Below are 55,853 nucleotides of genomic sequence, written 5' to 3'. Positions count from 1 at the left end.
ACCGAACTCGCGCATGAAGTCTTCCACACCGCCAAGACCGACCTGAACCGAGCGCATGTCCTGAATATAGCCGCGTGCCCGCTGATCGATCAGTTTTTCCACCACCGGATCGCCCGCCGCCTCCTTCAGCATCGCCTCGATCAGCACCCTGTCATCGGGTGCATAGGCGGCGCGGAACGGCACAAGATCCGCATTGTCAATCGGCGTCACAGAAGCAGAGGTGGGGGCAGCGGCAGAAATCATGGAAACCTCCAAAACAGCACCATGGGAAACCTGGGCGTTACATTTCGCCACAATACCGGATTTCACATGGCGATTTTCCCTGTTTTTCATTCATTTCATGAGATATTATTCGCTTAGTTTGTTCTTTATAGAGATTTTCGCCATGCTCGATGCCGTAGACCGGAAGATTCTGAGAGTTCTGCAGCAGGACGGCCGTATCACCAACACGGACCTTTGCGAGCGAGTGAACCTTTCGGCGACGGCCACGGCGGAGCGCATGAAGCGACTGGTCCGGGAAGGCTATATCGAACACTTCTCCGCCAGTCTCGATCCCAGCAAAGTCGAGCGGGGTCTGCTTGTATTTGTCGAAGTCCGGTTGGAACGGACATCACCGGAGATCTTCGACGCGTTCAAACACGCGGTCGAGCGCGCCCCGGATATTCTGGAATGTCATATGGTGGCGGGCGGTTTCGATTATCTGCTCAAAAGCCGGGTAAGGGACATGGAGGCCTACCGTGCTTTTCTGTCGGATGTGGTGCTGGCGCTTCCCGGCGTTCGCGAAACCCATACATATGCGGTGATGGAAGAGATCAAGGACACGCATATCCTGCCGGTGTAACATTGCGATCGGCTTTGTGAGACTGGACGTAATCAAGCTCGCCGCCGTGTCAATCGGGCGTCCCGGCAAATGCGTTCACAAAGCATTGTCTTGACCGTGTCTTGCCGCCCGCGCAAGGGACAGACACCGCACAAGGGGGAAAAACAATGTCTCGACTGCTCGCCGCACTAGCTCTGTTTTTGCTGCTGCCGGCGCCAATTCAAAGCTTTGCGCAGGACAGCGCGCCTTCCCCCGAGTGGCAGACCACGCTGGACGCGGCCAAAGGCCAGACCGTCTATTTCAATGCCTGGGGCGGCGAACCGCGCATCAATGCCTTCGTCGCCTGGGCCGGCCGCGAGGTCGAGCGGGACTTCGGTGTACGTATCGTTCATGTGAAGGTCAGCGACACGGCAAGCGTGGTGTCGCAGGTCCTGACCGAAAAATCGGTCGGCAAGACTTCAGGCGGCGCAGTCGATCTCATCTGGATCAACGGCGAGAACTTCGCCTCCATGAAGGAGACCGGGCTGCTGGCCGCCCCCGGCTGGGTACAGACCCTGCCCAACTGGCGTTATGTGGACGTGGAGAACAAACCGACCGTGACCGTCGACTTCACCGTGCCGACGGATGGCCAGGAAAGCCCCTGGGGAATGGCCAAGCTGGTTTTCATGCACGACAGCGCCAGACTGCAAAAGCCGCCGGCGACGCTTGACGCGCTGCTGGCCTTCGCAAAAGACAATCCCGGACGGTTTACCTATCCGCAACCGCCGAATTTCCACGGCACGACTTTCCTGAAACAGGTTCTGGTCGATACGATCCCGGAGCCGGACCTCTTGTCGAAGCCCGTCGGCGAGGCGGACTTCGATACCGCCACCGCGCCGCTGTTTGCCTATCTGGACGCATTGAACCCGGTGCTCTGGCGCCAGGGCAAGGCGTTCCCGCAGGACGCCGCGCAATTGCGCCTGCTTCTGGCGGACGGCGAACTGGACATCGCCTTCACCTTCAATCCGGGAGACGCCGCCGCAGCCATAGCCAACGGTGAACTGCCGCCCAGCGTGCGCAGCTTCGTTCTTGACGGCGGCACAATCGGCAATACGCATTTCGTTGCGATCCCCTTCAACAGTTCCGCCCAGGAAGGCGCCAAGGTGTTCGCCGATTTCCTGCTATCGCCGATGGCCCAGAGCCGCAAGCGCGATCCGAAGATCTGGGGCGATCCGACCGTGCTGAATGTGGCGGGCCTGCCGGACAACGAGAAAGCCCTGTTCAAGGCCCAGGACTTCGGCCCGGCCGCGCTTTCGCCGCAGGAACTCGGGCCCGTGCAGCCGGAGCCGCATCCCAGCTGGGTCAGTGCGCTGGAAGAGGCCTGGGCGATCCGCTACGGCACCCGATAAGTGAGACCCCTTGCCGAAAACTGAGGGCCTTCCGGACGTTCCGACCGTCCTTGTGATCACCTTGCTGGCAGGTCCGGTTCTGGCTGGTCTTGCAGGCACCGTATTGCCCGCTTTCGGCTATCTGCCTGTCCTTGGACATGACGCCTTTTCCGGCGACCCGTTCCGCAAGCTTTCTTCGATGCCGGGCCTGACGACTTCCGCCGCGCTCAGTTTCGGCACCGGCATTACGGCCTCCCTCATGTCGCTGGCAATCGTGCTTGTCTTTACGGCCGGCTGGGCCGGAACGAACACATTCCGCCGGTTGACGCGGTTCCTGTCGCCGCTCCTGTCTGTGCCGCATGCGGCCGCTGCCATCGGTCTGGCGTTCCTGATCGCTCCCTCGGGATTTCTGGCCCGCCTTGTCTCTCCATGGGCGACGGGCTGGACCCGTCCGCCGGACATATTGATCCCCGGCGACCCTTATGGCCTTGCCATGACTTTCGGGCTGGTGGCCAAGGAAGTTCCGTTTCTTTTCCTGATGACGCTCGCCGCGCTGAACCGCCCCCATGTTCAGGATTATCTCAAGGCCGGAGCAAGCCTCGGCTACGGCCGCATGGCGACGTTTTTCAAGATCGTCTTGCCGCAGATCTATCCGCTGATCCGCCTGCCGGTGCTGGCGGTGATCGCCTATGCCACTTCGGTTGTCGATGTGGCCGTGATCCTGGGTCCGACGACCCCACAGCCCCTGGCCCCGCGCCTGGTGGGCTGGATGAACGATCCGGACCTGTCCCTGCGCCTCATGGCTTCGGCCGGAGCGTTGCTTCAGCTTCTTGTCAGCGCCGGCGCGCTGCTTGTCTATCTGACCCTCGAGTTGCTTGCCGGATATTGTTTGCGCGCGCGCTTCGCCAATGGCCATCGGCACCCCCATGAAATCCCGGCCAGAAGTTTCAGTCTCTTGCCGATGCTGCTGATCGTCATCACCATGAGCCTGTCCCTGGTGCTTCTCGGGATCTGGTCGCTTGCAAAGTCGTGGTGGTATCCCGCAAGCCTGCCGCAGGCATGGAGCCTTGCCCGCATGCTGGACGGCCTCAAATCCGGAGGCGAGAGCCTTGGTGTCACGCTGGTCATCGCCTGTGGCGCCGCAGTCGTCGCAACCGCCCTTACGCTCTGGCTGCTGGAGGCGCGCGGCAACGCCGGGAGACGTGAAACCGGGCGGTTAAAGGCACTGATCTTTCTGCCTCTTCTGCTTCCGCAGATCGGCTTCCTCTTCGGCCTGCAAATGTTCTTTCTGCTTGCCGGGCTGAGTGGCAAGCTGACGGGCGTGCTGCTCGCCCATCTGATCTTCGTCTTTCCTTACGCGTTTCTCGCCCTGAGCGACCCCTGGGGGCGGCTCGACCCGCGCTACGCCAAGGCCGCCCGATCCATCGGAGCAAGCCGGGCCCGGGTCTTCTTCCGGATCCAGCTGCCGCTGCTGCTGCGCCCGGTGCTGGTGACCTTCGCCGTGGCCGCAGCCGTTTCCACCGGGCAGTACCTGCCGACGCTCATGATCGGCGCGGGGCGGGTGGTGACGGTCACGACGGAAAGCGTTGCCCTTGCGAGCGGCGGAGACCGTCAGATCGCCGCCCTCTACGCCCTCCTGCAACTGGTCGTCCCGCTGGCGGGCTTCACTCTGGCGGCGCTTGTCCCGGCGCTGGTTTTCAGGAATCGTGCCGCCATGCGGTTGGAAAGGTAACACTCGGGCATGCAATCCAGCGACAGCGCATCCGGCCTTGTTCTCGATACCGTCGCCATCCGGCTGGGCGGCCTGCCGCTGTTTGACATCGAGTGCCGGATCCTGCCGGGCTCGGTGCTGACGATCATGGGGGAGAGCGGCAGCGGGAAGTCCAGCCTGCTGGATTTTGTCGCCGGCTTCCTCCGACCGGACTTCACCGCGAAAGGACGGGTGGTCCTGAACGGCCGGGATCTGACCTCCCTGCCCGCACAGGACCGGCATATCGGCCTGATGTTCCAGTCCCCGCTGCTGTTTCCGCACATGTCCGTTTTGCAGAACCTGATGTTCGCCCTGCCCGCGGCCTGCAAACGCCGTAAGGACCGGCAGGATCTGGCCGAGCGCGCGCTGGCCGATGTCGGCCTTGCCGGCTTCGGCTCACGAGATCCGGCAACGCTGTCCGGCGGACAACAGACACGCGTTGCGCTGATGCGTACGCTGCTTGCCGAGCCGAAGGCGCTTTTGCTGGATGAACCGTTTTCCAGCCTCGACCGGACGCGCCGGGCCGAGGTGCGGCAACTGGTTTTCGATCTGGCGCGGAAAAAGGGGCTGCCCGTGCTGCTGGTCAGCCATGCCGAGGAAGATGCCCTGGCAGCCGGTGGCGAGGTCCATCGTCTGGGGACCGACATCGGCTGACCGGCATCCCGAATGCGATCGACTGGTCCCGGTACGGAACGCCGGGAACAGGACTACTCGGCCGCGTCCGCGGGTTTGGCCTGAAGAAGCGAATATCTGTCAATACCGATCCGTTCGATCAGGCTGAGTTCCGTCTCGAGAAAATCGATATGGCTTTCTTCATCGCCGAGCAGCTTTTCGAACAAATGCATGGAGACGTAGTCGCCAAGCTCGCGGCAGACCTCACGGGCCTCGTGATACAGGGAGCGGGCCACATATTCTGCTGCAAGATCGCCTTCCAGGCATTCCTTGACCGACTGGCCGATGCGCAACGGGTCCAGGGTCTGCAGGTTCGGCAGGCCTTCCAGGAAGATGATCCGGTCCATGAGGTCCTGCGCATGCTGGCGCTCCTCCGCGGATTCTTCAAGTTCCTTGTCCCCCAACTTGCCAAAGCCCCAGTCGGCCAGCAATCTGGCATGAAGCCAGTACTGGCTTACGGCTGTCAGTTCGTGACGCAGAGCCTTGTTCAGATAGTCGATAACGCGCGGTTCGCCCTTCATTTGGCCCTCTTCAATTTACCTGTTCACAACCCGCTTGGCCGGCTCGGTCAGCGGTTTCTCTTCGCTTGCTTCTTCAGACGCCTTTTGATGAATGATGTCAATGATGGCGGGGAAACAACCACCACATCTTGGCCGGCACCCCAGGTGCCGGAAAACTGCGCCAGGCGTCGGCAGCTTTCCGTTGGGATCCGAACGCATTTCTTCCGCCGCTTCGCGAAGCTGCTTGTCAGACAGAACGTTACAGGAGCATATGATCATCGCAGGTTCCGGACCGCGTCCCTTTCATTCGGACATATTGGCATTCGGGGATTTGTGCGCAATAACGAAACTCTACTGTCTAAGTCAACTTTTTCCAAACCGACCCCCACACGCCAGGAAGGATCTGAAATGACCGTCAAGGCCTCCCAGGATGACCGCCCGACCCTTGTCTTGACAGGCGCCAGCCGAGGTATAGGGCATGCGACAGTCAAGCGTTTTTCCGCCGCGGGCTGGCGCGTGATCACCTGCTCCCGCTACGCCTTTTCGGACAAATGCCCCTGGCCGATGGGACCGGAAGACCATATTCAGGTCGATCTTTCCGATCCGGAAAATCTTGGTTTTGCCGTACAGGAAATCCGCACGCGGCTGGAAGCCAACGGCTCGCGGCTGAACGCGCTGGTCAACAATGCCGGCATCAGTCCGAAAGGCCCGGAAGGAGAACGCCTCAATTCCCTCGACACGCCAATGCATGAATGGCGGACGGTGTTTCAGGTGAATTTTTTCGCCCCCATACTGCTGGGCCGAGGCCTGTTCAAGGAGTTGAAGAACGCGAAAGGATCAGTGGTCAACGTGACATCCATTGCGGGTGGACGGGTTCATCCATTCGCGGGAACCGCTTATGCGACGTCCAAAGCGGCTCTTGCATCCCTTTCCCGCGAAATGGCCACCGATTTCGGCCCTTACGGCATTCGGGTCAATGCGATCGCACCCGGCGAAATCGATACGTCCATCCTGTCCCCCGGCACCGAAAAACTGGTCGACGGCATACCTTTGCGCCGCCTGGGGCAACCGGCGGAGGTTGCCGACACGATCTTTTATCTGTGCTCGGACATGTCTTCCTATGTGACCGGTTCGGAAATACATATCAACGGCGGCCAGCACGTTTAAATTCCGACTTCAATAAACAAGAATCTATTTGAAGAGCTTGGAAAAAGGCAGGCCGCGATCAAGATCCGGCACATAAGTCGATCTATCATCGAGATAATTTCGAATGCCGCGCCGCACCCATGATCGGAAATAATACCAATACGTTCCGTGCGGAAGTATAGATATTTTTTCTGTAGTTTACCTAATATTCACGGACCCCGGCAATAGTTGTGGAACATAAATGCTGTTCTTTGGGCGCTGCGGGGACGAAATGCAACGAATTCTTAAGATGCTGGTAGACTTGAAGTTCGGCTTCAAGGTCGGTGGTGGTTTTTTCGCTGTTTTACTACTGACCGCCGTTGTCGGCGGGGTCGGTTTTCTGGCGATCCACAACCTCTCGTCACTTTTTGTCGTCGCCGATCACTCGGCCAGCGTAGCCAATCAGGTCCAGGCGACATCGCTGAAGCGCGAGGAATTCCTCAACACCCCGACTGCTGAACTCGACGCAGCCGTCCAGCAGGAGATCGGCAAGCTCGACACGAGGTTGCAGGATCTGAGCCACGCCGTCTCCAATGACGATGTCACCCGGACTCAGGTCGATCGGGCGCAGACCGCCGTGAAGGAATTCTCGGCAACATTCGATCAGGTCGTCACCCAGACACAGCAACAAGCGGAGCGTCTTGCAACGCTGCAGGAAAGCGCGGGCAATCTCGAAACTCTTGCGTCTTCGATTTCCGAAGCGGTTCTGGCCGAGGAAAAAAAGGTTAGCGCCGAGGTTTTCACCGCCAACGGCACGCTCGACGACGCCAACACCATGCAGCGGGGCATCTTCGAGCTTCAGGAAGCCGTGGTGGCCATTCAGCTCGCCTATCTGAAGGGCAGCGGTTCTCTGGAAGGCGAAGCGCATACAAAGGCATTGAGCACCGCCGAAGATCTTGTCGCCCAGACCAAGGAAATGCGTTACCGGAAGATTGAAGGCATCCAGAGTAAAAGCGTTTCCAAGCTCTCGGGACAGGCGAACAACCTGAGCCAGGCGATCGCCAAGCTTTCCGAAGACCTCGGATTTGCCGAGGCCTATGAAGCCAGAACGGCGGTCGGCACCTCCATCGATTCAATGCTGGAAATCGCGCGCGACATTCGCATGCAGGCCAATACGGCCGTGAGCGGCTCCAAGGCGACCGCACTGACCGCGAACACCCGTCTTGCCAGTATCCGCGGGATTGCCGAAAAGGCGGAAACTCTCAAGGAACTCGCTCTCAAGGCTCAAAAGGAAACCCTGAACCTTTTCGGCCAGTTCGGAATGGATGACCCGGCCCCTGCCGAAGCCCATATCGCCGAGTTGGCCACTCTCGAAGAGGAGATGGTTTCCTTCGCGAAGGTCCTGCCGTCCACGGCCGATGCAATCAACGAAATTCCGGTTTCGATCGCGACTTTCGACAAAGCCTTCAAGGAAATGCTGACGGCGCAGGCCGATCTGCAGTCGAAACGCAACCAGCTTGACACCCTGACCGGTCAGCTGAGTGAAGAAATCGCCGGTATTTCCGCTTCGCAGGCCACCGCAGCTTCCAGCGCCGCCGCATCCGCGGAAATGCAGATCATCGTCACCATCCTGCTGGCCATCCTCGGCGGCATCGGTCTGGCGTTCGTTCTGAACCTTGCCATCACACGTCCGATCCAGACAATCACCAACGTGATGGACCGGTTGGCCAACGGCGACAATGAAATCGAGATACCTGGTATCGATCGCGGTGACGAGATCGGTGGCATGAGCCGCACGGTCCAGGTATTCCGCGACAACGCCATCGAACGCGCTCGTCTGCAGGATCAGAGCACCCGTGAGGAAGCCGACAGGCAAGAGCGTCAGCAGCGCATCGACAGCCTGATCCAGACATTCCGTGCGACCGCCGAGGAAGCGCTCGGCTCGGTTGAGCTGACCGCCGGCGGTCTCGACTCGACCGCTCGCGCCCTGACGGAAATCGCTCGGGACAGCGCCGGATATGCCAGCGAGACCCAGGAATCCTCGAACGACACCACCAACAACGTCCAGACCGTGGCAAGTGCGGCGGAAGAACTTGCGGCGTCAATCGGCGAGATCTCGCGTCAGGTCGCCCAGACCACCGAGATCGTCGACCGGGCAACCTCCGGCACACGGATCACCAACCAGAAGGTCGAGGGCCTAGCGGAAGCGGCCAGCAAGATCGGCGAAGTCGTGACGCTCATTCAGGCCATTGCCGAGCAGACCAACCTTCTGGCGCTGAACGCGACCATCGAGGCCGCACGCGCCGGTGAAGCCGGCAAGGGCTTTGCGGTTGTCGCGGCGGAAGTCAAGGAGCTGGCAACCCAGACTTCCAAGGCAACCGAGGAAATCAGCTCGCAGATCACCGAAATCCAGAACGCGACCAAGGAGTCCGTTGTCGCCATCGGCGAGATCGCCGAGACCATGACCGAGGTCAATACCTACACCACGGCAATTGCCTCCGCTGTCGAACAACAGGGCTCCGCCACGGCTGAGATCTCGCAGAACGTGCAGCGCGCCGCGGAGGGAACCAGCGCGGTCTCCTCTTCCATGAACCAGTTGTCCCAGGCAGTCGACCAGACGTCGTCCTCCGCCGACATGGTTCTGTCGGCCTCCGGCGAACTCACCGAAAAGACCGACGGACTGAAACAGGAAGTCGAGCGGTTCCTTTCGGAAGTGGCCGCGGCCTGATCCGAAGAACACGGACATCAAGGGCGGGAGCGCCGGGCGCTCCCGCCCTTTTTCGTGGCCTGTCTGTGCCCTCAAATCCGGATCCCATCGCCGATGCAAGCCCGGATTTCGCACTGAATATTGACCGCGCCGCCGCTGGCGACTAGATCAACGGATGCTCAATCGGAATCGACTGGGCATCCAGACGCCGTTCGATTCATGCGCGTTGGAGCTGACTGTCTGCGCTCAACGAATTGCAGACGGCTCCAGGGCGGGACAACACCAAAGACTTCTGAGATACGAGAGACAATCGTGGCGGACCGCACCAGCGCCTCATCCTTCGCCGAACCCGGCACTCCCCCGGCCCAGTCATGGCCTGTCATCCTGGAGACCGAAGGCTGGAAAGATTACCGGCTGCTGGACATGGGCGACGGCCAGAAGCTGGAGCGTTACGGACGTTTCACAATCGTGCGCCCGGAGCCGCAGGCCATGGGTGCCCGGCGGCTCAAGGAAAGCGTGTGGACCAGGGCGGACGCGGTTTTTTCCGGCGATACGGAAGAAGAAGGCCCGGGCCGGTGGAAGTTTTCCGGCAGCGTTCCGGAAACCTGGCCGATGGCCTATGGACCTGTGCGCTATAACGGACGCTTCATGTCCTTCCGCCATGTCGGCGTTTTTCCCGAACAGGCCGCGCATTGGGACTGGGTCAACGGCAAGATCCGCGCCGAGCGCAAACGCGCGCCGGAAAAGCCGCTGAAAATCCTGAACCTCTTCGGCTACACCGGCATGGCCTCACTGCTGCCGGCAAGCGAAGGCGCTCAGGTCACCCATGTGGACGCCTCCAAAAAAGCCATTGGCTATGCGCGGGAAAATCAGGAACTCTCCGGACTGGAGGATCTTCCCATTCGCTGGATCTGCGAGGATGCCGGCAAATTCGTCGCCCGGGAAGTGCGGCGCGGCAGCAAATATGACGGCATCATCCTGGATCCGCCGAAATACGGACGCGGCCCCAAAGGTGAAGTCTGGGATCTTTACACCAGCCTGCCGGGCATGCTCGCCGACCTTCAGAAACTGCTCTCCGCAGACGCCCTTTTCATGATCCTGACTGCCTATGCGATCCGTTCCAGTTTCGTCTCCATTCACGAACTGATGGCCGAGACACTGGACCGTCAGGGCGGGCTTCTGGAATCCGGAGAGCTTGTCATCCGCGAAGAGGACGGCAGGCGCGCCCTGTCCACCTCGCTGTTTTCGCGCTGGAGCAGCCGATGACCGAAACACGTCAGGGCTCGGTCAAGCAGATCACCAGCCATTCCAATCCGATCGTCAAGGAAATCAAGGGCCTGGTCGCCCAGCGGAAACACCGCAGCCAGTCCGGTCTCTTCGTCGCCGAGGGCCTTAAGCTGGCAACCGACGCACTCGCCGCGGGATGGGGGGTGCGCTACCTTGCGCTCGGAACGGAGGCCCGTGACAACCCGGTTGCCCAGAAGGCCGCCGCGACCGCGAAGGCAAGGGGCGCGCTGATCCTGGAAGTCTCCTCGGCCGTCATGTCCGCCATGACCCGCAAGGACAATCCGCAAATGGTTGTCGGTGTCTACGAACAGCGAATGCTCTCCGCAAAGGACATCCATCCCTCCGCAGGGGCCCTTTGGGTGGCCCTCGACCGGGTGCGCGATCCGGGCAATCTCGGCACCATCATCCGCACCGTCGATGCCGTCGGCGGCGCGGGCGTGATGCTGGTGGGGGACTGCACGGATCCGTTCGCTGTCGAGGCGGTGCGCGCCACCATGGGCTCGCTCTTCCATGTGCCGCTTGCCAAGATCAGCAAGGACGACTTCAAGACGCTTGCCGGCAAGTGGCCCGGGACCGTTGCCGCCACCCATCTCAAGGGTTCGGTCGATTACCGCACGCCGGAGTACACGGACCCCGTCTTGCTGGTGATGGGCAACGAGCAGCAAGGACTCGAGGACGACATGGCGGCGGCCTGCCCGACCCTGATCCGCATTCCTCAGGTGGGCCAGGCGGACAGTCTCAACCTGGCGGTTGCCACCGGCATCGCGCTCTATGAAATCCGCCGCAAGCATCTGGAGCTCTGAATGCGTTTGTTCGTCTTCGGTACAGGCTATTCCTCCAAGGCATTCGTCACTGAAATCCGCGACCGGTTCGATTGGATTGGCGGCACGACCCGCTCACAGGAAAAAGCCCGGGAGCTAAAGGATCTGGGCGTGGAGCCCTTTCTTTTTGGCGGAAAGAGCAAGGGGGAAGGCATTGCTGAAGCGCTCTCCGGCGCGACGCATGTGCTGGTTTCAATCGCACCGGATGACGCGGGCGACCCGGTCCTGAACCAGCATGGCGCAGACATCGCCACGGCCAGGCCTGACTGGATCGGTTATCTTTCCACCGTGGGCGTCTACGGCAATCACGACGGCGCATGGGTGGATGAGGAGACGCCTTGCAAACCAGTCTCCAGGCGCTCGGTGCAGCGCGTTGCCGCCGAACGCGCATGGCTCGACTTTGCGTCCTCCCACCAGTTGCCGGTGCAAATCTTCCGGCTCTCGGGGATTTACGGGCCAGGCCGCAACGTCCTTCAGAAATTCAGGAACGGTACGGCGCGCAGGCTGGTCAAGCCGGACCAGGTGTTCAACCGCATTCATGTCGCGGATATCGCAGGTGCCCTGTGCGCCGCCATGGAACGTCCCTCGACCCGGATCTTCAACGTTACCGACGATGAACCGGCTCCGCCACAGGACGTGGTCACCTTCGCCGCGGAGCTGCTGGGAGTGGACCCACCCGCCGAAGTGCCGTTCGAAACCGCCGACCTGTCCCCGATGGCGCGTTCCTTTTACGGCGAAAACAAGAGGGTCTCCAACGGCCGGGTCAAGGACGAACTCGGCTATTCTTTCCGCTTTCCCGATTACCGCATCGCCCTGAAGGCTCTGCTGGCAGGCATGTGACGCGGCGCGGCTCCCTCCCAAGTGGAGAGGGAACCACCTTTTTCATGACATGTCCGACATGTCCGCCCGCCGGCTATTTCGGCTGCGGCACCATGCGCAGATAGGGTTTCAGCGTCTTCCAGCCTTCGGGGAATTTTTCCTTGGCTTCGGCGTCACTCACGGCCGGGACGATGATCACGTCTTCACCGGAAGTCCAGTTGGCGGGCGTGGCAACCTTGTGCTTCGCCGTCAATTGAAGAGAGTCGATCACACGGATGACCTCATCGAAGTTACGTCCGGTGGACGCCGGGTATTCGATTTTCAGCTTTATCTTCTTGTCCGGTCCGATCACGAACAGGGACCGCACGGTCAAGGTGTCACTGGCATTCGGATGGATCATGCCATAAGCAGTCGCAACCTTGCGTGCCGGGTCGGCGATCAACGGAAAGTTCAGCGCCACGCCCTGCGTGTCCTTGATGTCTCCGATCCAGGCATGGTGATCGTCAATCGGGTCGACGGAAACCCCGAAAACCTTGACGCCGCGCGCCTCGAACTTGTCCTTCAGCTTGGCCGTCATACCGAGCTCGGTCGTGCAGACCGGCGTGAAATCTTTGGGGTGGGAAAACAGCACCGCCCAGGAACCTTCGATCGCCTCATGGAAACGGATCGGGCCAGAGGTGGTGTCAACTTCAAAATCCGGAGCCTCGTCTCCGAGCAAAAGTGCAGACATCAATGATCTCCTGTTAATTTTAGCATGGGCAGAAACCCAGAATTGGACGCATCATCCTTCGCGGATTGCCGCCGGTTTGTCTAGGGTCTGCGTGGCTGCCCGGCAGGGGCAATCCGACGCACTGCTTGACGACAGCCTGTTCACCCACCAGCTTGGGGCCAGTTGAGCGACTGACAATGTCGACGAAGCCGAAATCTGAGTGGGGAAAGAAAAAGATGAGCACCTGGCGCGTATTCCTGTCCGGCGAAATTCATACCGATTGGCGCGAAACCATCATGGATCAATCGAATGCGCTTGACCTGCCGGTGGAATTTTCCGCCCCGGTCACGGATCATGCCGCCAGCGACGATTGCGGCGCGGTAATCCTCGGCGATGAGAGCAACAAGTTCTGGTATGACAACAAGGGCGCGAAGGTGAACGCGATCCGTACACGCACGCTGATCGAAAAGGCCGATATCGTCGTCGTCCGCTTCGGCGACAAATACAAACAATGGAACGCCGCCTTCGACGCCGGCTATGCATCTGCGCTCGGAAAATCGCTGATCGTCCTGCACGACCCTTCACTGACCCATCCTCTGAAGGAAGTTGACGCAGCTGCACTTGCAGTCGCGGAAAAACCTTCGCAAGTGGTCGATATCCTCAGATATGTCATACGCGGCCATCTGTATCGATAGACTTGCCTTGACATTAACTATATCGTCACCATATCGGGTAAAGCTTTAGATATTCCCGGATTTAATACCGGGTAGCGAGATCCCAAATTTTCAAGAACCGCGGTTCGGATTGAAGCAGTCTATTACGACTGCCTGAACATGCGTATTTTTCCTATCGGGATTTCAGAAGTACTTTAGCACTATCAACAACGATGTCATCAAGACGTTGAAAAGTGCGGCTACACATGCCGCTTCGATGCCTTGATGCGAAAATTTGGAAAGCAGATCCATGCAACATGGAAACGTAAAATGGTTCGATCATCGCCGGGGTATCGGCACGATCGAACCTGAAGATGGCGAGAACAATATTCTCGTCGACATCTCGGCCCTTCGCCGATCCGGCATCGACACTCTTGAGGAAGGACAGCTTGTGTTTTTCGACCTCGAGTGGCGCCGTGGTCAGATGGTGGCCGAAGATCTGAAAGTCCTGTAAGCTCACTTACAGCTCTATCCGGAAACGGGGCGGTTCAGCCGCCCTTTTTTGTTGGGAAATGCCGAACGTGATTGATTGTGACGCCAGGCTGGAAGAAGGGATTGCCGCGCACCGTGAGGGCGATCTTCAAGCCGCGCTTGCCGCCTACAAGGACGTTCTGACCGCCGATCCCGACCACTCGGACGGGCTGCATTTTCTCGGCCTTTTGCATTTCGACGCCGGCAAGACGGACAACGCCGTCCTGCTGATCCGCCAGTCCCTGGACAAGAACCCGCAAAACGCCTCCGCCTACAACAATCTCGGCAATATTCTGAAACTCGGCAACAGGCAGGAAGAAGCGCTGGAAGCCTATGTCAGGGCAGTGAAAATCGAACCGCGCCACGACCAGGCCTGGAGCAACATCAATGTCATGATGGAGGGCGCGACCAACAACGACGACCTCCTGCCGATCCTCGGCGAAATCGTCCGCCTGGATCCCGACAACCCCAATGCCTGGCACAACTACGGCCTGTCACTGATGCTGGCGGGACACAGGGACGAGGCTGCCGACGCACTGGGACGGTGTCTGGAGTTCGGGGCCGAGGTCTGGACGGACCCGATCTGGCACGCAAGGGTGCTCTGCGCCCTCGGACGACAGGAACGCGCTGTCGAGCATCTGGAAAGCATCGTTGCCGCGGATACGGGCAACACGGTTGCGCGCTATCAACTGGCCGCCGTGCGCGGCGACAACCTTGACCAGGCGCCGGAAGACTATGTCAAAACCCATTTCGACAGTTTTTCCGACAGTTTCGACGAGGTTCTGAAAAACCTCGGTTACTGCGCGCCTGAGCTGGTTGCCGAAGAAGTGATCTCCCTCGGCCGGGAGAACGGAACCCTTTTTCCCGATGTGGTCGACCTGGGATGCGGTACGGGCCTGTGCGGCCCGCTCATCCGTGGCCAGTGCGGCATGCTGACCGGCATCGATCTTTCGCCCGGCATGCTGCGCAAGGCCGCGTCTCTGGAGGTCTATGATTTCCTGGTGGAAGGCGAACTGGTCGCCTTCCTCAAGTCCGATCTGCCGACCCGGTTCGACCTGGCCGTTTGCGTCGATACATTATGCTATCTGGGAGATCTGCAGCCCTTCATGAGCGCCCTTTACACCGCTCTCAAACCCGGTGGCCTCCTGATCGCCAGTGTGGAGCATCTTTCCGATCCGGCCGGTCCCGACTACCGGGTCGACCCGACGGGTCGCTACGCGCATCTGCCAGCCTATCTGAGACGCAGCGCCGAAGCGGAAGGCTTTTGCTATTTCAAGGAGAAACAGGTGGTCCTGCGGCATGAATTGGGAAAACAGGTCCACGGTCTCATTTTCCATCTTCAGAAACCTGAACCGATGGTGGTTGCATAGACCCGAATTTATCGGCCGGCCGGCATAAGACGGTTGTGTCGAGACATATTATTGCTACGGTATCGTCATTGGATCGAAAGTGCTCGCATCGGAATTGACCCAAGGTCTGAATGTTGATGCAATTGTAAGCGATAGAGCACCATGTCCGCGTTCATCCGAATGCGGAGTTTTTTGGTGGGCGGATGGTTCGTCCGGAGGGAAATTGTATGTCGAACTGCAATGTTTTATTGGTTTACCCGCGTTTTAACGCCGGTTCCTTCTGGAACTACGGGGCAACCTGCGAACTTGTAGGCGCAAAATATCCCGCCCCGCCTCTCGGGTTGATCACGGTTGCGGCGATGTTGCCGGAGACCTGGAATGTCAGGCTGGTCGACCGTAATACCGGCCCCCTCAGCGACGAGGATCTCGACTGGGCCGACATGATCATGACCGGAGGCATGCTGCCGCAGCAGGCCGATTGCCTTGCCATCATCAGGATGGGACAGGCCAACAATGTTCCCGTCGCGGTCGGCGGACCGGATGCGACCTCGTCTCCGGAAGTTTATGAAGCCGCGGATTTTCTCGTGCTGGGAGAAGCCGAAGGCATCCTCAGCACATTTGTGGACGCCTGGAACGAAGGCGCCCGCACCGGCAGGTTCACCGCGGAGAAATTCAAGGCGGATGTGACCTCCAGCCCGATCCCGCGTTTCGATCTTCTGAAATTCGACGACTATGTCCAGATCGGTGTCCAGTATTCACGCGGCTGCCCGTTCACATGCGAGTTCTGCGACATCATCGAGCTTTACGGCCGGGTGCCCCGGACCAAGACCAACAAACAGATGCTGGCGGAACTCGACAGGCTGCATGAGCTTGGCTACCGCGGCCATGTCGATTTCGTCGATGACAACCTGATCGGCAACAAACGCGCCGTCAAAGGCTTCCTGCCGGATCTGGCGGACTGGCAGAAGACGCGGAACCATCCGTTTGAAATGTCGACCGAAGCCTCGCTCAACCTGGCCGATGACGAAGCGCTCCTGACGATGATGCAAAAGGCCGGGTTCTTCTCGGTGTTCATCGGCATCGAGAGCCCGGACCCGGAAGTACTGATCGCGACCCGCAAGAAACAGAACACCCGCCGCGACATCGCCAAGAGCGTGCACAAGATCTACGACGCGGGCATATTCGTGCTCGCTGGTTTCATCGTCGGCTTCGACGAGGAGAACGACAGGGTCGCGGAGGAGATCTCCGCGCTGATCGAGGAAGCTGCCATCCCGGTCGCGATGACCGGCCTGCTCTATGCCCTGCCCAACACGCAGCTCACACGGCGGCTCGCCAAGGAAGGTCGCCTGCACGCGGACTTCGCCACCGACGATCCGGACACCGAACACGGCGACCAGTGCACAGCGGGCCTGAATTTCACGACAGTGCGGCCGCGCGAACAGATCCTGGCCGATTTCAAGTCGGTCATCGAACGGGTCTACGGGCCGGAAGCCTATTTCGGCAGAGTTCAGAAGGTCGCGGGCATGCTCAACATGAGCGGTGCCAACGGGTCCATTTTCGGTGCGGGCTTCTTCCATGACATCAGGATGTTCGGCCGGCTGATCTTTGCGATGACCTTCAAGGAAACGACGTATCGTCTGCCTTTCTGGAAAACCCTGATCAAGACCGCCTTCACCAATTTCCGGGCCATCAAGCCGGTGATGATGATGCTGGCGCTTTACGTCCATCTCGGACCGTTCTCGCGGTTCGTCACCGCGCAGATCGACAAGCAGATCGCGGAGATCGAAAAGGGTCACTGGGAGCAGCCGGCCGTGGTGGCCGCCGAATAATTCCGGCTTCCGTCGCAACACCGGCCCATATCCGCGGGAAGACAAGGTGCGGTCCCCACTTTCCAAACGCAGCGCGCTCGCGTTCATCCTGGTGACGTTGACCATCAACTCGATGGGCATCGGACTGATGATGCCGGTCATGCCGTCGCTTCTGACGGAACTGACGGCCCTGCCTGTGAGCGATGCCGCTCGCTGGGGCGGGGCGTTGAGCGTTGTCTACGCGCTGATGCAATTCGCCTGCGGCCCTCTCCTCGGCAACCTGTCTGACCGGTTCGGCCGCCGTCCGGTCCTTCTGGTCTCCATGTTCTCCATGGCCGTTGACTATCTGATCATGGCGATGTCCTGGCATCTTGCGGTGCTGTTTGTCGGACGGACCCTGTCAGGTGTTTCGGGCGCAACCTATTCCGCGGCCTCCGCCTATATCGCGGACGTCTCCCCAAAGAACGAGCGCGCCCGGAATTTCGGCCTGGTCGGCGCTGCGTTCGGCATCGGTTTCGTTCTCGGTCCGATCATCGGCGGCATCCTTGGGGAATATGGTCCGCGCGCGCCGTTCTATGCGGCAGCGGCGCTTTCCCTGATCAACTTCCTGTTCGGCTACTTCATGCTGCCGGAAACGCTCAAGGACGAAAACCGGAGAACCTTCGATTGGAAGCGCGCCAACCCCTTCGGTGCGCTGAAGCAGATCGGGGCCTATCCGGCAGTCCGTACACTGCTGATTGCGGTCTTTCTGTTCGACATCGCCCATTACGTTTATCCCGCCGTGTGGAGCTACTATGTGGAGGAGGTCTTTGCCTGGAGCCCGGCCGATATCGGCCTGTCGCTCGCGGCGGTCGGGATCGGCTTCGCATTCGTTCAAGGCTATCTGATCCGGGTTCTGGAACCGAAGCTCGGCACCGGACGCACGCTGCTTCTGGGACTGTGCGCCAACCTTCTGGCATTCGGCGGTCTTGCCGTGGCCAATGAGGGCTGGATGGTTTACGCGCTGATTTCCTTCGCCGCGCTGGGGGCGCTGGCCACTCCCGCATTCACCGCGTTGATGTCCAACCGCATTCCGGACAACGCCCAGGGCGAACTTCAGGGCCTGATCGCCAGTGCCGCCGGGCTCTCCATGGTAGTCAGTCCCTTCGTGATGACCCAGACCTTCGCCTATTTCTCCGGTCCGGACGCGGCGATCGTCTTCCCCGGCGCTCCTTTCGCCCTGGCGGGCGTTCTGATCCTGGCTTCCATGCTGATCGCGCTTCCTTTCATGCGCTTTCAGGAAAAAACGCTGGCAGACTGATCCGATGACCACGCACCCCCGCCCGCTTCTCGACGGCCCCCGTCTTGTGCCCGCTTCCGGCAGACCGGCCCGGCAGCTTGTCGTTATCCTGCACGGCTACGGCGCAGATGGCGCGGATCTGATCGACATCGGCCGCGCCTGGCAGGGCCGGCTTCCAGATGCCGCCTTCATTGCCCCGAACGCACCGGAGCTCCTGCCCTTCGAAGCTTTCGGCGGCCGCCAGTGGTTCGCGCTGAGCGAACGCTCCCCGGCGGAATACAGGATCGGTGCGGAAACCGCCCAACCGGTTCTCGACCGGTTTCTCGACGCCGAACTGGAGGCCCTTTCCCTGGACGACAGCGCGCTGGCGCTTGTCGGGTTCAGCCAGGGGGCCATGATGACGTTCCAGTGCGGTCTCCGCCGCCGCGTCGCGCCTTCCGCTCTTGTGGGCTTTTCGGGGCTCTTACCCGGAGTGGACAGACTGGAGGGCGTCAACACACAAAGCCCGGTGCTGATCGTTCACGGAACAGATGACGACGTGGTGCCCTGCTATAACGCGGAAGCAGCTCAGAAGGCGCTCGAGAGCGCCGGCGTCGCCGCGACCCTTCATGAACTCGATGGCCTCGGCCACGGCATCGACGAACGCGGCATGGTGCTCGGCGGGCGTTTTCTGGAGAAAGCCTTTTCAAACGGGTCCTGAACCGGGCCGGGCGCTAAAGCATGTCGTGTTGAATGCAGAAAACAATAGTTAATGGCCTGTTAAGTTTTTTGCATAATGGTGGAGGGGTCTTTTTGCCGGACCAGAAGGGTCCGAATTCGCAGGATCCGAGCTTCATGCAGATTTCCATCGAGACCACCACCCAGAGCTCCAGCCTTTTCATGGCGTCCTATTCAAATGGTGGCTCCGGAGATGCCAAGGGTCAGGACGTTGAAAAAGCACCTGTTGTCAGCGCTCTTGAGGTCGCCAGCAAGAAGGCCGAGGAAGACGCTGTGGTGATCGCGGCGCTTCAGGACGCGGTGGAAAAGGGCAAGGCCGAACAAACCGGCGACGAGGACGACAAGGACGGCACTCTTGCCACGGTCGAGGACTATCAGAACACCGCGGGTAAACTGAAAGCAGCGCTTGGAGAAGACGATGGCGGCGCGTCGGCCTCCATTGCCTATGAAAGCGCGACAATTTCGACGACGACAATTGAAGCCGAAGTCGGTGGCGAGACACTTTCCGCGCAGTTCGTCTCCTACGAGCGCGTGTCATACGACAGCGCAACCGGCCTCTCGGTGCGTTCGGCAACCGCCTCTGCCATCGAGGGCGAATCCGACAACGGCTCCTCGTTCAACTATCAGAGCGCTTCCGTCAGCGAGCTTTACGCCGGTACCGGCGATCAGGTGTCCAACCTGGCAGGGCTTCTTGCCTGAGGTCGCTTTCCGAAACGGCAATTCGAATTGAAAGCCCCAGAGGCACCAGGAAACCTGAAAAACGGGCGGCGAATTCCAAAGTTCGCCGCCCGTTTTCCATTCCGGTGCTGAAGACGTCTTCAGCATAAATATGCTGGCAGGCTCAGGCCTTCTTCAGATACGCCACCAGAATATCGAGAGCCGCCTGCAGGTCGGCCTTGTGGATCATCTCGGTCACCGTATGGATATAGCGGGTGCCTACAACGATCCCGACCGCCTTGGCCCCGGCCGCCGCCTGCTGGGCCGCCGCGCCGTCCTGGCCACCGGCCGCCAGCATGGTGCGCTGGAACGGGATCTTTTCCTTGACGGCAATCGCCTCGATTTCCTTGACCAGGCCCCGATCGGCGATGAAGCTGGAATCCTTGACATGCAGGCCGAAGCCCTCGCCCTGAACCGTGGTCCGGTCCTGTTCGGGAACGCCCGGTGTGTCGCAGGCAAGCGTGGTGTCGACCCCGAAGCCGATATCCGGCTTGATGGCGAAGGCCGCCGTGCGCGCGCCGCGCAGGCCAACTTCTTCCTGGCAGGTGAAGGCGACATGAATTTCCGAAGCGTGTTTGCTCTTGCCGACGCCCTTGAGAGCCTCGATGCCAAGCCAGCAGGCGATACGGTTGTCGAGCGCCTTGGAGACCACCTTGTCGCCAATCTCGATCAGCGGTTCGTCCATGGTGACCATATCGCCGACCTTGACGATTTCCTTCGCCTTCTCGCCCATGCCGAGATCGACCACGAAGTCCTTCGGTTCCGGGATCTTCTTGCGCTCTTCCGGCGAGGAAATATGGATGGGTTTGCCGCCGGGGTTCATGACGCCCTTGAAGTCGCCCTCGTCCGTCGAGACAAGCACGCGGCGGGAAAACAGGTTGCGCGCGTCAAAGCCGCCAACGGGCTGCACATGAAGGTCGCCCTTGTCTGTCACATGGGAGACCAGGAAGCCGATCTCGTCCATATGGCATAACAGCATGACCTTTTGAGGCGCGCTCTTTTTCGAGGCCTTGCGGCTGTCGCGGCGGCACAGCAACGAGCCCATCGGATCAACGGTGACCTCGTCGAACAGGCCCTTGATTTCTGCCTGGATCAATTCACGGACCCGGTGCTCGTGACCCGGCACGCCGGGGGTTTCGCAAAGACGGCGGAGGAGATCGATATTCATGGAGCTTCCTGCTGAGGGTTGTAAAATCCGGCCGATCCTATTCCGAATTCGGCCGCGGGACAAAGAGTGAAGACGCAGGACTTCGATATCGGTTCCCGATACGCGGAAAAACAGCAAATTTGCCTGAATTGCTTAACCATCCGCACGCCGATTTTTCAATAAACAGGCCCTAGTTTTGCGCTTTGCCATTGCCGCGTCGCAATTGCAGGCAAACAATCAGAGAAAGACAAAAAGTTTCCGTTGCTGCCGGATGCGGCGCAGCCCCTTCCTTTTCGACCACCCGGGGACAAGAGATGGCCCAGAAAAAACGATTCATTCTTTCCATTGACGGCGGCGGCATGCGCGGCCTGATACCCTTGCGCATACTCGAGGCTCTGGAGAGCCGGTTGATCCATCGCGGCATCATGTCGCCAATGCACAAGGTTTTCGATCTGATGGCGGGAACCGCTTCCGGCGGACTGATCACCGCCGGACTGTGCGCGCCGCGCCCCGGCAGCTCGGCTGGCGAGGCGGCTGCCACGATTTCCGAGCTGAGATGCTTCTTCGAGCGCGAGGCGCGGGAGATCCTCACCCATTCGATCAGCGACCGGCTGGCGCACGCGGTGACCCGGCCGCTCGGCCTTTTCGACGAGACCTACGATGCCCGCCCGCTGGAAAAGCTTCTGAAAGAGCGCTTCGGCTGGACTTCAATGGCAAGCGGCCTCACCCGGCTGGTGCTGACCGCATATGATATCGAGCAACGGCGCGCCGTATTCCTGACCAACGGACTGGAGGAAAACGGCGGCCGGGCGGATGACTATTATTTCTGGCAGGCCGTGCGCGCTGCGACGGCCACGCCCTCCTATTTCGAACCCGCTCGGGTCGAGAACCTGTCACGCAAGCGCGAGGAAGCGCTTGTCGGCGGCGATGTGTTCATGAACGATCCGGCAATCGCGGCCTATCTGGAAGCACGCAAGATCGGCTGGGCTTCCGACGAACTCGTCATTCTGTCCCTCGGCAGCGGACGGGCGGCGGAACGGGCGTTTCCCTACAAAAACGCCAGCGGCTGGGGCGCACTTGGCTGGATGCAGCCTTCCAGGGGTGCACCCATTCTTTCAATCTTCTCTGACGGACAATCGCAGACGGCGTCCTATCAGGCGCGCCATCTGTTTGCCGAAATGCCCGGTGTCACCTATCACCGCCTTGACGCCACCCTGCCGCCGGAAGCCGAAGCCATGGACAATGCCCGGCCCGGCAACATAATTGCGCTCAACGGCGCCGCCGACCGGGTGATCCGCGACAACACGGTTCTTCTGGACGAGATCGCCGATTTGATGAAAACCCACCACCAGGTCCGGGAATCGGATGCGGAACCGCCTGAATTGGTGCATGCTGCATAATTCAGCCTGCGAAGCACGAGGGTTCAAGGTGAGCATGCGCAATCCGGCAGCGCGGAATACTGCATCGAGCGTCTGGGAACGCCCCTTCTCGGCATCCTCGGGACTGATCGCCGCCCTTGTGACACTGGTTGCGATGGCTTCGGATGCCGGAGCGCTCACACCCGTGCCTACGGCAAAGCCCGCCCCGGGAGGCGACATCGTCGCCGAAGAATACCGGCCGAGCCTGCAACTGGTCGCCGGTGTGCCCGTGCCGGTGAAAAAACGCGACGTTCCGGACGGCTATGTGGCGACCAAACCCGAGCTCGTGCTTTATTCCAAGTTTCCGGCGAAAGACTATTTCGGAGCGGCGAACGGTCCGGCGCCCCTGAAGGCCCGGTCCATCGGCTCCTATGCCAAGGGCTGCCTTGCCGGTGGCGCGGCCCTGCCGAAGGACGGGCCGACCTGGCAGGTCATGCGGCTGTCTCGCAACCGCAACTGGGGTCATCCGGAGCTGATCGACTATCTGGAAGACCTGGCGAAGGATGCACCCAAGGTCGGCTGGAACGGACTTCTCGTGGGCGACCTGGCACAGCCGCGCGGCGGGCCCATGACGTCCGGCCATGCCAGTCACCAGATCGGACTGGATGCCGATATCTGGTTGACGGAAATGCCGGGACGCCGTCTCAGTGGGAAGGAACGCGAGGACGTCTCGGCGACGTCCATGCTGATCGGGCCGCTGGACGTGAAAGGCGCGGACCGCCGTGTGGACCCGAGGAAATGGACCGACGTCCATGCCAGGCTGATCCGCCGCGCGGCGTCGGACAAGCGTGTCGCCCGAATCTTCGTCAATCCGACAATCAAGAAAGCGCTCTGCGATTTCGAGACAAGCCGCGACCGCACCTGGCTGCGCAAGGTCCGGCCATGGTGGGGGCATCACTACCATTTCCATGTCCGGCTTTCCTGTCCGGCCGGCAGCGTCGGCTGCAAGAACCAGAACCCACCGCCTCCCGGCGACGGTTGCGGGTCCAACCTGACATATTGGTTGTCGGACGAACCCTGGGTGCCGAAAAACCCGCCCAAGCCGGATGACAAGCCGAAAGTGGTCAAGAAACGTCCCATGGCCCTTGCCGCGCTGCCGCGCGATTGCCGGTCGGTCCTGACGGCGAACTGACGATTAACCGGCAGCGAACCGGCGAAAACACGCTGTTTTTGTGAAGATCGCCTGTTTGCGGTGTGACCGTTGTCACTTCCTTTTTTCCAATTGCGCAATCTGAGATGGAGACCTCTGGATCTTCTCGCGGCATCGGATAACAGTCGCGGCCCGCTGCCTTATTTCGCACGCCGGATCGACATCCGCATCGTTTGAACCAGATTGGATTTTCATATGACAAGACCCGCCGGAATACTTCCCCATCGATCGGAGCAGATGTTCCTCACCGATGGTGGCCTGGAAACGAGCCTGATATTTCTTGACGGCATCGAGCTGCCTCACTTTGCATCCTTTACCCTGCTGAAGACTCCGGAAGGGCGCGACCGGCTGAAGAATTACTTCCGCCCTTACGCGCAGACCGCAGTCGACTGTGGCGCCGGTTTCGTTCTTGAAAGTCCGACATGGCGTGCCAATCCCGATTGGGCGGAAAAGCTCGGCTATTCCGCAAGCGCCCTAGACGCCGCCAACAGCGATGCGATCGGGACTCTGCGCGAGTTGGCTGACGAATACCGGAGCGACGCCAGCCCCTTCGGTATCAGTGGCTGCATCGGGCCGCGCGGCGACGGATATCTTGCCGGCAAGCTGACTAACGTCATCGACGCCTACGACTACCATGGCCGCCAGATCGAAGTTTTTCATGAAAGCGATGCGGACATGGTTTCGGCGATCACCATGACCAATGTGCAGGAGGCCGCCGCGATAGCGCTTGTCGCAAGGAAGATCGGGATCGCCTGCGTGATTTCCTTCACGGTCGAAACCGATGGCCGTCTGCCGTCCGGCGAGTATCTCGGCGACGCGATCGATGCCGTGGATGCGGTCAGTACCAATTCCGTCGCCTACTACATGGTCAATTGCGCCCATCCGGTTCATTTCAGCGAGGTTCTGAAGCAGGGCGGTGCATGGGTGAAACGCATCTGCGGCATCCGTGCGAATGCTTCCCGGATGAGCCACGCGGAGCTGGATGCGGCGGAAGATCTGGACATCGGCGATCCGCAGGATCTGGCGATGCGTTACCGCCAGATTCTGGACCATATGCCCTGGGTCCGCGTGCTCGGCGGCTGCTGCGGTACGGATCACCGGCATATCTCGGCGATCAGCGGCCTCTGCTGCGGCCATCAGGCAGCCGCATGACCTCAAAGCCCGGCCCCTCTTTAAGCCGGGTCTTCAAACTGATGACGAAATCAGGCGTGTCAGCAGTCTGGCCTGCCCCTTCCGGGCCGGGTCTTGCCCAAACAGGGAAGCTCCGTTTCATCCGCTCATTTTTCAGGTGCAGGCATTCCCGCGTTGAGAACACGGGTCATCAATACAAGGTCCAGCCAGCGGCCAAACTTGGTTCCGGCTTGCGGCAATCGTCCGGTGACTTCGAAGCCGAGTTTTTCATGAAGGGCGATTGAAGCCGTATTTTCCCCGTCGATGACACCCAGCAGCAGATGCAGGCCATTCGCGCCGGCGATCTCGACAAGCTGAGACAGCAAGGAGGTGGCAACGCCCTGACGTTGTGCCTTCGGGTCGACATAGACCGTGTGTTCCACCGTGAAACGGTAGCCTTCGCGCGGGCGAAACGGGCCGAAGCTGGCAAACCCGAGAATCTGGCCCTGATCATTCTCGGCAACCAGGACCGGCAACCCCTTTTTCTTGCGGCCCTCGAACCACGTCAACCTGTCGTCGAGGCTTTCCTCCCGGTTCGTCCAGGAGGACGTGGTCTCGCGGATCGAGCGGTTGTAAATGGCCAGAATGGCAAGAATGTCCTTCGGCACAGCATCGCGGACGTTCATAAACTTATCCTTGGTAATTTTATCAATCAATCGCTAGCACAAGTTTCTCGCCGCTTTAAGAGCAAACACCGTGAAAAGAGAGGAACCGGCCTCAACCCGGTCCCGGCATTTTTTCCCTTCCGCGCCGGCTGACGGCAGACCAGGGTCGCGCGCCCGTTCGAATAGCCATATTTTGCTTCAAAACCACCAGATTTCGACTTCCTGAGCGCGCAATTCACTGGTCGAAATCAAAATGCGGTGGTAAACGGGCGGCCATGACGACGAAGACACTTTCCAACATCCGCAATTTTTCCATCGTGGCGCATATCGATCACGGCAAGTCGACGCTGGCTGACCGGCTGATCCAGATGACAGGCACGATGACCGACCGCGAAATGACCACGCAGGTCCTCGATTCGATGGATATCGAACGCGAGCGCGGCATTACGATCAAGGCCCAGACCGTCCGGCTGATCTATACCGCCAAGGACGGTCAGCAGTATACGCTGAACCTGATCGACACGCCGGGTCATGTGGACTTCGCCTATGAGGTCTCCCGCTCGCTTGCGGCCTGCGAAGGCTCGCTGCTGGTGGTCGACGCCTCACAGGGCGTGGAAGCCCAGACACTGGCCAACGTCTACCAGGCCATCGACAACGATCACGAGATCGTCACGGTGCTGAACAAGATCGACTTGCCGGCCGCCGAACCGGACCGGATCAAGGAACAGATCGAGGATGTCATCGGCATCGATGCGTCCGAGGCCTGTATGATCTCCGCCAAGACCGGTCTCGGCGTGGAGGACGTCCTGGAAGCGATCGTCCAGAAGCTGCCGGCGCCGAAGGGCGACCCGGACGACACGCTGAAGGCGATGCTGGTCGACAGCTGGTACGACACCTATCTGGGCGTCATGGTTCTTGTGCGGGTCATCAACGGCTCGCTGAAGAAGGGCCAGAAGATCAAGATGATGGGAACAGGCGCGGCCTACGATGTCGATCGTGTCGGCGTGATGACGCCCAAGTTCCTGCAGGTGGACGAGTTGCATTCCGGCGAGATCGGCGTGATCACCGGGTCGATCAAGGAAGTGGCCGACACCCGCGTCGGCGATACCATAACGCTGGAGAAAAAGCCCTGCGCGGAAGCCCTGCCGGGCTTCAAGCCTGCCCAGCCGGTGGTGTTCTGCGGTCTCTTTCCTGTCGATGCCAACGACTTCGATGACCTGCGCGCCGCCATGGGCAAGCTGCGCCTCAACGACGCCAGCTTCTCCTTCGAGATGGAAACCTCCGCCGCGCTCGGCTTCGGCTTCCGCTGCGGTTTCCTGGGTCTGCTGCATCTGGAAATCATTCAGGAGCGGCTTTACCGCGAATTCGACCTCGACCTGATCGCGACCGCGCCGTCAGTCGTCTACCAGATGACGCTGACGGACGGGTCGGACATCGATCTGCACAACCCGGCGGACATGCCCGACGTGGTCAAGATCACCGAGATCCGCGAGCCATGGATCCGGGCAACGATCATGACGCCGGACGACTATCTGGGCGGCATCCTCAAGCTGTGTCAGGAACGTCGCGGCATTCAGGTGGATCTGTCTTATGTCGGCTCGCGCGCCCTGGTCGCCTATGACCTGCCGCTCAACGAAGTGGTCTTCGACTTCTACGACCGGCTGAAATCGATCTCCAAGGGCTATGCCTCCTTCGACTACCAGATTTCCGACTACCGCGCCGGCGATCTGGTCAGGATGTCGATCCTGGTGAATGACGAGCCGGTGGACGCGCTTTCCATGCTCGTGCACCGCAGCCAGGCGGAGCGCCGTGGCCGCGCCATGTGCGAAAAGCTGAAAGAACTGATCCCGCGGCACATGTTCAAGATCCCGATCCAGGCCGCCATCGGCGGCCGGGTGATCGCCCGCGAAACCATCTCGGCCCTGCGCAAGGACGTGACCGCCAAATGCTACGGCGGCGACGCCACGCGTAAACGCAAGCTGCTGGAAAAGCAGAAGGCCGGCAAGAAGAAGATGCGCCAGTTCGGCAAGGTCGAAATCCCGCAGGAAGCCTTCATCCAGGCCCTGAAGATGGATGAGTGAGAAGCGGTCGGGCTTTGCCCGACGTGAAGGTCCGGTGGACCTTCACGAGCTTCGAACGCACGCGAGTGCAAGGCGCGCAGCACCGTCGAGCGGGCTGAAGCGGTCACGCTTCGAACGCACGCGAGTGCAAGGTGCGCAGCACCGTCGAACGTGCTGAAGCGGTCACGCTTCGAACGCACGCGAGTGCAAGGTGCGCAGCACCGTCGAACGTGCTGAAGCGGTCGCGCTTCGAACACACGCGGAACGCCGTCGGACAGGCTGACAGAGGCTACAGCACTTGGGCCTTTGGCACCTACGGACCAAAAAGTGGGGAAATGACCATGGAGCAGACCCTGCGTGAACGGGCCGGCAACGCCTGCGAACTCTGCGGCTCCGCCGAAGCGCCGGCGGTGCTGGAGATCGGACCTGAAGCGGACGGCAGCGCGGATATGGCGATCCTCGCCTGCGCCGATTGCTCGGACCAGATCTCCGGCACCACTGTCATCGAACCGCCCCGCTGGCATTGCCTGAACGAAACTGCCTGGAGCCAGGTTCCGCCCGTCCAGGTCTCCGCCTATCGCGTGCTCGCACGACTGCCGGAGGAAGGCTGGGCCCGGGATCTTCTGGACATGCTGTATCTGGAAGACGACGTTCTTGCCTGGGCAAAGGCCGGCCAGCAGGCTGACGGGACCGGTGAAGACACAGGTGTGGTTCACAAGGACACCCATGGCGCCATCCTTTCGTCCGGCGATACGGTGACCCTGATCAAGGACCTGAAGGTGAAGGGTGCCGGCTTCACGGCCAAACGCGGCACGGCCGTGCGCAACATCGGCCTCATTGCCGACAACCCGGCCCATATCGAAGGCCGGGTGAACGACCAGCGGATCGTCATCCTGACGGAATTCGTGAAGAAGTCCTAAGCTGGACGTTCGGCATTACTTCTTCTTAAAATTAGGTGGCACTGACGCGCTCTTTCGAATCCCGCCGCCATTTCCAAAATGTTTAGCGTAAATAATGGGGATTATCATGGCTACAGTGCAAGAACGGATTAAGGAACGAGTAGCCGAACAGCCTGGATTGACAGAAGCAGAACTGGCCCAAGCTATTTTCGGAATGGACGGTTACCAACAGCGTGTCAACTCCACCTGCCGTCGCATGATCACACGTGGCGAAATCGAACGTCATGGCGACGTCGGGTCAACTGACCCGTTCACTTATTATCTGCCAAGTGGGGAATAACAACTACCGACACTGAAAGACAGAAGCTCCCCACCGAAACCATTCTACGTACCGCACAAGTTGCGCAAGTCGTCACTGGCCAGATTGAAAACGATGGTGAAGACCCGTACGCCAAGCCTCTTGGTGCAAGGCGCGGGCGAAAGCGCGCCGAGAACCTTTCACAAGAATGGTGTTCAGAAATTGCGACAGAACGAGCTTCATTCGGCGTGAACTGGACCTCATTTCAGGCGAACTGCATCTAATCTGGTCTTTAAGATCACTACCAAATGTTCCGGGTTTCAGTCCACCGGCACCATCTGCCCTGTTGCGGCGCCTTCAATGCACTTGGCATAAGCAAGACCGACACGGCGCGAAGAGACGGGATCATGGCCGGGAAAGATGGCGCCGTATCTTTCCGCTGAAACCTGAAGCAGGCCGGGGCTGACCACATTGATGCGCAGGCTGCGCGGCATATCGATGGCCGCCGCCTTGACGAAACCGGCCAGCGCGCCGTTCGCAGTCGCAGATCCCGAGCCCTCCCGGACAGGATCCCGGTCCAGAATGCCGCTCGTCAGCGTGAACGATCCGCCATCGGTCAGAACATTCATTCCGGCCAGCACCAGGTTGATCTGGGTGAGAACCTTGTTCTTCAACCCGAACAGGTATTTTTCTCCGGTCATCTCGGAAAGCCGGCCGAATTCGACTTCGCCCGCCGCACAGACGACAGCGTCCACTGCGCCGGCAGCCCGGTACATCGCCTCGATGCTTGTCTGATCGGCCAGATCGACACGGATATCCCCGGAAGAGCGTCCGGCGGTGATGATGTCATGCCTTGGTGCCAGTTCGGCGCACACCGCCTGACCGATCGCTCCCGCGGCTCCGACGACAATAATTTTCATGACCTGTTTCCCTCGATCCTGTCATACGCTGCGAGCTTGTAGCTCAGGACTTCCTCGCACCTGGCGAGGTCCGCCCGGCGTTCCTGCAGTCGCTGTTCATGTTTCAAAAGCAGATCCCTGCGCTGTGGAACGGTTGCCTCTCCCTGCCGGTAGAACGACGCAAACCGCTGCATCTCCTTCATCGGCATTCCGGTCTTGCGGAGCCAGTAAAGCAGCGTGAGCCACTCCAGGTTTTCAGGCGAAAAGCGCCGCAATCCGTCCGGACCTCTCGCAATCGGAGGAACGATCCCCGACTTTTCGTAATACCGGATGGTGTCGGCGCTCAGTCCGCTTTTCGCGGAGGCTTCAGAAATTCTCATGGGCTCTGCTCGTGTGTTGCGGTAACGAACCTACCGGCCTGGAGTCACTCCAGGTCAAGGCATTTTCCGAGCGCCGTTGAACCTATCCATGCTGCTGAAAAGCCCGCAGGATCGCCGAGCCGATGGCGCCCCCCTGCCCCCGGTCCGCCCGAGTGTAGAGCGCCATCCGGGTAAGTGGCAGCGTGGGAAGTGAATAGAGACTGCCGACATCACGGCACCCTGCAGGCATGTTTCTGCGGTCGAGGCAGGCAATACCAAGTCCGGCGGCAACGGCTGCCTGGAGCGTACCGACGCCCGTCCCGGTAAAAACATCCTCCCGGGCGATCCCGGCTTCCTTGAGGCTTGCAACGACAAGCCGCCGCAGAGCGCAACTGCCGTTAAGCGCGACCAGGGGAAACGGACTGTCCGCCGGCCAGACGAAATTTCCGGATGCCGTCCAGACAAGGTCCTCCTCAAAGGCCGTCTGTCCCGGCACGTCGACATCTTCCGCCCGCACGATGACGGCGCTGAACAGTCCGGCCTTGAAATCCCGGTAAAGGTCTTCAGAAAGACCAGCAGAAACATGAAGCCGGTGTCCGGGCAGCGCCTTGCTGAGCTCCGCGATGATGGCCGGCAGCTTGTGTCCTGCCGCATGATCGCTGATGCCAAGAAGCAACGGCTTGCGCGCTTCCGCGCCGGAGACGCGGGAAGCGATCCGGTCATGAAGATCGATCAGGTCGCGGGCATCGTTCAGGAACCGTGCTCCGAAACTTGTCAACCGCACGGAGCGCGGCGACCGGCTCAGCAACGCCTCGCCGAGCCGTTCTTCCAGTTTCCGGATCTTCACACTGACCGCCGACTGGCTTGCGCCCGTCAACTGTCCGGCTCGCGTGAAGCTGCCGGTTTCCGTGACACGCACGAATGCTCGCAGGAGATCCATATCGAGATCGCTCATCCAATCATTCTAATTTTAGATTTTTGAAATATCAAAGATTTGTTTTTGAAATTTATCTCACACATCTACCGTCTGTCCATCACCGCTTCGAATGGAGGACGACATGCCGCTGACAAACGTATCCCTGCTGAAAGGCTCCAAATCCGCAGAACGGAAAGCCGTCATACTGGCTGAAATCTATCAGGCCATGCGGGAGACCTTCGACGTGCCCGAGGATGACAAATTCATGATGATCACGGAACATGCCCCGGAGGACTTCCTGTTCGGCCGTCATTACATGGACATCAGCCGCTCCGACGACCTGATCGTCATCCAGTTAACCGTCAGCGACACCCGGCCGGTGGAAAAGAAGAAAGCGCTGTTTGCCCGGATTGCCGATGGGCTGGTGCGGGAGGCCGGCGTCCGGGCGGAAGACATCTTCATCAATCTGGTGGAAACAAAGATGGAAAACTGGTCCTTTGGAAACGGGATCGCACACTATGCCGATCGCGCTCCGGTGCCGCAGGCCTGACTGAACGCCGAAACAGAAACGGCGCCGGGGACACCGGCGCCGTTTTCTGACTTCGCAAATTCACCCGATCGGCTTCCCACCGAAAGACACCGGTCATGACCGGCCGACAAGCCGATCAGGGTCTCGTCAACGCCGGTTCAACGGCAGGTCAGCCAGTTCGCGCTGGCTCATGCGCTGGATCGCAGGATGGGACAGCGGATCCGTGCGGTCGTAAGCGGACGCCGGTCTGGCGGTCAGCTGGCGGCGCATAAACAGTTTCATCATGACTTTAAGTCTCCTTATTATTGTTCTTGTCATCGCCAAATCCTTCTTTTTCTGAATTTAGCTATGCTTTTATTTAGACCAATTTTTTGGCTATAAAAATCGACTTTTTCTGCTGATTGGTTTAGATTATCTATAATGAAAAATCTGAACCGCATTCACCTGTCCGGCCTCAGGGCCGTGGAAGCCGTCGCCCGTCTTGGCTCAGTCAAGGCAGCCGCGGAAGAACTCGGCGTCACTGTCGGCGCCGTCAGCCAGCAGGTGCAGAAGACGGAAGCCCAGCTTGGCGTGCAACTGTTCGAACGGCAGAACAGGTTGCTTCTTCCCACCGCGCATATGTTCGCGATGCAGCCGCACCTGGCGTCCGCCATGACGTCGCTTTCCACTGCGGTGGCCACCACGCAGCGCGGCAGGGAAGATGCTTTGACGATCTCCGTGGCCCCTGTCTTCGCAGGCAAATGGCTCGTCTGGCACCTGAAAGCCTTCAGCAAGGCGCATCCCGGCATCCGGGTTCGGGTGGAGGCGACGGTCGATCTGGTCGATCCGGATTCGTCGGACGTGGACCTTTGCATACGCGTCGGACGCGGCCCCTACCCCGGCGTCAAAGCGGAAAAACTGCTGAACCAGCGGGTCTTCCCGGTGTGCAGTCCGGCACTTGCCGAAAAGATCAGGGAACCGAAGGACATCGGCAAGCTGCCGATCATCCACGATCCGGGGCAGATGTTTACCTGGAAGAGCTGGCTGGACCTGTTCGGGCTGGACGAGAGCATTCTGCAGTGCGGCCCGACATTCTCCGACGGCTCCCTGTGCCTCGACGCAGCCATTGCCGGCCAGGGCATCTTCCTCGCCTGGGAGACACTCGCCGTCTACGCGGTGAATTGCGGCCAGGTGATCGCCCCTTTTCCCGAACGCCCTGCGACGGGCATGGCCTACTGGCTGATCAGCGGCCGGAATGCACCGGAGACAAAAGCCAAGCGGGCCTTCGGCAATTGGCTGAAAGAAGAGCTGCAGGCCTCCATCGGGCGGCCGAAGGGGGCGGACTCGGTTACCGGGCAGGATCCACTCGTCCGCCCCTGATCTCCGAGAGTGCCGGCCTTGACCGCCCCTCCTTTCAAAAAGGCAAATACCGTGCGTACACCTCCGGTCCTGCGCGCAGTTCCCTGAATTGCCTTTTTGCTTGCCATCCCCTGTCCGTGGAGTAGATTGACGCGCATGAGTGACCGCATCACACATATCCAACGTTCCGGACCCGTCACCGGATTGCGCGCAATTGCGGACGTTGGCCAGCGCCGCATTGCGCCACAAGGGCCTGCCTGCGGACGATTTAGGCGCTAATGCGCTTCAATTCCAGCGCTTTTCCTCCTCACGGGGTCTCACGCATTAATGCGGCTGAGACCGTGGCAATGTGTGCGATTATTCGCTAAAAGACCCCGACTTTCTGTTTCGACATCATGCGCGCGCCGCGCGCGAACCATCTGAGCACGCATGTCCAATCTTGATACTCTTGAATCCGAACTCCTGGCCGCTATCGAAAGCGCGGAGAGCGAAGCTGCCCTGGAAGAGCTGCGGGTCAACGTCCTTGGCAAGAAGGGCTCCATCTCGGAGCAGATGAAAACGCTCGGCAAAATGACCCCGGAAGAACGCCAGGTGATGGGCCCTGCCCTCAACGGCCTGAAAGCGAAAATCACCGAGGCCATCGCCACCCGCAAGAACGTTCTGGCGGAAGCCGCGCTGGAAGCCCGCCTTGCCGGCGAAAAGATCGATATCACCCTGCCGCTGCGCCCGTCTCCGGCGGAAACCGGAAGGATACATCCGGTCAGCCAGGTGATTGACGAACTTACTGCGATCTTCGCGGATATGGGCTTTTCCATCGCGGAAGGTCCGGACATCGAAACCGATGAACTGAACTTCACGGCGCTCAACTTTCCCGAAGGCCATCCGGCGCGCGAGATGCACGACACATTCTTCTTCAATCCGAAGGAAGACGGCGAACGCCTGTTGCTGCGCACCCATACCTCGCCGGTGCAGATCCGCACCATGCGCGACCAGGAGCCGCCGATCCGCGTCATCATTCCTGGGCGGACCTATCGCTGCGACAGCGACCAGACCCACACGCCGATGTTCCATCAGGTGGAAGGGCTCGTCATCGACAAGGAGAGCCATTTCGGCCACCTGAAATGGGTGCTCAGGGAATTCTGCAAGGCCTTCTTCGAAGTCGAGGACGTCAAGATGCGCTTCCGGCCGAGCTTCTTCCCGTTCACCGAGCCGTCCATGGAAGTGGACATCCAGTGCGACCGCTCGGGCGGCGAAGTGAAGATCGGCCAGGGAGACGACTGGCTGGAAATTCTCGGCTGCGGCATGGTGCACCCGAATGTCATCCGTAATTGCGGTCTCGATCCGGACGTCTACCAGGGCTTTGCCTGGGGCATGGGGATCGACCGCATCGCCATGCTGAAATACGGCATGCCGGATCTCAGGGCGTTCTTCGACGCGGACGTGCGCTGGATCCAGCACTACGGCTTCCGCCCTCTCGATCTGCCGACGCTGTTCGGCGGGTTGTCCAGTTAACCGTCAGGACCTTCAAGGGGGGCGTATACCCATGTCACTGCTGACCCGCTTATTCATTCTTGCCGCTCTGTCACTCGCCGCCATCCTTCCGGTGGCGGCCCAGACCTCCGACAAGGATAGCCGTGTCGCGACACCGACATCGTTTCTGGAGGCCTGTGCCGAAAAGATCGAAAGCCGGGGCCGTTTGCGGTTTTGCGATACCTATTTCCGCGACAAGCTCGGCACGGAAGCCGACGCCCTGCTGTATCTGCGCGACCGCATCACCCGGCTGCGCGCCGGCCATGAGGCAAGTTCGGCGGAAAAATACCAGAGCTTTCTCCAGGCGATCTATATCGTCGCCTTTCTGACCATTGCATCGATCGTGCTGATCGCCAGCGACCGGCGTATCGGCGGTACGGCCAAATGGGCCGGCCTCACCAGCAGCGCCGCGGTTCTGGTGATGGTGGCGATTGTCGCCATGGGCTGGCTGGGCAAGTACAGGGCCGAGTATTCCGCCCAGTTCGAGCTCGGCATCCTGCGGGACAGGATTGAAACGGAAGCGGCCCAGGCGATTGCCACGGGACAGCAGATCACACCGGAAATGGTGCGCTTCTGGACACAGGACCTGTCAGATATCGGCCGCCGGTTCGCCAACAGCTACGGTCAGGCCACGATCATTCCAGAGCTGGACCGGTTCAACAACTAACCGCCACTTCATCAGATTCGCGCGCTCATGCGCTGCACGACCGACAAAGAGCAACACTCATGAAATTCACCCTTTCCTGGCTCAAGGAGCACCTGGATACCGATGCCGGCCTGGAGGAGATCGTGGAACGCCTCACGATGATCGGGCTGGAAGTGGAAGAGGTCACCAACCGCGCCGACCGTCTGAAGCCCTTCCGTATCGCCAGGGTCCTGGAGGCCGAACAGCATCCGAACGCGGACCGCCTGCGCGTCCTGAAGGTCGATACCGGTCAGGGCGACCCTGTCCAGATCGTCTGCGGCGCGCCGAATGCCCGAGCAGGCCTCCTCGGTGTGCTCGGCAAGCCGGGCGATTATGTACCTGGTCTCGACATGACCCTGTCGGTCGGCAAGATCCGCGACGTGGAAAGCTTCGGCATGATGTGCTCGGAGCGCGAGCTGGAACTGTCCGAAGAGCATGACGGCATCATCGATCTGCCCGAAGACGCGCCTGTCGGCATGAGCTATGCCGAATGGGCGGGGCTGGACGAGCCCGTGATCGAAATCGGCCTCACACCGAACCGCCCCGATTGCACGGGCGTTCACGGGATCGCGCGGGACCTGGCCGCGGCCGGGCTCGGCAAACTCAAGGAACGCTCTCACGAGCAGATCCGCGGCAGCTACCCCTGCCCGGTCGACGTGAAGCTCGATTTCGCCGGCACCAAGGCGATGTGCAAGGCGTTCGGCCTGCGCATGGTCAGGAACGTGAAGAACGGCCCGTCGCCGCAATGGCTTCAGGACCGGCTGACGGCCATCGGCCTGAGGCCGATCAACATCCTCGTGGACATCACCAACTACATCACCTTCGACCAGGGAAGGCCGCTGCACGTCTTTGACGCCGACAAGGTCAGGGGCGATCTCGTGGTCCGGCGCGGCCGGAGAGGCGAAAGCCTCGAAGGCCTCAACGGCAAGACCTACGACGTCGACGAGACGGTCTGCGTGATTTCCGACGACAACAGTGTCGAGAGCCTTGGTGGCATTCTCGGAGGCGTGCCCTCCGGCTGCACCGAAGAGACCGTCAACGTTCTCATCGAATCCGCCTTGTGGGACGAGGACGACATCGCCGCCACCGGCCGCAAGCTCGGCATCAACACGGACGCCCGCTACCGCTTCGAGCGCGGTGTCGATCCGGACTACATGATGCCGGGACTGGAATTTGCCACGCGCATGGTGCTGGATCTGTGCGGAGGCGAAGCCTCCGAGGCGGTCCAGGCCGGATCGGTTCCCGAGAGCAGCAACATCATCGATTTCCCCTATTCGGAGATCCGGCGGCTGTCCGGCGTGGACCTCTCGCACGCGGAAGCCAATGTCGTCCTGAAATCCCTCGGGTTCTGGATTTCGGGGGCCGGTGACACGGTTCGTGTCGCAGCCCCGAGCTGGCGGCCCGACATTGAAGGCAAGGCAGATCTTGTGGAAGAGGTCGTGCGCATCATCGGGCTGGACCGGGTTCCGCTGACGCCGCTGCCGCGCCAGGGCACCGTGGGGCAGAAGGTGCTGACCACCAGTCAGATCCGCCGTGGCAAATCCCGGCGCGCGCTTGCCGCCCGGGGCTTCAACGAGGCGGTCACCTGGTCGTTCATCGCCAGGGGCCAGGCAGAGCTTTTCGGCGGTGGCAACGCGGCACTGGCTCTGGCCAATCCTATCTCCCCTGAAATGTCGGACATGCGCCCGAGCCTGCTGCCGGGTCTGCTGGCGGCTGCCCAGCGCAATGCGGACCGCGGCTTCGGGGATGTCGCCCTTTTCGAAATCGGACAGGTGTTCGAGAACGATACGCCGGACGGCCAGAAGATGGTCGCCGCAGGCGTGCGCCGCGGCACGGCGAAACTGCAGGGGGCCGGCCGCCACTGGTCGGGCGCCTCCGGCGATGTGGATGTTTTCGACGTCAAGGCCGACGCGGAAGCCGCGCTGGCCGCAATCGGCGCGCCTGTCGACAAGCTTCAGGTCGTCGCGGATGCCCCGGCAACCTTCCATCCGGGGCGGTCCGGCTGCCTGAAGCTCGGCCCCAAGAACACCCTGGCCGTATTCGGGGAAATTCATCCGCGCACGCTCGCCATGCTGGACATCGAAGGTCCGCTGGCCGCATTCGAGATTTATCTCGATGCCCTGCCGCAGGCCAAGGGCAAGAGCGGCCGGTCCAGGGGCGCGCTGAACGCGAGCGGCCTCATGCCGGTCCGGCGCGACTTCGCTTTCCTCGTGGCCCGGGACGTATCGGCGGAAACACTCCTGAAAGCGGCGCGCGGCGCGGAGAAGTCCCTGATTTCCGAGGTCACTCTTTTCGACATCTACGAAGGCAAGGGCGTTCCGGACGACCAGAAATCCGTCGCCATCGACGTCACGCTCCAGCCGCGCCAGAAGACCCTGACGGACGAGGAGATCGACGCTGTTTCAGCCCGGATCATCGCCAATGTCGAGAAAGCCACCGGCGGCACCCTGCGGAGCTGATTGCCGGACCGTTGAATCACGACGCGCCGCGTGGACATATCCGTGCGGCGCGCTTTTGGCGTCATGGTATCTCGCCGCCGGCAACTGATTTGTCGAACGATGTATCGGGCGTTCGCCCGGCTCGCTCGGGAGAACTGATTATTGTTGCTGGCCCTGCTCGGCACAGATCTTTACCGGACAGCTGGAATCATCCTTGGTCGGCACATATGTCGTCCTGATCACATTCCCGGCCGAAACGCACTGGTTCCTGCCAGAAACATAGCGGTCGAACTTGTAGGGACCGGATTTCAGGTTGATCGCGCCGAACTTGTCAATCAACGCCTGCGTTTGCGCGCAAGTGAGCGCGGTGGTGTCGGGTTGCCTCCGGGTCTGCGCTTCCGCGGACAGCACAGTCAAGAACAACGCAGCGCAACCCAGCCCGGCTCCAACGCCAAGCCCTGCAATTGATAGTTGTTTCTTGTTGTTGTTCGCGTTCATCGCAAAGCCTTTCCTGAGATTTCAGGCAAATTTATTTAACAAAAGAGCTTCAGTACTCCTTGTTCCATATTTGTGAAACGGGGTCCATTTGCAATAGCCCATGCGGGCAGCATTGATAGTCTTGCCGGAAAAAATTACGACACGGGCAGAACGGCACAGTGGCCTGGACACCCGACGCTCCATGATTTTCAGATCGGTCAGCGGTTGTTCCGGTTCTGGTAACACCTGTTGCCGACCGGACATTTCGGATCGTCTTTCGTCGGTGCAAATCTGGCCCGGACCGAACTTGCCCGTGGAACGCAATAGCGGGCATCGGCGACAAAGGTCTCGTAGGTCGTCGGCCCGGTCGACATGACGATTGTGCCCCGCTGCTTGACCATGGCCTGCGCCTGAGCGCAGTTCATGGAGCGCGTATCGGGCCGTGCGGACTGTGCCTGAACCTGCAGGAGGCCGGGCTGAAGGAAAAAGGCCCCGATAGCCGCCACCACCGGCAGCCTCCGGAACACCGTCTTGACCATTGCGGTCATCTGCAAGTCCCTCCCGATCGGTGATGGCCCCGGGATCTGCGGGCGATCAGCTCACTCAGTCGAAATAGAACGGCTGATTGTTGGAGCATCTCTGGACATAGCACCTGTTGTTGTCCTTGGTCGGCACGTAGTCGCGTTTGAGAATTTCGCCATGCTGGCAGAAATTCCGGTTCGCCACGTATCTGTCGAACGTATGCTGGCCGGTGCTCAGCACGACGCCGCCGCGCTGGTTGATGAGAGACTGAACCTGTGCGCAGCTCATCGAGCGCGTGTCGGGCCGCCCCGACTGCGCCACGGCAGGCTGCACGGCCGACAAGGCAAGCGCCGCGGCGGCGGCAGCCATCAATCCCGGTCTGCCTTTTCCAGACCCGCCGTTTCCGGCAAACGGTCCCTTGTGCTGCTGGCTCATATGCATTTCCCGGTTCATTGATCCTGACAGCGAGATGGCGTCTCTCGGCGCATAGTCAAGCCGTTCCGGCCATTTTTCAGGTAACCGGGTTTTCCCACGCGCAGAATCGCGTAGGATTCCGCCCTCCGATGCTGATGACGAGACCCCCAGCATGACAGCAAATGCCAAAATCCGATCCGGCCCCGATACCCGGTTGGGTGTCCCTTACGCCGCCCGCGAAGACGAGCGTTACACACGGCTCGAACAGATCCTTCTGACGCTCCCCCATGTGGTGGAAATTCTCACCTCCATACGCGATCACGCGCTGCCCGACGGCTGGCTGGTGTCGGGCGGCATTTACCAGAGTGTCTGGAATGTCCTGACCGGCCGCCCTCCCCTTCACGGCATCAAGGATTTCGACGTCATCTATTTTGACGGAACTGACCTGTCATGGGAAGCGGAAGACGTCGTCATCCGGAAAGTGAACGCCGCCCTGCCGGACCTTGCCCCTTTGCTTGAGGTGCGCAATCAGGCGCGGGTGCACCTGTGGTACGAACAGCGTTTCGGGCGTCCCTACCGGCCGCTGGACTGCTCAATCGACTCTCTGACAACCTATGCGGCCCGCACGCACGCGGTCGCGGCCCGGCTGGACCTGGACGGCAGGATCGTGCTCCAGGCGCCCTTCGGCCTCGCCAATCTCTTCGCCATGCGTCTGGTGCCCAACTACGTGCAGCCGAACGCCCGTACCTATTCGGAGAAGGCGGAGCGGATGAAGGCGCTGTGGCCTGAGCTGGAGGTGATCCCCTGGGACGGCGCCCAAACGTGATCCGGGACGGCCATCGGGCAAAAAAGAACCGGCTGGAAATCAGCCGGTTCTACCATTTCGCTTGAAGTCTGATCCTGCGGCCACCGGTCAGGCTGCGGCAACATCCTTCAGGAAGGCGTCGATCGAGCGGCGCATTTCGGAAGTGTCCCCATCCAGGACCTCCGTGGCTTCCACCATCGATGCGACGGACTTGCCGGTTCTCTCGACCGCTTCACGCACGCCGCCGATATTCTCCGCAACCCGGCCGGTGCCGTCTGCCGCTTCGGCGACATTGCGGGAAATCTCGGCTGTTGCCGAGCCCTGCTCGCCAACAGCGGCGGCAATGGCCGCGGTATAGCTGTTGACCTCGTCCATCGTGGTGGCAATGAGCCCGATGGAAGCAACCGCATCCTTGGTTTCCGCCTGGATGGCGGAAATCTGCGCACCGATTTCCTCGGTCGCCTTGGACGTCTGCGTGGCCAGCTCCTTCACTTCGGCCGCGACCACCGCAAAGCCACGTCCGGCCTCTCCCGCGCGCGCCGCCTCGATGGTGGCGTTGAGTGCGAGAAGATTGGTCTGTTCGGCGATCGCCTGGATCAGTGTGACCACTTCGCCGATCCGGTTGGCCGCCTCGGCAAGGCCGGCGACCTTGGTGTTGCTGGTCTGGGCATTTTCCGTCGCCTGGACCACGATGCCCGTGGTCTGCTCGACCTGGCGGGAAATCTCAGCGATGGAGGACGACAGTTCCTCAGCGGCCGATGCGACCATCTGCACGTTGGAGGAGGCCGTTTCGGAAGCATCCGACACGGACGCGGCACGGCCGGTGGTATCCTTGGCAACGGAGCCCAGTTCCTCAGCCGAACCGCGCATTTCATGCACCTTGCGGCCGACTTCGTCCAGCCTGGCGGCGATGTCGTTCTGGAATGCCGCGATACGCTCGTTGACGAGCACTTCCCTTTGCCGTTGCGCCTCGTCATGGTCGGCACTCTGGCGCTGCAGGGAGACCGCCTCGGCGCGGGCTTCCTCCGCTTCGTGACGCGCCTTGTCGGATATTTCGAAGGCCTTGCCCAGATTGCTGGTCATCCACCACAGGATGCCGACCTCTAGCACGACGACGGTGGCATGAAACAGCACGCGGGCGAAATCCGCGCCATTGGGGAACACCGCCCAGGGCATGGCGAAGTTGAGCACGATGTGGTGGACTGCGACGATGGCGGCATAGGCCACCAGCGCGCGCCAATCGACCCAGCTCGCCAGGATCGCCAGGACGGCGAAGAAATACATGTGACCGTCGAGCTGGTAAGACACCTGCCCGGCGGGGACGGCAAGGGAAGCGACAAGAAGCGCGACCAGTCCGGCAAGGGACATTGCGGTTGCAAGCCGCGTCTCCACGCCGGAACCGAATTTCATCCAGGTGACAGTGGCTGCCGCCCCGAGGACCAGCGCCGAACCGCCCACCGCCACAAGGGACACCGTGCCCACCAGCCAGGCGGCCGCAATGACCACAGCAACGTTTGCCCAGATGAAATAGACGGCGATCCTGGCGAAAGTATCCCGAAAAGCGTCAAGACCAGAAGTCGTATTCGTGGTTTCATTCATATCGTATTTTCCCCCAAAACCCCGTTCCAGCGTGCACAGAGCTGTGCAACAGCCGTGGAAGCGACAAAGCCGGCCCCGGCCCGATACAGACTGGCGATGAATTCATCATCTTCAGATTCGGTCAGTGCAACCCAGGATCCGTCGCGGACAAAGATGATCGAACCCTCGGCCCTTGCGATGACTTCAGCAGCCGCCAGGCCGCCCGGCTTCGCGAACACCGCAACCAGCCCCTTGCCGCCCGGCAGAAGCACGCCGAGGCTCATCAGCATGCTGGCTCCAATAAAATAGGTAACCGCAAAGATCTTTGCGGATGGCGTCATCGAATCAACCCCACACATGTGCACTCATACGTAGAATCACGGTTTTTGTTTTAAGAAATGCTGAAGTTTTCGGTTGTGGACACCAAATTCACTCGTGATTTGGGAAATAATTTGAAGACGGGACGTCTCGAAGACCCAATTCTTCCCTTGCGGGCACACACGATCAGCACAAGTGATCCGGCCGGGAAGGGAAAATGCACATGAAAAGGCCTCCCACCGGTTCCGGTCGGAGGCCCTGACGCTGTCCGAATTCAAAAAAAGATCTCGTCTGCCGCAGGTCGGCCGCGTCATGTTTTCGCCGAATGCTCAGGCAGTCAGCCCGAGGCCTGTCGGGCAAGCGACACCAGTGCCGCCGATGCCACAATAGCCGGTCGGGTTCTTGGCAAGGTATTGCTGGTGATACTCCTCGGCGAAGTAGAACGTATCGAGCTGGCGGATCTCCGTGGTGATGGAGGCCGGGACGCCGTTCGCCTTCAGGGCCTGCTGATAGGCTTCGCTGGACTGTCCGGCTGCCTTGAGGTCCTCCTCATCGGCCACATAGATCGCCGAGCGGTATTGCGTGCCGGTATCGTTGCCCTGGCGCATGCCCTGCGTCGGATCGTGGTTTTCCCAGAACACCTTCAAAAGATCCTGAAGCGTGACCTTGGCTGGATCGTAAACGACCAGAACCGCCTCGGTGTGGCCCGTGCGGCCGGTGCAGGTCTCGTTGTAGGTGGGGTTGGGCGTCATGCCGCCGGCATAGCCGACGGCGGTCACGTGAACGCCCGTGAGCTGCCAGAACAGCCGTTCCGCCCCCCAGAAGCACCCCATGCCGAACAGTACTGTCTTCATTCCCGCCGGGTAGGGTCCGGCAAGGGCCCTGCCGTTGACGAAATGGGGTTCGGCGGGAACGATCGCCTCGGCACGCCCCGGCAAGGCTTCGTCCTTGCCCGGCAGGGAAAATTTCTTGGACAGCATGGTCATGAACGACATGGAGGATCTCCGGCACTTGCCAGCGCCGTCTTGCCTGCCGGGTGGCGGAAGCCTGAGACAGACACTAGGACGGGCGCGGATCAGGTGCGCTTACCGGTTGATGGTCAGCCATATATGTGGCGCAGCATGCGATCCATGCCAAGGGCCAGTGGACAATTTGACGGTTCATGACCCGACAAACAACCGTTTATGCCGTCCGGCAAACATATGTGCCTGCCGGACCGCGATCGCAGCCTGCTCGGCAAAGAGTGTGCAGAGATCGCAGGACGATGCGGGTTACCGGCCAGAACGCGCGAAGTGACACACAGTTTCCAATCGCGATCTTCGGTCTTTCCGGCTCAACGGACTGAATTGCGTCACTTGAACGGGCTGCCACAGCAAACAGCACTGGGCTGCCTGCCGGAAACCAGCCCCCTCCCCTGTCAGGCAGGCCCTTGGGTCTGCCGGATGGTATCAGCGGGCGATCCGAATGTCCCCGGAGCCCCCTCAGGCGAACTGGGCGAGCTGGCGCCGGCGTTTGGCGCCGAGCCACAACAACAGCATGCCCAGCGGAGCCAGGACAGCCCAGACCGGCCAGACCAGCACGGTGCGCTGCGCGACATCCCACAGGCCCGGCTGAACCGAACTTCCGACCAGCTCAAGGGTGTAGGGCGACAGGTTGGACCAGACATGCCCGAGCGGGGCAAGATAAACTTGTGATTGTGCAATTGAACTGCTTGCATCCGAGATTCCGGCAACAATCGCAACAGCGAGAAAGCCATATCCCAGTAACCGGAATAAAAATTTTAAAACACTAATCATGGTATATCTTTCTACTCGCTACACTTTATATAGTTAATACTCACGTGAGTCCGTCAAAAAAGGCGGTCACGCCTCCAATTGAGCACTTCCTCAAGGTAATATCACACAATTAATATACTGGAACCGATATGCAACACAATTTTGCGGCATTTACCCCGGCAAGCCACCGGGTGAACGCCCCTGAGCGGCCTGCGGTTCCGCAATTTTCCCAGAAAAATCCAAAGCTTGAGGGCAATTTCAAAAAAACGCCGCAAGGCGCTTGCGCTCGACCACGTCATGGGTATATTGCGCGGCACTCAAGCGGGTCTAACGCTTGAAAAGGACAGGTGGCCGAGTGGCTTAAGGCGCACGCTTGGAAAGCGTGTGAGCGTGCAAGCGCTCCGAGGGTTCGAATCCCTCTCTGTCCGCCATTTTTACTTCTGTCCGACCCGGAGACATAGGTAACAGTTTGTACCGGAGACATGGGTTACAACCTCGTGCCGAACGGGTTGTCGATTGTCTGTAGCGTTCTCTGTTCCAGGTCGATGTATCCCAGATCATAGCTCATGAAGCTGATCAGCCAAATTCCGTTCTCCACTTCCTTGATCCCGAGCTTCTGACCGGCCAGCACGGTCGAGACGTTGATCTTCTTGCGATGCATGCAGATCCGCCCGCATGCGGTGACCAAGGCGTCCCTGTCATGGAAGGGATAGTCCAGGTCCGGCAGGCCCTGATACTGTCTTGATGACGGCCTGTAGACTTCGGCCGGTGTCTTCATGGAGAGCGCTTCATGAGGCCGTTCCTCGTTGAACTCCTTCATGAAAGCATCGAATTTGGCCTGCTGCTGCAGACTGTTCATCCCCGCAGGCCGGGTGGCTTCCTTCTTCAGGGTGAGATGCATGCGCTCGTGACGGCCATTTTGCTGCGGATGGCCTGGCTTGATGCGCTCGATGCCGATGCCAATGCGCAACCACCACACCGACAGCTTGGACAAATTGTAGAGCCCGTTCGGCGAGGCAAACGGCAGACCATTGTCCGTGCGGATCGCGGACGGCAATCCACGCTCCTTGAACAGGGCGAGGAAGGCCTCAATGACCGGCCTTTCCTTCGTTGAGTCAAAGGCCTCGCAACTGAGCAGATAACGCGAGGCATGATCGCTCACCGTCAGGGGGTAACAGTACTGCCGGTTCCCCAGTTTGAACTCGCCCTTGAAATCTGTTGCCCAAAGATCATTGGGGGCAAGCCCAACCGAAAGGGGCGTTCCTTCGGCCTTGTTGGCGCGCCGCCTCTTGCGGGCTCTGCTGACAAGGCCGTGCCGGTCAAGAACCGCATGCACCGTGCTTTGTGCCGGAATACGCACATCCCCGGCAAGCTTGCGAACCAGGACCTCCCGGATCTTGCGCGCCCCCCAATGGGGCCTCTCCTTCCGTGTCGCGATGATCAGCCGTTCAACCTGCTCCGGAAGCTGGTTGGCGTAACGCACAGGCCGACGGGACCGGTCACAAAGCGCGTCCATCCCATCTTGCTGGTAACGGTTCCAGATCTTGTAACCGGTCTTGCGCGAGATGCCGAACTCACGGCAAACCGCACTCATGCCTTCGCCATCCAACAGGCGGGCGACGAAACGAAGACGTTCCTCCATTTTGGACACCTCTTGCCACGGCATCGACACCTCCCGAAAAACGGAAAGTGTTACCCATGTCTCCGGAACGGTCTGTCACCTATGTCTCAGGTCGGGCATCTTCCAAGCATTTAAAGTTAAACATCAAATTTTAGTGCGCCATTCATTCCAAATTTCATTCACAATTGCGCTGCGCACTCAGCTAACGATGAACCTGAATAGCCCCGCGTTTTCTACGCGCCCTCGGCTTTCATTTTCTGCAGTCGTTCGAACTCGACGAGTGACAGCATCCCGTTTCTGACGTATTTTCTCTTCGGATTGTAGAACACCTCGATGCAATCAAACACATCCCGCCTGGCGTCCTTGCGGGTTTTGTAGGTTCGTCGCCGTACCCTTTCCCGCTTGAGCAGGTTGAAGAAGCTTTCGGCCACAGCGTTGTCGTGACATTTTCCACACCGGCTCACGGAATGTTCGAGGTTGTAAGCTTTGAGGAAAGAAGCCAGTCCATGCTTGCGAACTGGGAGCCCTGGCCCGAATGATGCATCAACTCATCCGGCTTGCCTCTGCGCCATACGGCCATGATCAGCGCGTCGGTCACAAGTTGGGAGGTCATGCTGTTGTTCATCGACCAACCAACAACACGGCGTGAGAACAGGTTGAGGCCTGTGGTGAAATAGAGCCAGCCGTCAGCCGTCCAGAGATAGGTAAAATCGGCCACTCACTCTGGTTCTGCATTGCTGCCGCGAACTGACGATCCAAAATATTCGACATAATAAGTGAGCGCTCACCACCATCCTTCGGCAAGCCACGCCGTCTCGATCTTGCTCTCAATGCAATGCCGCGCATGAGCCGCTAGACACGATGCAGACCACAGAAAAAGCCTTCGGCGAAGAGGCCGTGCCAGACACGCCGTGTGCCGTAGGCGCGATCGCTATCCTTGAAGCTGCCTTTGATCTTGTCGAGCAGGATCTCGTCATACCGGTATGTTGGCTAGGAGAACAATTGAGCCAGGCATGGAAGCCGGAACGCGATACACTCAGCGCTTCGCAGCGCCATGCCACCGGCCAGATAGAACGGTGCTTTGCAACGAACGCGACCTTCATTTCACGTCCTTGGCAAAGTAGGCGGCGGCCTTCCTAAGAAACAGCCGCGGCCTCGGGAATGGGCGCCAATGCAAAACCTAGGCTTAAGACCCATAAAATGACTATGCAAATCAGTTGAAGTCTGCTTCAAACTCCTAAACAGGAGTTTGGCGATGTCCGATGGTTTGTTCTGGCTCAGCGATGAGCAGTTTTCGAAGTTGCAGCCGCTGTTGCCGACAGACACGCGGGGCAAGGCCCGTGTCGATGACCGGCGGGTGATCAGCGGCATCATTCATGTTCTGAAGTCGGGCGGTCGGTGGGTCGATGCGCCGGAGGTCTACGGGCCGAGGAAAACCCTCTACAATCGCTTTGTCCGCTGGTCGGAGAAAGGTGTCTGGACAGGGATCTTCGACACATTGTCCCAAACCGGCGGTCCTGTTCTGGAAGTGATGATCGACAGCACAGCCGTTCGGGCGCACCGGGTCGCCCATGGCGGCAAAGGGGGGCTCAAGCCCATGCCCTGGGCCGAGCTCGTGGTGGTCCGGGAACAAAAATCCATGCTCTGAGCGACAACAAGGGACGCCCAATCGCCTTCCACCTGACGGGAGCCAATATCTCGGATTTCATAGGAGCTGAGGCACTCTTGCCGCTCGTTCCGGCAAACGGCGTTCTGCATGGCGATAAAGGCTACGACAGTGACCGGATCCGCCGAGCCGTCGAGGCGCGCAGTTCGCTGCCAAATATACCGCCCCGCAAAACACGCAAATGGAAAAACTGTTTCTCGCCATACCTTTACAAGAGCAGAAACGTCATCGAGAGGATGTTCGGCAGGCTCAAGGAGTTTCGCAGGATCGCAACACGCTATGACCGCAATGCCAGGAACTATCTCTCGGCCATCTGCCTCGCGGCAACCGTATGCTATTGGTTATGAGTCTGAAGCCTAGGGTCTTGGCGCGCCGTTGAAGGTTTGAGAGCATGCGTCGCCGGTGCCGTTCATCATATGCCGCCGCTCCCTGATCCTGATAGGTCATGCCATGACGGATGGCGTAGTAGAACAAGACTGCGATCTTGCGCGCTGTGGCCGTCACCGCCTTTTGTTTGACTATGCGCGATGACAGTCGCCTGTAAAACGCGCCCAAGGCCGTATCGCTTTTGCCAATCGTCACAGCAGCCAGGCGCAGGAGAGCGGCCGCACGACTCGAGGACCGGCGTGTCCGCGAGGATAGTAGCTTGCCCCCAGAGATCTTGTTCCCAGGGGCAAGACAGAGCCACGACGTGAAGTGCTTGGCGCTTTTCCAAGCGCGCAGGTCTGTGCCGCATTCAGCCACCAGCTTAAGTGCCAGAGATGGTCCGAGGCCGTGGAACTGCGTCAAATCAGTTCCCAAAGCCCCGTAAAGCGCAGCTCGCACGTCGAAGGACGGCGCATTGTGCTGCTTTCCTTTGATCCTTGCCTTCGGCAGCGGTGCCAGATCACCGTCAGTCCGGACAGTCAGCGCGGCAACTGCCGCCTCCAGCCGGCGGTCGCACGCCGCGATCTGCGCTTTGTAGAAGTCGTATAGCTCCAGCGATTGTGTCAGAGCAAAGACATGTTCCTCGCGATCATTCCCGACCAGCGCGGCCTTGATCGTGTCCAACGATGACTTGCAGCGGACATCCCGGAAGGCGGCAAGAACTTCAGGATCACGCTCTCCACCGACGATGGCACGGATGATCCGCATGCCCGTTGCGCCTGTGATATCGGAGACAACATGATGCAGTTGCAGGTTCATCTCCATCAGCGCCTTCTGCATGTGCTGGATGTGAGCAGCAGCATACTCTGTCAGACGTTCGCGTTGGCGCATATAGGCGCGCAGAGTGGCAATCTCGGCTTCGGGGCGGAAGCTGCCACGCAGCAACCCATAGGAATGCAGCTGGCGCAGCCATCCGGCATCGCTGACATCGGTTTTGCGACCCGGCCCATTCTTGGCATAGCGGGCATTCACCAGAATGGCCTCGAAGCCATGTGCCTCCAGGAATTCGAAGGCCGGGATCCAGTAAACGCCGGTCGACTCCATCGCTACGCTGATGACACCGCACGACCGGAACCAGTCGGCAGGTCGTGCAAATCCTGAGTGAATGTCCCAAAGGCGCGCACTGGCATGATGTCGGTGTCAGGGTTCACAGCCGCCACGTGCATCGTCGAGCCGATATCGATCGCAGCCGCATTGGGGTTGATCAAACTCAAATCCGGGTGGCCGCCGGTTTTACGCTTCGTCATGGCATTTCCTCCATTCAAGGCGAAGGGCGTGGGCCATGCAAGTTCGTCATCTTCCTAACCTGGATCACCGCAATGGCGGCGTCGCCACTCTCAAGTGCGCATCGGCCCATGTGCCACGTTTTTTAACGGGGTCCAGCCCACCAATAAGCCATCGGCAACTGCCCTTCGCGGTGAGCGTAGCATAAGCTGTTTGTACCGCGCACAGGCGGGCTGCAGCCCGGAACGGTTTTTTAGGATGTCACGCTCCGCCTTCAATTTGGCGACTTCCTTGCTCAGCCTCACGATTTCGAGCTGCTCGGGCTTCATCTGCCCGTGACCCGGAAAAGCCTGCACCGAGTCAAACCCATAGTTCCCGACCCATTTGCGCAGAACGTTCTCATGGATATCCAAATCGCGGACTGCTTGCGCAACACTGACGCTGCGCTCCCGCACCAATTTCACAGCCTCAAGCTTGAATTCGCTGCTGAACTTACTTCTTTTCATTCACGCGCTCCAGTGTGTCCGTCCGGTGAAGGCGGTCTTCATGAGGGCGACGTGCTCTGTTACGCTGCCTTTGCAGCGTAACACCAAGGCATGAGGTTGTTGATGCGATTGATCTTTTGGTCGGCGATTTGTGCCAGGACCCAGGTCAGCCAGGCTTGCGGGTCGATGCCGTTGAGTTTGGCGGTTTCGATCAGGGTATAGGCGATAGCCGCGGATTTGCCGCCACTTTGTGACCCCATGAAGAGGTAGTTTTTTCGGCTGAGAGCATAGCGGATTGCCGTCGCGAGCGGTGACTTGCCGGAGATCCGCGTCAATTGAGCGCCGAGCCAGGTTTCCAGATCGTCGAAGACCGGATTGGCGTACGTTTGCCGGAGGTTGGCGCGTTCAGGCGGCGGTTTTCCGCGGGCCCTCTTTTCGATTTCATAGAGCTTTGCGATCCGCTGGATGGCCTCGGCAGCGATTGCTGAGCCTTGAGAGGCATGAACATCGACGAACTTGCGCCGGATATGGGCCATACAGGCCATCTCCCGCGTCTTTTTCTCCCCGAACAGGCCGTTGAACCCGGCATAACCGTCCGCGTGAACCCAGCCCTTGTAGCCGGACAGGTGACCCTCAGGATGTTCGCCCTTGCGGTCAACCGTGAACCGGTACCAGGCCAGCGGTGGAGAGGTCTCGGCCCATGACCGCTCATCCCTGACATAGACCCAGACTCGGGCAGTTTTGGTTTTCTTCGTTCCCGGAGCTTGAAGCTTGACCGGGGTATCGTCAGCAAAGAGCGCGTCCCCTTGCCGGACCATGCGGCCGATGGCATCCGCCAGAGGCTCAAGCAGGGCAGCGGGGCGTCCCACCCAATCAGCCAGGGTGGAGCGGTCCAGATCGATGCCTTCCCGGCCGAAGATCTGAGACTGGCGATAGAGCGGAAGGTGGTCCGCATATTTGGACACAAGCACATGCGCCAGGAGACGGGCGCCCGGCCGTCCGCGCTCGATCGGACGCGATGGTAAGGGCGCTTGAACAACCCTCTCGCAGCAAGAACAGGACAGACGCGGCCTGACAATACGGTTCACGACAAACCGCCCCGGCACATATTCCAGCTCTTCGGTGATGTCCTCGCCCAGTGTCTTCATCTTGCCGCTGCACTGACAGCAAGATTGGTCCGGCATCAAGACCCTGTCATTGCGCTCCAGATGGTCCGGCAAAGGTTTGCGGCTGTGCTGACGTTTCTTTTGCCCGCAAGGATCGCCCAACGAGGCGGGTTCCGGAATGTTTTGCTGATCGGCTGCGGCCCCAATGGCCTCGTCCTCGGCAAGACCCAGATCAAGCTGATCGAGGCTTTCCGATTTGGAGCCGAACCGGTTCCGGTTGGCCCCATGAAGCTGATGCTGGAGCTGCTCAACCTTCAGGCTGAGCGCCTTGACTTCGTCCGCCAGAAGCCGGTTCACGGCTTTCAGTTCAGCCGGATCGTCAGGCGTGATGTCAAAGTCCTTCAGCATGGCTGCATTTATACCGGACACCGCCGGAAGCAGAAAGGAAAAAGCGGATTAAGTCTCTGTATTTATGTCGCTATCCGCTCGTCAGAGGTGTCCATGTACGGGCGGGCATACGCCAGTCTATCCCTTCAAGCAGCATCGACAGCTGGGCCGCCGTAACACTGACCTTGCCAGCCTTCGCGCCCGGCCAGACAAACCGGCCTTTCTCCAAGCGTTTGGAAAACAGGCAAGCCCCCTGACTGTCCCACCAGATGATCTTCAAAAGATCGCCCCGCCGACCGCGGAACACAAACAAGTGCCCGCAATAAGGATCTTCGGCCAGTACCTGTTCGGCTTGTGCGGCCAAAGAGTTGAACCCACGGCGCATGTCCGTCACACCGGCCGCCAGCCAAACCCGGGTGTTTGAGGGAACCGGAATCATCCCATCAAGCCTTGGACCAGCCCCATGACAGCGCTCAGTGCCGTCGGGCCTTCGATCAGCACCCTTCGGCCGTCAGAAAGTGTGATATCAACCCGGCTTGCACAGACAGGTGCCGGGGGCGGGACAGCGACACCTGGCGTGGCAGGACAAGCTGCCGGGATCAGTTTCAACTCAACGAAAGACGCATCCTCCACGTGGCCCAGGTCAGCTGGAATTCGCGCAAACCGGGGATCCTTCAGCCAATTGTGGATCATATTGGCATTCGCCGAATACCGGCGCGCCACTTGGGCAACCGATGCACCGGGAAGAACCGCTTGCGCGCAGATCTCCCGCTTCTCCTCATCAGACCAGCTCCGCCGCTTTCTTCGCGTACTCATTAGGGGCCCTTAAGTGTCCATTTAGACAAGCGGACACTTAACGCACCAAATCGAAAAGCGGCAGGTCGGGTTCAACGGACGCTTACGCTCCAGTCTCATTGGAAACAACTTAACTCGGCGTCCACGAAACCGGCAGCAGGCCAGAGGGCCTCTAGAAAATTCGAGGCTATTCCAGCTTCTTGCGCAAATGGCGCACTTGTTTCAAGAGCAAATCATTGCGCAAGAGATTCCAATTCATTAAAAAGGCTGTCAATTCGGTGGGACGTGTGCGCACGCGGGCATACTAAACTAGTATACTTTCGACGCGAAAAAGCCCTAAAAGACACTTACATTTCAGCCAAGTGGGTTAGCCGAGAGCAATCAGAAATTGAAAAAATGACCTATGTGTATTCAAAAACTTTAACTGATAGCGTCAGACAGCAGATTTCAATCATCTTTGCGTTGATCGTCCGCGAGATGACGACCCGGTACGGAACCAAGTTCGGGGGCTATATGTGGGCGGTACTCGATCCGGTATTGTTTATTGCCATATTGACGACTGTGTTTTCTGCCATCGCCCACGTTCCTCCACTCGGACGGAGCTTTTTGCTCTTTTTCGCGACGGGATATGCCTCTTTCTATATCTACAGGTCGACGGCAGATCAGGTTGCCAGTGCGGTTGAGGCGAATAGGGCGCTACTTAATTACCCAGTTGTCCGCCCATTCGACGCAATCATCTCACGCGTGTTGCTACAAGCGGCAACGTTGTTTGTGGTTAACCTGCTGCTATTCGGCACGATATCGATATTTGTTGAGTTTGGTCAACTCCGGATGGGACCTATCCTAACAGCCAGCGCGATCGGCCTCACACTGGGCGCAGGTGTCGGAATATCGAACATCGTCTGGTTTCATCTAAGCAGCACGTATCAACATATCTGGGGTGTCATTAACAGGCCAGCGTTCATGGTATCGGGCGTATTTTTCCTACCAGAATCCATTCCAATACCGTACCGTGAAATACTTATGTGGAACCCGCTCGTGCACCTCGTCGGAATATTCCGCATGGGATTCTACCCTACTTATAGAGCTTCCTACGTTAACTTGCCTTACGTTATAGGACTTGCTGTTTTTTCTGTTGTGTTCGGCCTGTTTCTTGTATGGTTATTCGACGCTCGTCTTAGGGAGCCCAAATGATCTCCCTGTACCACGTGACCAAGGTCTTTAAGCACAAAGGTGAGTTTCGCTATATCGCCAAGGACGTATCCTTCACGATACCAAGAGGTGAAAGCATAGGTCTGATCGGACGCAACGGCGCTGGTAAATCAACACTTCTTAAGCTCATTTCCGGCACTATCAAACCTACGTCCGGGCAAATCATCAGACGTGCCAACGTTTCCTTTCCGCTTGGATTCCAAGGCAGTTTCAATCCAAGTTTAACCGGCGAACAGAATGTGCGCTTCGTCGCAAGAATATATGGCCAAGACACCGAAGATCTTGTCCACTACGTACAGGATTTCTCAGAACTTGAGAAAGCATATTACATGCCTGTGAAAGCATATTCTTCCGGCATGAAGGCAAGGCTTGCGTTTGGCGTCAGCATGGGAATTAATTTCGACTACTATCTCGTTGATGAGATCACAGCGGTTGGAGACAAAAATTTCCAGAAAAAATGCAGGCAGGTTTTCCAGGAGAAATTGCAGAGTTCGGATATCATAATGGTATCTCACTCGACTGCTGCTTTAAAAGACTATTGTACTACAGGCATCGTTCTAGAGGATGGACAGCTGACGTATTTTCCGAATATTGATGATGCGATTCGAATGCACGATGAGAATATGGCGCGCCGCTAGCAGTCAGCAAATTTGAAGGTTAAGGTGACTACATGTCGGGATCAGCAAAGTCGGCCAAAGCTGACAATGTGACAAAATCGGATAGCTCCATTGTGCAAATTGCGCAAAAAATTGAAACTGTTCCTGCTCCTAAGGAGCGGTCGATTGTCCAACGCCTGAAGAAGTCCGGGCTCGACCCTCAAAAGCTGCTTGACGTAACCCTCCCTGGTGTTACCGGGAAAGCGTCTACCAAAACCAGGCACAGGCTTATTGCGCTAGGCTTCGCGGTCATGGTGGCGCTGCCATCATTGGCATTCTCTTTCTATATGTTCTTTATCGCCAGCGACCAGTTTCACAGCGTGACTGCATTCGCAGTACGTAGCGCGAATCAGTCGCCCGCGACCGAGGTACTTGGAATGGTGCTCGATTCCGGGGGGGAATCCACCACATCTAACAGCTACATCGTTCACGACTACTTACATAGCCAAGCTATTGTAGAGACTCTTTCCCAAAAGGTGAATCTTGAGGAGATATACAATCGCGATGGGTCCGACTGGCTGTTCCGCATGGGAACAGACTTGTCGATTGAAGACAAGCTTAGCTACTGGAACAGCAAAGTTGATGTCGACTACGATTCTACTTCCGGTGTGATGTATGTTGAGACCCGCAGCTTCAGGCCTAACGACTCGCTGCTATTGGCGCAAACAATTCTGAAGCAGTCCGAAAGATTGATTAATCAGCTTTCCCTGGAGAACCGCAGGCAGTCAGTCAAATTCGCCGAGGAAGCGGTTGCACGCGCCGAAGCGCGGTTGAAAGCGATCCGTAAGCAAATATTGGCCTACCGTGAAGCTGCTCAAGAGGTTGACCCAGAGAGCAACGCCGAACTCGCAATGGAAATGATTGCCAAACTCGAGCAGGAGGTTTCCTCGATAGAAGCGGAAAGAGCAACCTTGAGCGATCACTTGAATGTCGACTCTCCAAAGATCCGGTTGCTTACAGGCAAGATTGAAGCTCTTAAGGCACAAGCGGCAAAAGAGCGGAAGCGTCTCGGTGGCGGTGAAAAGCAGGATAGTAGCGGACGAGCTTCACTCTCATACCGGATAGCTAACTATTCCGAACTTGCGCTTGAGGAAGAGTTCGCGCAGAAATTATACACGACAGCGCTGGCGGGACTTGAGCAAGCGCGCCAGGACGCTGACGCGAAACACCTATATCTGGCAACGTTTATTGAACCCACCTTGTCAGAAGCGCCTCAATACCCGGACCGGTTTATTCGGTCGCTTAGTTTTTTTCTCTTGTTGCTGGGAATTTGGATAGTTAGTGTCCTAATGTATTACAACATACGCGATAGAACTTAATCGGAAAATTTAACAGCAACGTTTGGGGCATTGAACCGTTTCTGCCCCCTCTTCGTGCCGGAAACATCCGAAACGACATTCAGCGAGTGCATCTGAAAATGCTGATTAAATTTGCTAAGCAAACGGTGGCACTGTGTGAGGATCTGATTTCGGGCAAACCTGACCGCCTCATAGTCGGACCGGTAAAAGAGGGAAATAAAACCCTTTTCTTTGGATTCGCTGACTGGAAACATTCTTTCTATCAATCTGTCTTTCAGGACAAAGACATTGTGTTTGTTGGCCAGAAGCACTACCGCAACCCAAAATTTATCGAAGCGGCGTTTGAAAACATCAAAAATCAGGATGTCTATGTCTGGTCGTACAAGGACCCCTACTGGCTTTCCGCGTTGTGCGCGGCTAACAATTGTACCATTTGCAGGGTCGAGGATGGTTTCCTCCGGTCGGTAGGTCTCGGCGCTCAGCGGATCAGCCCATTGTCGATCATTGTCGAACGCAATGCCGACCTCTATTTTCACAAGTCGCGCTCAAGCGCTCTCCACCGGCTGCTGCGCTCCCTTGATGTGGAACAGAAAGCGCAGTTCCACGACAAGGGCGCTCTCCTCAAGCAGCGCATTCTCAACAACAACCTCACCAAATACAACTTCAAGGCACATTCACGTCGAATCGAAATTGCCGACAACAGTGTTTTCGTCGTGGGCCAGGTCGAACGAGACGAATCCATTCGGCGCGGACCAAATCCCTACATCACTTGTGAGCAGCTAATTGAACGCGTGCGGGACGAAAATCCTGGCGCCACCGTGTTTTTCAAACAACACCCGGAAGTCTATAAAGGCATCGCCGAACCCTACAGCGCGCCCTTTCGCCGTTTCCCGGATATCGTTGAGTTTCCGCAAGACCTGAATATGTTCGCCTATGCCAAAGCATTCCAACGTATATATACGATATCCTCATTGGTGGGATTCGAGATGCTATTGCGTGGCGCAACCGTTACAACTTTCGGCGCCCCCTGGTATTCAGGATGGTCACTCACCGACGATCGCAATGTAGAAAAGGAAACCGTGGACGACCTCACCGCTGAGATACTACTGTGGGCTGGATACGGTCAGTATCCAAGCTACTTCGACGACTTGGGCCAACCAAGCGATGTATTTTCGGTTACAGACCGACTGTCCCAACAACTACGCGCCTGATGCCGCATGACAGACGCTAGACCCGCGTCTGCTCGGGTATCAGAGCTGTCTCGGTTTGTCTGAACAGTTTCGGGCGTTTTGCTAAGTGGATTTCCGCCTCGATTATGCCGCCACCATCATCGGCGTCAGCGCGTTGAAGTAGGCCTGATCCGGCGTCTGCCGGTCAAGGTATGAATGTGGGCGTCGGCTATTGTAAAAGGTCATATAGCGGCTGATGCCAGCGCGGGCCTCGGACACGGTCTTGTAAGCGTGGAGGTAGACTTCCTCGTATTTGATCGAACGCCAGAGCCGTTCGACGAATACGTTGTACCGCCACGCACCCTTGCCGTCCATCGAGATGGCGATCTCAGCTTTCTTCAGCACCGCCGTAAAGTTGATGGAAGTGAACTGCGAACCTTGGTCAGTGTTGAATATTTCTGGCTTGCCATAGCGAGCCAGTGCCTCATCGACTGCCTCGATGCAGAAGGCTGCCTCCATCGTGATCGACAGCCTCCACGACAGAACCCTCGTAACCGGCCGATTGTTACCGCGGCGATTGGGCCTTGACGCGGGCAATGACGTGGGGATCTGAGACGAAGTCATCGAGGAAGCCGTTCCAGTTTTCGGTTGAGCTTCTGGCTTCGGCGAGCATGTCTTTCAATTCGTGGATGCCGTCGTCGGTGAGCGCTGTAATATAGTCGTCCTGACCTGTTTGGACGCTGACGATGCTGCCATAGGTCAGGTTGTCATCGTTTTCGACGATGGCCTCCAGGAGCTCGAGGTCTTCACCTTGCAACTGCGCGACACAGGCGAGTGTGGTGACATG

General features: G+C 59.2%; 57 protein-coding genes, 1 tRNA gene and 3 pseudogenes (1 of these 61 running past the window's edge). 34 read left to right on the top strand and 27 right to left on the bottom strand.

Annotated elements, in window-relative coordinates; genetic code table 11:
• Positions 1-243 carry the start of a bifunctional proline dehydrogenase/L-glutamate gamma-semialdehyde dehydrogenase PutA gene (gene putA, locus OA90_RS20695; protein ID WP_068416782.1) on the bottom strand. Its footprint begins 2,910 nt before the window's first position, so the window shows 243 of its 3,153 coding nt (coding positions 1-243); the start codon lies at positions 241-243; the stop codon falls past the left edge of the window.
• 142 nt (positions 244-385) lie between these two features.
• Between putA and OA90_RS20690 the strand changes: the two genes are divergently transcribed.
• From OA90_RS20690 to OA90_RS29085, 4 genes are all read left to right on the top strand, one after another.
• Positions 386-841: an Lrp/AsnC ligand binding domain-containing protein gene (locus tag OA90_RS20690; RefSeq protein WP_068416970.1), complete on the top strand. Its 456-nt coding sequence runs from the start codon at positions 386-388 to the stop codon at positions 839-841.
• Between the two features lie 146 nt (positions 842-987).
• Positions 988-2,208, top strand: a complete 1,221-nt coding sequence (locus OA90_RS20685) for an ABC transporter substrate-binding protein (RefSeq protein WP_068416777.1) — start codon at positions 988-990, stop codon at positions 2,206-2,208.
• 10 nt (positions 2,209-2,218) lie between these two features.
• Positions 2,219-3,919: an ABC transporter permease subunit gene (locus OA90_RS29090; RefSeq protein ID WP_082837179.1), complete on the top strand. Its 1,701-nt coding sequence runs from the start codon at positions 2,219-2,221 to the stop codon at positions 3,917-3,919.
• Between the two features lie 9 nt (positions 3,920-3,928).
• Entirely contained in the window at positions 3,929-4,591 is a 663-nt protein-coding gene (locus tag OA90_RS29085) for an ATP-binding cassette domain-containing protein (protein WP_068416774.1), read from the top strand.
• Between the two features lie 53 nt (positions 4,592-4,644).
• Here the strand turns inward: OA90_RS29085 and bfr are convergent, their stop codons facing one another.
• A complete protein-coding gene (gene bfr / locus OA90_RS20670) occupies positions 4,645-5,130 on the bottom strand; it encodes a bacterioferritin (protein WP_068416771.1) in 486 nt (161 codons plus the stop codon).
• A gap of 15 nt (positions 5,131-5,145) precedes the next feature.
• Positions 5,146-5,388 carry a (2Fe-2S)-binding protein gene (locus OA90_RS20665; RefSeq protein ID WP_068416768.1) on the bottom strand — a complete coding sequence of 81 codons (243 nt, stop codon included), beginning with the start codon at positions 5,386-5,388 and terminating at the stop codon, positions 5,146-5,148.
• A gap of 129 nt (positions 5,389-5,517) precedes the next feature.
• On the opposite strand from OA90_RS20665, the gene OA90_RS20660 reads away from it, so the two are divergent.
• From OA90_RS20660 to OA90_RS20640, 5 genes are all read left to right on the top strand, one after another.
• Positions 5,518-6,276: an SDR family oxidoreductase gene (locus OA90_RS20660; protein ID WP_068416765.1), complete on the top strand. Its 759-nt coding sequence runs from the start codon at positions 5,518-5,520 to the stop codon at positions 6,274-6,276.
• 250 nt (positions 6,277-6,526) lie between these two features.
• Positions 6,527-8,962, top strand: coding sequence for a HAMP domain-containing methyl-accepting chemotaxis protein (locus tag OA90_RS20655; RefSeq protein WP_208986226.1), 2,436 nt, complete (start codon positions 6,527-6,529; stop codon positions 8,960-8,962).
• Positions 8,963-9,253: 291 nt separating this feature from the next.
• On the top strand, positions 9,254-10,207 hold the full coding sequence (locus tag OA90_RS20650; protein WP_068416759.1) for a class I SAM-dependent methyltransferase: 954 nt from the start codon (positions 9,254-9,256) through the stop codon (positions 10,205-10,207).
• A complete protein-coding gene (locus OA90_RS20645; protein ID WP_068416756.1) occupies positions 10,204-11,031 on the top strand; it encodes an RNA methyltransferase in 828 nt (275 codons plus the stop codon). The genes OA90_RS20650 and OA90_RS20645 overlap by 4 nt, the downstream gene beginning before the upstream one ends.
• Positions 11,032-11,889, top strand: a complete 858-nt coding sequence (locus OA90_RS20640) for an SDR family oxidoreductase (RefSeq protein ID WP_068416753.1) — start codon at positions 11,032-11,034, stop codon at positions 11,887-11,889. It abuts the gene before it with no gap.
• A 73-nt stretch (positions 11,890-11,962) separates the two neighbouring features.
• Here the strand turns inward: OA90_RS20640 and OA90_RS20635 are convergent, their stop codons facing one another.
• Positions 11,963-12,598, bottom strand: a complete 636-nt coding sequence (locus tag OA90_RS20635) for a peroxiredoxin (protein WP_068416750.1) — start codon at positions 12,596-12,598, stop codon at positions 11,963-11,965.
• Positions 12,599-12,813: 215 nt separating this feature from the next.
• Between OA90_RS20635 and OA90_RS20630 the strand changes: the two genes are divergently transcribed.
• From OA90_RS20630 to OA90_RS20600, 7 genes are all read left to right on the top strand, one after another.
• Positions 12,814-13,272: a YtoQ family protein gene (locus OA90_RS20630; protein WP_068416747.1), complete on the top strand. Its 459-nt coding sequence runs from the start codon at positions 12,814-12,816 to the stop codon at positions 13,270-13,272.
• A gap of 268 nt (positions 13,273-13,540) precedes the next feature.
• The gene (locus tag OA90_RS20625) at positions 13,541-13,744 is read left to right on the top strand and encodes a cold shock domain-containing protein (RefSeq protein WP_068416743.1); all 204 of its coding nucleotides are present in this window, start codon (positions 13,541-13,543) and stop codon (positions 13,742-13,744) included.
• A 67-nt stretch (positions 13,745-13,811) separates the two neighbouring features.
• Complete coding sequence (locus tag OA90_RS20620; protein WP_199823788.1) at positions 13,812-15,131, top strand: tetratricopeptide repeat protein; 1,320 nt, start codon at positions 13,812-13,814, stop codon at positions 15,129-15,131.
• 206 nt (positions 15,132-15,337) lie between these two features.
• Complete coding sequence (locus OA90_RS20615; RefSeq protein ID WP_082837178.1) at positions 15,338-16,939, top strand: B12-binding domain-containing radical SAM protein; 1,602 nt, start codon at positions 15,338-15,340, stop codon at positions 16,937-16,939.
• Positions 16,940-16,985: 46 nt separating this feature from the next.
• Complete coding sequence (locus OA90_RS20610) at positions 16,986-18,218, top strand: TCR/Tet family MFS transporter (protein ID WP_068416737.1); 1,233 nt, start codon at positions 16,986-16,988, stop codon at positions 18,216-18,218.
• Positions 18,219-18,222: 4 nt separating this feature from the next.
• Complete coding sequence (locus tag OA90_RS20605) at positions 18,223-18,897, top strand: dienelactone hydrolase family protein (RefSeq protein ID WP_068416734.1); 675 nt, start codon at positions 18,223-18,225, stop codon at positions 18,895-18,897.
• Positions 18,898-18,989: 92 nt separating this feature from the next.
• Positions 18,990-19,613 (top strand): hypothetical protein, encoded by a 624-nt coding sequence (locus tag OA90_RS20600; RefSeq protein WP_208986223.1) that lies wholly within the window; start codon positions 18,990-18,992, stop codon positions 19,611-19,613.
• A gap of 142 nt (positions 19,614-19,755) precedes the next feature.
• On the opposite strand, the gene OA90_RS20595 is transcribed toward OA90_RS20600, so the two are convergent.
• Positions 19,756-20,799 carry a M20/M25/M40 family metallo-hydrolase gene (locus OA90_RS20595; RefSeq protein ID WP_068416731.1) on the bottom strand — a complete coding sequence of 348 codons (1,044 nt, stop codon included), beginning with the start codon at positions 20,797-20,799 and terminating at the stop codon, positions 19,756-19,758.
• 293 nt (positions 20,800-21,092) lie between these two features.
• On the opposite strand from OA90_RS20595, the gene OA90_RS20590 reads away from it, so the two are divergent.
• From OA90_RS20590 to OA90_RS20580, 3 genes are all read left to right on the top strand, one after another.
• The gene (locus tag OA90_RS20590) at positions 21,093-22,178 is read left to right on the top strand and encodes a patatin-like phospholipase family protein (RefSeq protein ID WP_068416727.1); all 1,086 of its coding nucleotides are present in this window, start codon (positions 21,093-21,095) and stop codon (positions 22,176-22,178) included.
• Entirely contained in the window at positions 22,168-23,328 is a 1,161-nt protein-coding gene (gene mepA / locus OA90_RS20585; protein ID WP_244274686.1) for a penicillin-insensitive murein endopeptidase, read from the top strand. Before OA90_RS20590 ends, mepA begins: the two co-directional genes overlap by 11 nt.
• 213 nt (positions 23,329-23,541) lie before the next feature.
• Positions 23,542-24,498, top strand: a complete 957-nt coding sequence (locus tag OA90_RS20580; RefSeq protein WP_068416724.1) for a homocysteine S-methyltransferase family protein — start codon at positions 23,542-23,544, stop codon at positions 24,496-24,498.
• A 125-nt stretch (positions 24,499-24,623) separates the two neighbouring features.
• On the opposite strand, the gene OA90_RS20575 is transcribed toward OA90_RS20580, so the two are convergent.
• Positions 24,624-25,142: a GNAT family N-acetyltransferase gene (locus OA90_RS20575; RefSeq protein WP_068416719.1), complete on the bottom strand. Its 519-nt coding sequence runs from the start codon at positions 25,140-25,142 to the stop codon at positions 24,624-24,626.
• 254 nt (positions 25,143-25,396) lie between these two features.
• On the opposite strand from OA90_RS20575, the gene lepA reads away from it, so the two are divergent.
• The 3 genes from lepA (at position 25,397) to OA90_RS20560 (ending at position 28,420) form a co-directional block, all read left to right on the top strand.
• Entirely contained in the window at positions 25,397-27,202 is a 1,806-nt protein-coding gene (gene lepA / locus OA90_RS20570) for a translation elongation factor 4 (protein WP_068416715.1), read from the top strand.
• Positions 27,203-27,522: 320 nt separating this feature from the next.
• A complete protein-coding gene (locus OA90_RS29610; RefSeq protein ID WP_244274685.1) occupies positions 27,523-28,101 on the top strand; it encodes an alkylphosphonate utilization protein in 579 nt (192 codons plus the stop codon).
• Positions 28,102-28,207: 106 nt separating this feature from the next.
• The gene (locus OA90_RS20560; RefSeq protein ID WP_156510579.1) at positions 28,208-28,420 is read left to right on the top strand and encodes a hypothetical protein; all 213 of its coding nucleotides are present in this window, start codon (positions 28,208-28,210) and stop codon (positions 28,418-28,420) included.
• Between the two features lie 278 nt (positions 28,421-28,698).
• Here OA90_RS20560 and OA90_RS20555 read toward each other — a convergent pair whose 3' ends face one another.
• The 3 genes from OA90_RS20555 to OA90_RS20545 form a co-directional block, all read right to left on the bottom strand.
• A complete protein-coding gene (locus OA90_RS20555) occupies positions 28,699-29,298 on the bottom strand; it encodes a short chain dehydrogenase (RefSeq protein WP_068416709.1) in 600 nt (199 codons plus the stop codon).
• On the bottom strand, positions 29,295-29,657 hold the full coding sequence (locus tag OA90_RS20550; RefSeq protein WP_068416706.1) for a MerR family transcriptional regulator: 363 nt from the start codon (positions 29,655-29,657) through the stop codon (positions 29,295-29,297). The genes OA90_RS20555 and OA90_RS20550 overlap by 4 nt, the downstream gene beginning before the upstream one ends.
• 82 nt (positions 29,658-29,739) lie before the next feature.
• Entirely contained in the window at positions 29,740-30,591 is an 852-nt protein-coding gene (locus OA90_RS20545) for a LysR family transcriptional regulator (protein WP_068416703.1), read from the bottom strand.
• A gap of 103 nt (positions 30,592-30,694) precedes the next feature.
• On the opposite strand from OA90_RS20545, the gene OA90_RS20540 reads away from it, so the two are divergent.
• Positions 30,695-31,102: a tautomerase family protein gene (locus tag OA90_RS20540; protein WP_068416700.1), complete on the top strand. Its 408-nt coding sequence runs from the start codon at positions 30,695-30,697 to the stop codon at positions 31,100-31,102.
• 126 nt (positions 31,103-31,228) lie between these two features.
• On the opposite strand, the gene OA90_RS29080 is transcribed toward OA90_RS20540, so the two are convergent.
• Positions 31,229-31,366 (bottom strand): hypothetical protein, encoded by a 138-nt coding sequence (locus tag OA90_RS29080; RefSeq protein WP_199823787.1) that lies wholly within the window; start codon positions 31,364-31,366, stop codon positions 31,229-31,231.
• Between the two features lie 135 nt (positions 31,367-31,501).
• Between OA90_RS29080 and OA90_RS20535 the strand changes: the two genes are divergently transcribed.
• From OA90_RS20535 to pheT, 4 genes are all read left to right on the top strand, one after another.
• Entirely contained in the window at positions 31,502-32,440 is a 939-nt protein-coding gene (locus tag OA90_RS20535; protein ID WP_068416697.1) for a LysR substrate-binding domain-containing protein, read from the top strand.
• A 408-nt stretch (positions 32,441-32,848) separates the two neighbouring features.
• Entirely contained in the window at positions 32,849-33,931 is a 1,083-nt protein-coding gene (gene pheS / locus OA90_RS20530) for a phenylalanine--tRNA ligase subunit alpha (RefSeq protein WP_068416693.1), read from the top strand.
• A gap of 31 nt (positions 33,932-33,962) precedes the next feature.
• Entirely contained in the window at positions 33,963-34,616 is a 654-nt protein-coding gene (locus OA90_RS20525) for a phenylalanyl-tRNA synthetase subunit alpha (protein WP_068416691.1), read from the top strand.
• Positions 34,617-34,675: 59 nt separating this feature from the next.
• Positions 34,676-37,093, top strand: a complete 2,418-nt coding sequence (gene pheT, locus OA90_RS20520) for a phenylalanine--tRNA ligase subunit beta (protein WP_068416688.1) — start codon at positions 34,676-34,678, stop codon at positions 37,091-37,093.
• Positions 37,094-37,231: 138 nt separating this feature from the next.
• Here pheT and OA90_RS20515 read toward each other — a convergent pair whose 3' ends face one another.
• The 3 genes from OA90_RS20515 to OA90_RS20505 all read right to left on the bottom strand — a co-directional run bounded on the left by OA90_RS20515 (position 37,232) and on the right by OA90_RS20505 (position 38,506).
• On the bottom strand, positions 37,232-37,570 hold the full coding sequence (locus OA90_RS20515; RefSeq protein WP_068416680.1) for a hypothetical protein: 339 nt from the start codon (positions 37,568-37,570) through the stop codon (positions 37,232-37,234).
• A gap of 197 nt (positions 37,571-37,767) precedes the next feature.
• The gene (locus tag OA90_RS20510) at positions 37,768-38,097 is read right to left on the bottom strand and encodes a hypothetical protein (RefSeq protein ID WP_208986222.1); all 330 of its coding nucleotides are present in this window, start codon (positions 38,095-38,097) and stop codon (positions 37,768-37,770) included.
• Between the two features lie 55 nt (positions 38,098-38,152).
• Positions 38,153-38,506, bottom strand: a complete 354-nt coding sequence (locus tag OA90_RS20505) for a hypothetical protein (RefSeq protein ID WP_208986221.1) — start codon at positions 38,504-38,506, stop codon at positions 38,153-38,155.
• 151 nt (positions 38,507-38,657) lie between these two features.
• Between OA90_RS20505 and OA90_RS20500 the strand changes: the two genes are divergently transcribed.
• On the top strand, positions 38,658-39,311 hold the full coding sequence (locus OA90_RS20500; protein ID WP_068416677.1) for a nucleotidyltransferase family protein: 654 nt from the start codon (positions 38,658-38,660) through the stop codon (positions 39,309-39,311).
• 87 nt (positions 39,312-39,398) lie between these two features.
• Here OA90_RS20500 and OA90_RS20495 read toward each other — a convergent pair whose 3' ends face one another.
• The 4 genes from OA90_RS20495 to OA90_RS20480 all read right to left on the bottom strand — a co-directional run bounded on the left by OA90_RS20495 (position 39,399) and on the right by OA90_RS20480 (position 42,982).
• Positions 39,399-40,889 (bottom strand): methyl-accepting chemotaxis protein, encoded by a 1,491-nt coding sequence (locus OA90_RS20495; RefSeq protein ID WP_068416674.1) that lies wholly within the window; start codon positions 40,887-40,889, stop codon positions 39,399-39,401.
• Positions 40,886-41,209 carry a hypothetical protein gene (locus OA90_RS20490; protein ID WP_208986220.1) on the bottom strand — a complete coding sequence of 108 codons (324 nt, stop codon included), beginning with the start codon at positions 41,207-41,209 and terminating at the stop codon, positions 40,886-40,888. Before OA90_RS20490 ends, OA90_RS20495 begins: the two co-directional genes overlap by 4 nt.
• Before the next feature lie 306 nt (positions 41,210-41,515).
• On the bottom strand, positions 41,516-42,181 hold the full coding sequence (gene msrA, locus OA90_RS20485; RefSeq protein WP_156510578.1) for a peptide-methionine (S)-S-oxide reductase MsrA: 666 nt from the start codon (positions 42,179-42,181) through the stop codon (positions 41,516-41,518).
• A 486-nt stretch (positions 42,182-42,667) separates the two neighbouring features.
• Positions 42,668-42,982 (bottom strand): hypothetical protein, encoded by a 315-nt coding sequence (locus OA90_RS20480; protein WP_068416671.1) that lies wholly within the window; start codon positions 42,980-42,982, stop codon positions 42,668-42,670.
• A 320-nt stretch (positions 42,983-43,302) separates the two neighbouring features.
• On the opposite strand from OA90_RS20480, the gene OA90_RS20475 reads away from it, so the two are divergent.
• A tRNA-Ser gene (locus OA90_RS20475) sits at positions 43,303-43,392 on the top strand.
• Positions 43,393-43,448: 56 nt separating this feature from the next.
• Here OA90_RS20475 and OA90_RS20470 read toward each other — a convergent pair.
• Together OA90_RS20470 and OA90_RS29605 are read right to left on the bottom strand one after the other, a co-directional pair.
• Positions 43,449-44,627, bottom strand: a complete 1,179-nt coding sequence (locus OA90_RS20470; RefSeq protein WP_068416667.1) for an IS481 family transposase — start codon at positions 44,625-44,627, stop codon at positions 43,449-43,451.
• Between the two features lie 188 nt (positions 44,628-44,815).
• Positions 44,816-45,718: pseudogene (locus OA90_RS29605) on the bottom strand (IS3 family transposase); the annotation flags it as partial.
• 119 nt (positions 45,719-45,837) lie between these two features.
• On the opposite strand from OA90_RS29605, the gene OA90_RS28120 reads away from it, so the two are divergent.
• Positions 45,838-46,595, top strand: a protein-coding gene (locus OA90_RS28120) for an IS5 family transposase (protein WP_156510577.1) whose coding sequence is annotated in 2 segments (ribosomal slippage) — positions 45,838-46,171 and positions 46,171-46,595 — 759 coding nt in all. Because the reading frame shifts where the segments join, the coding sequence is not laid out codon by codon here.
• Here the strand turns inward: OA90_RS28120 and OA90_RS20455 are convergent.
• From OA90_RS20455 to OA90_RS20435, 6 genes and pseudogenes are all read right to left on the bottom strand, one after another.
• Entirely contained in the window at positions 46,498-47,718 is a 1,221-nt protein-coding gene (locus tag OA90_RS20455) for an IS110 family transposase (RefSeq protein ID WP_244274684.1), read from the bottom strand. The two genes, OA90_RS28120 and OA90_RS20455, sit on opposite strands and share 98 nt — an antisense overlap.
• A gap of 2 nt (positions 47,719-47,720) precedes the next feature.
• Positions 47,721-47,921, bottom strand: a complete 201-nt coding sequence (locus OA90_RS29600) for a hypothetical protein (RefSeq protein WP_244274683.1) — start codon at positions 47,919-47,921, stop codon at positions 47,721-47,723.
• 228 nt (positions 47,922-48,149) lie between these two features.
• A pseudogene (locus tag OA90_RS20450) lies at positions 48,150-48,404 on the bottom strand (transposase); the annotation flags it as partial.
• Between the two features lie 59 nt (positions 48,405-48,463).
• Positions 48,464-49,897 carry an IS66 family transposase gene (locus OA90_RS20445; RefSeq protein WP_068416661.1) on the bottom strand — a complete coding sequence of 478 codons (1,434 nt, stop codon included), beginning with the start codon at positions 49,895-49,897 and terminating at the stop codon, positions 48,464-48,466.
• Between the two features lie 70 nt (positions 49,898-49,967).
• Entirely contained in the window at positions 49,968-50,315 is a 348-nt protein-coding gene (gene tnpB, locus OA90_RS20440) for an IS66 family insertion sequence element accessory protein TnpB (protein ID WP_068416658.1), read from the bottom strand.
• Positions 50,312-50,692 carry a transposase gene (locus tag OA90_RS20435; RefSeq protein ID WP_068416655.1) on the bottom strand — a complete coding sequence of 127 codons (381 nt, stop codon included), beginning with the start codon at positions 50,690-50,692 and terminating at the stop codon, positions 50,312-50,314. Before OA90_RS20435 ends, tnpB begins: the two co-directional genes overlap by 4 nt.
• Before the next feature lie 375 nt (positions 50,693-51,067).
• Here OA90_RS20435 and OA90_RS20430 point away from each other — a divergent pair, with 375 nt between their 5' ends.
• The 4 genes from OA90_RS20430 to OA90_RS20415 all read left to right on the top strand — a co-directional run bounded on the left by OA90_RS20430 (position 51,068) and on the right by OA90_RS20415 (position 55,048).
• Positions 51,068-51,865, top strand: a complete 798-nt coding sequence (locus OA90_RS20430) for an ABC transporter permease (RefSeq protein ID WP_068416651.1) — start codon at positions 51,068-51,070, stop codon at positions 51,863-51,865.
• Positions 51,862-52,521: an ABC transporter ATP-binding protein gene (locus OA90_RS20425; RefSeq protein WP_068416647.1), complete on the top strand. Its 660-nt coding sequence runs from the start codon at positions 51,862-51,864 to the stop codon at positions 52,519-52,521. The genes OA90_RS20430 and OA90_RS20425 overlap by 4 nt, the downstream gene beginning before the upstream one ends.
• A gap of 32 nt (positions 52,522-52,553) precedes the next feature.
• Complete coding sequence (locus OA90_RS20420) at positions 52,554-53,858, top strand: hypothetical protein (protein ID WP_068416644.1); 1,305 nt, start codon at positions 52,554-52,556, stop codon at positions 53,856-53,858.
• Between the two features lie 98 nt (positions 53,859-53,956).
• Positions 53,957-55,048 (top strand): hypothetical protein, encoded by a 1,092-nt coding sequence (locus tag OA90_RS20415; protein WP_068416641.1) that lies wholly within the window; start codon positions 53,957-53,959, stop codon positions 55,046-55,048.
• A gap of 102 nt (positions 55,049-55,150) precedes the next feature.
• Here OA90_RS20415 and OA90_RS20410 read toward each other — a convergent pair.
• Positions 55,151-55,555, bottom strand: a pseudogene (locus tag OA90_RS20410) (integrase core domain-containing protein); the annotation flags it as partial.
• Between the two features lie 16 nt (positions 55,556-55,571).
• Positions 55,572-55,853 (bottom strand): hypothetical protein (locus OA90_RS29065; RefSeq protein ID WP_244274682.1); only part of this gene is annotated, 282 nt, incomplete at its 5' end.

The organism is Labrenzia sp. OB1 (assembly GCF_001624695.1).
GTDB lineage: Bacteria > Pseudomonadota > Alphaproteobacteria > Rhizobiales > Stappiaceae > Roseibium.
This window is presented reverse-complemented; position numbering and strand designations above follow the sequence as displayed.

What these genes read in the sequence shown, in the direction of transcription:
- OA90_RS29085 (WP_068416774.1), top strand. Translation starts at nt 3,929, where the DNA reads ATGCAATCCAGCGACAGCGCATCCGGCCTTGTTCTCGATACCGTCGCC.
- OA90_RS20430 (WP_068416651.1), top strand. Translation starts at nt 51,068, where the DNA reads ATGACCTATGTGTATTCAAAAACTTTAACTGATAGCGTCAGACAGCAG.
- OA90_RS29600 (WP_244274683.1), bottom strand. Translation starts at nt 47,921, where the DNA reads ATGACGAAGCGTAAAACCGGCGGCCACCCGGATTTGAGTTTGATCAAC.
- OA90_RS20655 (WP_208986226.1), top strand. Translation starts at nt 6,527, where the DNA reads ATGCAACGAATTCTTAAGATGCTGGTAGACTTGAAGTTCGGCTTCAAG.
- OA90_RS20555 (WP_068416709.1), bottom strand. Translation starts at nt 29,298, where the DNA reads ATGAAAATTATTGTCGTCGGAGCCGCGGGAGCGATCGGTCAGGCGGTG.
- OA90_RS20525 (WP_068416691.1), top strand. Translation starts at nt 33,963, where the DNA reads ATGTCACTGCTGACCCGCTTATTCATTCTTGCCGCTCTGTCACTCGCC.
- OA90_RS20545 (WP_068416703.1), bottom strand. Translation starts at nt 30,591, where the DNA reads ATGAGCGATCTCGATATGGATCTCCTGCGAGCATTCGTGCGTGTCACG.
- OA90_RS20550 (WP_068416706.1), bottom strand. Translation starts at nt 29,657, where the DNA reads ATGAGAATTTCTGAAGCCTCCGCGAAAAGCGGACTGAGCGCCGACACC.
- bfr (WP_068416771.1), bottom strand. Translation starts at nt 5,130, where the DNA reads ATGAAGGGCGAACCGCGCGTTATCGACTATCTGAACAAGGCTCTGCGT.
- OA90_RS20635 (WP_068416750.1), bottom strand. Translation starts at nt 12,598, where the DNA reads ATGTCTGCACTTTTGCTCGGAGACGAGGCTCCGGATTTTGAAGTTGAC.
- OA90_RS20560 (WP_156510579.1), top strand. Translation starts at nt 28,208, where the DNA reads ATGGCTACAGTGCAAGAACGGATTAAGGAACGAGTAGCCGAACAGCCT.
- OA90_RS20630 (WP_068416747.1), top strand. Translation starts at nt 12,814, where the DNA reads ATGAGCACCTGGCGCGTATTCCTGTCCGGCGAAATTCATACCGATTGG.
- OA90_RS20445 (WP_068416661.1), bottom strand. Translation starts at nt 49,897, where the DNA reads ATGCTGAAGGACTTTGACATCACGCCTGACGATCCGGCTGAACTGAAA.
- OA90_RS20425 (WP_068416647.1), top strand. Translation starts at nt 51,862, where the DNA reads ATGATCTCCCTGTACCACGTGACCAAGGTCTTTAAGCACAAAGGTGAG.
- OA90_RS20580 (WP_068416724.1), top strand. Translation starts at nt 23,542, where the DNA reads ATGACAAGACCCGCCGGAATACTTCCCCATCGATCGGAGCAGATGTTC.
- OA90_RS29610 (WP_244274685.1), top strand. Translation starts at nt 27,523, where the DNA reads ATGGAGCAGACCCTGCGTGAACGGGCCGGCAACGCCTGCGAACTCTGC.
- OA90_RS20490 (WP_208986220.1), bottom strand. Translation starts at nt 41,209, where the DNA reads ATGACGCCATCCGCAAAGATCTTTGCGGTTACCTATTTTATTGGAGCC.
- OA90_RS20685 (WP_068416777.1), top strand. Translation starts at nt 988, where the DNA reads ATGTCTCGACTGCTCGCCGCACTAGCTCTGTTTTTGCTGCTGCCGGCG.
- OA90_RS20615 (WP_082837178.1), top strand. Translation starts at nt 15,338, where the DNA reads ATGTCGAACTGCAATGTTTTATTGGTTTACCCGCGTTTTAACGCCGGT.
- tnpB (WP_068416658.1), bottom strand. Translation starts at nt 50,315, where the DNA reads ATGATTCCGGTTCCCTCAAACACCCGGGTTTGGCTGGCGGCCGGTGTG.
- OA90_RS29080 (WP_199823787.1), bottom strand. Translation starts at nt 31,366, where the DNA reads ATGATGAAACTGTTTATGCGCCGCCAGCTGACCGCCAGACCGGCGTCC.
- OA90_RS20495 (WP_068416674.1), bottom strand. Translation starts at nt 40,889, where the DNA reads ATGAATGAAACCACGAATACGACTTCTGGTCTTGACGCTTTTCGGGAT.
- lepA (WP_068416715.1), top strand. Translation starts at nt 25,397, where the DNA reads ATGACGACGAAGACACTTTCCAACATCCGCAATTTTTCCATCGTGGCG.
- OA90_RS20500 (WP_068416677.1), top strand. Translation starts at nt 38,658, where the DNA reads ATGACAGCAAATGCCAAAATCCGATCCGGCCCCGATACCCGGTTGGGT.
- OA90_RS20505 (WP_208986221.1), bottom strand. Translation starts at nt 38,506, where the DNA reads ATGAGCCAGCAGCACAAGGGACCGTTTGCCGGAAACGGCGGGTCTGGA.
- pheT (WP_068416688.1), top strand. Translation starts at nt 34,676, where the DNA reads ATGAAATTCACCCTTTCCTGGCTCAAGGAGCACCTGGATACCGATGCC.
- OA90_RS20690 (WP_068416970.1), top strand. Translation starts at nt 386, where the DNA reads ATGCTCGATGCCGTAGACCGGAAGATTCTGAGAGTTCTGCAGCAGGAC.
- mepA (WP_244274686.1), top strand. Translation starts at nt 22,168, where the DNA reads ATGCTGCATAATTCAGCCTGCGAAGCACGAGGGTTCAAGGTGAGCATG.
- OA90_RS20420 (WP_068416644.1), top strand. Translation starts at nt 52,554, where the DNA reads ATGTCGGGATCAGCAAAGTCGGCCAAAGCTGACAATGTGACAAAATCG.
- OA90_RS20415 (WP_068416641.1), top strand. Translation starts at nt 53,957, where the DNA reads ATGCTGATTAAATTTGCTAAGCAAACGGTGGCACTGTGTGAGGATCTG.
- pheS (WP_068416693.1), top strand. Translation starts at nt 32,849, where the DNA reads ATGTCCAATCTTGATACTCTTGAATCCGAACTCCTGGCCGCTATCGAA.
- OA90_RS20480 (WP_068416671.1), bottom strand. Translation starts at nt 42,982, where the DNA reads ATGATTAGTGTTTTAAAATTTTTATTCCGGTTACTGGGATATGGCTTT.
- OA90_RS20665 (WP_068416768.1), bottom strand. Translation starts at nt 5,388, where the DNA reads ATGATCATATGCTCCTGTAACGTTCTGTCTGACAAGCAGCTTCGCGAA.
- OA90_RS20535 (WP_068416697.1), top strand. Translation starts at nt 31,502, where the DNA reads ATGAAAAATCTGAACCGCATTCACCTGTCCGGCCTCAGGGCCGTGGAA.
- OA90_RS20595 (WP_068416731.1), bottom strand. Translation starts at nt 20,799, where the DNA reads ATGAATATCGATCTCCTCCGCCGTCTTTGCGAAACCCCCGGCGTGCCG.
- OA90_RS20660 (WP_068416765.1), top strand. Translation starts at nt 5,518, where the DNA reads ATGACCGTCAAGGCCTCCCAGGATGACCGCCCGACCCTTGTCTTGACA.
- OA90_RS20435 (WP_068416655.1), bottom strand. Translation starts at nt 50,692, where the DNA reads ATGAGTACGCGAAGAAAGCGGCGGAGCTGGTCTGATGAGGAGAAGCGG.
- OA90_RS20625 (WP_068416743.1), top strand. Translation starts at nt 13,541, where the DNA reads ATGCAACATGGAAACGTAAAATGGTTCGATCATCGCCGGGGTATCGGC.
- OA90_RS20515 (WP_068416680.1), bottom strand. Translation starts at nt 37,570, where the DNA reads ATGAACGCGAACAACAACAAGAAACAACTATCAATTGCAGGGCTTGGC.
- OA90_RS20540 (WP_068416700.1), top strand. Translation starts at nt 30,695, where the DNA reads ATGCCGCTGACAAACGTATCCCTGCTGAAAGGCTCCAAATCCGCAGAA.
- OA90_RS20470 (WP_068416667.1), bottom strand. Translation starts at nt 44,627, where the DNA reads ATGCCGTGGCAAGAGGTGTCCAAAATGGAGGAACGTCTTCGTTTCGTC.
- OA90_RS20575 (WP_068416719.1), bottom strand. Translation starts at nt 25,142, where the DNA reads ATGAACGTCCGCGATGCTGTGCCGAAGGACATTCTTGCCATTCTGGCC.
- OA90_RS20605 (WP_068416734.1), top strand. Translation starts at nt 18,223, where the DNA reads ATGACCACGCACCCCCGCCCGCTTCTCGACGGCCCCCGTCTTGTGCCC.
- OA90_RS20455 (WP_244274684.1), bottom strand. Translation starts at nt 47,718, where the DNA reads ATGGAGTCGACCGGCGTTTACTGGATCCCGGCCTTCGAATTCCTGGAG.
- OA90_RS20510 (WP_208986222.1), bottom strand. Translation starts at nt 38,097, where the DNA reads ATGACCGCAATGGTCAAGACGGTGTTCCGGAGGCTGCCGGTGGTGGCG.
- OA90_RS20590 (WP_068416727.1), top strand. Translation starts at nt 21,093, where the DNA reads ATGGCCCAGAAAAAACGATTCATTCTTTCCATTGACGGCGGCGGCATG.
- OA90_RS20645 (WP_068416756.1), top strand. Translation starts at nt 10,204, where the DNA reads ATGACCGAAACACGTCAGGGCTCGGTCAAGCAGATCACCAGCCATTCC.
- msrA (WP_156510578.1), bottom strand. Translation starts at nt 42,181, where the DNA reads ATGTCGTTCATGACCATGCTGTCCAAGAAATTTTCCCTGCCGGGCAAG.
- OA90_RS20640 (WP_068416753.1), top strand. Translation starts at nt 11,032, where the DNA reads ATGCGTTTGTTCGTCTTCGGTACAGGCTATTCCTCCAAGGCATTCGTC.